Genomic DNA, 57,029 nt, shown 5'->3' with positions numbered 1-57,029 from the left:
GAAAAAAGAAGAAGGCGGCCTCTGGGAGACCATCAAGGTCATTATCCAGGCTCTGCTGATCGCGGTGGTTGTCCGCACGGTGCTGTTCCAGCCGTTCAACATCCCGTCGGGATCCCTCATCCCGACCCTGCTGATCGGTGACTACCTGTTCGTGTCCAAATACACCTATGGGTATTCCAAACATTCCATGCCATTCAGCCCGCCGCTCTTCTCCGGCCGCATCTTCGGGTCCGAGCCCAAGCGCGGGGATATCGCGGTCTTCAAGCTGCCGAAGGACAATTCGACCGACTACATCAAGCGCGTCATCGGGTTGCCCGGCGACCGGATCCAGGTGATCGGCGGCGTCCTGCACATCAACGGCACGCCCGTTCAGCGCGAGCGGGTGCAGGACTACACTACGACCGATCTCTACGGCCGCCCCGTCGCCGTTCCCCAGTACCGGGAAACGCTGCCCAACGGCGTTTCCTATTATGTGATCGAGCGGGACAACAACCGCGGCTACTGGGACAACACCGACGTCTATACGGTGCAGCCCGATCATTACTTCATGATGGGCGACAACCGGGACAATTCGACCGACTCGCGGGACGAGGCCAGCGTCGGGCAGGTGCCCTACGAGAACCTCGTGGGGCGGGCGGAGATCATCTTCTTCTCCATCGACGAGAGCGCCTCCCTGTGGCGTCCGTGGGAATGGCCGCAGAGCATCCGCTGGGGCCGTCTCTTCGAGGGGATTCGATAAGCCGTGGCGCGCCGCAGCAAGTCGAATCCGGAGGAGCTTCTCAAGAAGCTCGGCTATCGCTTCGAAAAGCCTGCGCTTCTGGAGGAGGCGCTCACCCATGTCAGCGCCCCCCAGGCCGCGGGGCAGAGCTATCAGAGACTGGAATTCCTCGGCGACCGGGTGCTCGGCCTCGCCATCGCGGACCTGCTCTACAGAACCTTCCCCGGCGCTCCCGAGGGCGAACTCTCCCGGCGGCTGGCGGAACTCGTACGCCGTGAGAGCTGCGCCGAGATCGCCGTGGACTGGGATGTCGGCCCTCACATTAAGCTCGGCGCAGGCGAGGCCCATTCAGGGGAACGCCGCAACCTGACCATCCTCGCGGATGTCTGCGAGGCCATCATCGGAGCCGTCTTCCTCGATGGCGGCTTCGAGGCGGCGCGGGACCTCGTCCAGCGCTCGTTCAAGGATCTGCTCGAAGCGCCGCGCCGTCCCCTTCGGGACCCGAAGAGCGCCCTTCAGGAATGGGCTCAAGGCAGGGGCCTGCCGCCACCGACCTACACGGTCGTCGAGCAGACCGGGCCTGACCACTCCCCGAAATTTCGGGTGATGGTGAAGGTGAGGGGCACGGAAAGCGAATTCGGACTGGGGACGTCCAAGCGTATTGCGGAACAGGCGGCGGCGCGAAGCCTTCTCCTCAGGGAGAGCGTCTGGAGGGAGGAAGAAAATGGCGTCGCCTGAGGAAACCAACACGAAGGCCGGCTTCGTCGCTCTCATCGGCGCGCCCAATGCGGGCAAGTCGACGCTGCTCAACGCGCTCGTCGGCTCCAAGGTCTCCATCGTCTCGCGCAAGGTTCAGACGACCCGGGCTCTCGTGCGCGGCATCGCCATCGACGGCAATGCGCAGATCGTATTCGTGGACACCCCCGGCATCTTCAAGCCGAAGCGCCGGCTGGACCGCGCCATGGTCACCTCGGCCTGGGGCGGGGCAGGGGATGCCGATGTGGTCGCGCTCCTCCTCGACGTGCGCAAGGGCATCGAGGAGGAGGCGGAGGCGATCCTCCAGAAACTTCCCGATCTGCGGCAGCCGAAGGTCCTGATTCTCAACAAGATCGACCTGATCGAGCGCTCGAAGCTGCTGGAGCTCGCGGCGACCCTGAACGAGAAGGTGCCCTTCGCGCATACCTTCATGATCTCGGCGCTCAAGGGCGACGGCATCGACACTCTCAGGCGCCAGCTCGCCGAGATGATGCCGGAAGGCCCGTGGCTCTACCCGGAAGACCAGGTCTCCGATGCGCCCCTGCGCATGCTCGCGGCCGAGATCACCCGCGAGAAGATCTACGAGCGCCTGCACGAGGAGCTGCCGTACCAGTCCACGGTCGAAACCGATCAGTGGCAGCAGCGGCCCGACGGCTCGGTCCGCATCGAGCAGACCGTATTCGTGGAGCGGGACAGCCAGCGCAAGATCGTGCTGGGCAAGGGCGGCCAAACCATCAAGGCCATCGGGCAGGCGGCCCGCAAGGAAATCTCCGAAATCGCCGAGGCTCCTGTGCACCTGTTCCTGTTCGTGAAGGTGCGCGAGAACTGGGGCGACGATCCCGAACGCTATCGGGAAATGGGACTGGAGTTCCCGCGGGGAGGTTAGCTCAAAGCCGGTAGGCGGTCCTCAGCCCGCCCCAGTGCCGTCCGAACACGCGGATGGGGGCGTCCACCTCCTGCATCATCACGACCTTGCCGCCGCCCATGTCGCGGGCATAGGCCTGCACGACGAAGGGCCGCGTCGAGCGTGCGGCGGTGATCCCGGCGCGGTCGTCGAAGATGCGCTTGTTGCGGGCGTTGGCCGCGTTCCAGGCCGGGTCTCCGGGACGCTGGGGTTGCGAATAGATCCTGTTGTGAACCGGAATATAGCCGTTCCGGTCGATGGCGAGGCAGAACGCCATTTTCGAATCCGCACCCAGGGCCGGCTCCAGCACCCCCGGCAGGAGCCTCTCGAAAACCGGCAGGTAAGCGGTCTGATGCTGGACGGGATCGGTGCCCGGAAGCGGCCGGTAATCCGTGTCGAAAACCGCCTCGCTGGAGATAGCCCCCTCTGACACCGCGTTCTCGATGAGCCGCTCGACCTGCCGCGCCATCTCCTGCGCGAGCAGGATGCGCGGACGGTAACTGCTTTCGACATCGGCCACGAGCCAATCGATCCGCTGCCGTACGTCCTGCGCGGGATCGGAGAATGTGCAGTGGATGCCCATGGCGCTCGTGGCGACGACGCGGATTGCGACCCGCCCGATCTCCTGCATCTCGATCTCGCCCGAACGGCCGGATGCGGTGGGGCAGTCGGGGATCGGGGCGAGAAGAACGCCCCCGCTGCTGATGTCGATGGTGCGCGCCGGCAAGCGCTTTCCGTTGATGAGAAGGCTGGCCGGACGATCCACGGGGAAGCGGTCGGCACGGCGTCTGTCGCCGATCTCGCTCTGCCGGATAGCTGTCACGAAGCGCTGCCCCAGCGCCTTTGCGACCCCGTCGGCGGCCTTGGTGGCCGTGTCGGCCTGATGAGCCCGCTCGCTGGCGTCTCGGGAGGTCTCGTCGACACCGCACGCCTGCTCGTTCACGCGGCTGACGCTGGCTGACGTCGCGCTCGCAAGGCGCGCCACCTCGCCAATGGCGGCGTTCTGGTTCTCGACCGCCTTGCGGACGGTCCCGAAGACGGGCTGCACGTCCTGCACGACCTCCACAACCTCCGCCACGGCCGTCGTGGAGGCATTGGCCGTTTCGCGGAGGTTGGCGATCCGTGCACGGATATCGTCGGCGGCGCTGCTCGTCTGGACCGACAGCGCCTTGACCTCTCCGGCCACGACCGCAAAGCCCTTTCCGGCATCGCCCGCCCGCGCCGCCTCGATGGTCGCATTGAGCGCCAGCAGATTCGTCTGGCGGGCGACTGCGGAGATCGTATCCACGATCCCGGCGATCTCCGTCGTGGCATTCGAGAGCTCGAGGATCAGGCTGCTCGCCTTCTGCGCCGCCTGGACCGCATCGGCGATGCGGCGGCTCGCATGGTCCATGGCCCGGCCGATCTCGGAGGAGGTCGTCGTCAGTTCCTCGGTGGAGGAGGCAAGCGACAGGGTCTCTCCCGATGCTGTGCTGCCCAGGGCCGATAGTTCCCCGGCATGGGCCCTGATCTCCGTGAGGTCCTTTTCGACGGCGGCGACTTCCGATGCCGCCTCCGCGATGGCCTGGGTGACGCCGCGTATGGCCTTCAGGACATCCGCTTCGAGGGCATCGACAGCGTCGGTGTCATCGCGACGGGCCTGCTCCACGGGCACATCGGCAGCACTCTCACCCTCCGGCCGAGCGATTTCCTCCAAAGCGGCCGCTTGCGGTGCACGACGTAGAATACCGAGCATCGTCTGGCTCTCATGTTAGATTTTAGCTGACGTAGCGTCACGACAAAACTTTAAGAAAGGGAGAATTTGCCCAGGCGACCACAAGAAAACGCCCGGCAGCGGAAATACCCGCTGCCGGGCGTTCTGTTGTACTGGCCCGAAGATCGGTTCCCGCAGCCTTTACTGCTGAACCTGTCCCTGCTGGAGCAGGGGCGTAATTCTCCGGAGCGTCACCCGGCGGTTGTCCCGCTCGGGAGCTTGCGTGTTCACCTTCAGGTATTGTTCGCCGTAGCCCTGAGTCGTCAGGTTCTCGGCAGGGATCCCGAATCGCTCCGTGAGGATCGTGGCCACCGTTTCCGCACGGCGGTCGGAGAGGGTGAGGTTGTCCTCGTCGGAGCCGACCGCGTCCGTGTGACCTTCGATCAGGAACACCTCGTTCGGGTTCTGCTCGAGGGCTCTCCTGAGCGCCTGCGCGATGCCGGTCATGGCGCCGATCTGGTTCTCGTCTAGCTCCCAGGAGCCGAAATCGAAGGTGATGGTATCGAGATCGACCCGGCGCACACGCTCACGCAGCGACTGGCTCTGGCGGATTTCGTCGAGCGTGTAGTTGCGCTGGACGCGCTCGACCGGAGGCGCCGTGAAGGCCCGGTAGAGGTCCTCCTGCGAGGCCTGCTCCACCTCGACGATGTATTCCTCGCGCGGGATGCTGACCACCGGCGGCGGGAGCGCGATGACCTCCTCCTCGACGAAGTAGCCGCGACGGCCGCCGAAATCCCTGCGCCGGTTGTCGATCAGCACGACCTCGCGCCCGGACGGACCGCGCCGGATGCGGCGGATGAGATTCCCGTCCTCGTCGCGGACGGAGATGATCTCCGTGCCGTCCGGGCGGCGGATAATCGTGACTTCCTCGTCGGGACCACGCCGCTCGACGCGAATATCGTCACGTCCGTAGAGGCGGCGGAAACGCTCCGTCTCGTCGTGGCGGATGATGACCCGGTCGCCCTCGCGAATGATGCGACGGCTGCCCGGCTCCTCGATGATGACGCGCCGTCCGCCTTCCTCGACCCGGTGGCGGCGAAGGCTGCGGAGATCCTCCAGCCGGCGTCCCTCGAATTCGCTCTGCCGGCGCTCGCGGGGACCGGCCTCGGGAGCCTCCACCGGAACCGGACGGGCGGTGGGCCGCTCGCGATCCTGGCCCTGATCCCGCTGGCGCTCGGGACGCGGCGCTTCCACAGGGCGCGGCGACACCGGAGCGGTTCTGGGCTGCGCAGGGGCAGGGGAAGGTGCCGCGCTCGGCGCCGGCGGCGTCGCGCGCGGCTGGGGTGCGGCCTCGGGAGCCCGCTGCTGGCGCTCCTGTCGCTGCTCCTGGCGGTCCTCACGCCGATCCCGGCGTTCCTCACGGCGCTCCTGGCGCTGATCCTCGCGACGCTCCTGGCGCTGGTCGCGCCGTTCCTGACGCCTCTCCTGACGGTCCTGGCGTTCCTCGCCACGCCTCTGCTCAGCGGGCGCTGCGGCAGGGGTTCGCTCCTGAGCAGCCGGACGGCGCGTCCGCTCCGGAGCTTCCGACGGCCGCTCGCGACGTTCAGGGGCCTGGGCCGGACGGGCGGGCCGCTCTGCGGGCGGTCCCGGCTCACGGCGCGGTCGGTCCGGTCGCTCGCCCTGCTCCGCATCCCGGCGAGGGCCGCGCTCAGCGGCAGGTCCCCTGTCCCGCTGTTCCTGTGCTCTCGGCCTGTCGGGGCGCTCGTCGGGGCGGGCCCCACGGGGGCCGCGCGGACCGGCATCGTCCGGGCGGTCGCGGCGGCGCCTCAGCTCTTCCGGGCTGCCTGGCTCGGCCTGAGCGATGACGAGAGGCTCGGAGGTGGAGAGCGATTTGGCCGCTGCTGGCGACACCAGCAGCATCAACGGAATCGCGGCGGTCGAAAGAAGGAAAGATGATGTTTTCATAACTCGCACTACGACATGGAAAACCTGAACCTCGACAAAACAATCTGTGCAGCTTTGGTTCCCAAAGGGCAGGGTTTCAACTGCCGAAAGCGGTCGGAGAAAGGCGCTCGCCCTTGAAATCCGTAGAAAAAAGCTTGCTGAGCGCTTAAGTGTCAGGTCAGCAGATCTTCCTTCTTCAGGTCGTCACACCTCATGCAATGGACCGATGAGGGCGTCGTTCTCGGCGTCCGAAAGCACGGCGAGACAAGCGTCATCGTGGAGCTGATGACCCGTGAGCACGGACGGCATCTGGGCCTTGTTCATGGCGGGCGCTCCAAGACCATGCAACCCGTACTTCAGCCCGGAAACACCGTGCATGCGACCTGGCGTGCGCGGCTCGACGAGCATCTGGGGGCCTACCAGATTGAGGCTCTGAACCTGCGTGCGGCCCGCCTGATGGGCTCGTCCATGGCGCTCTATGGTCTGGCGACGCTAGCACACCTGCTGCGCTACTTCCCGGAGCGGGATCCCCATTTCGCCCTCTATGAGACCCTCACCGTCCTCGTGGATCACCTGGACGATCCGGACCTGGCTCCGGCGCTCTTCGTGCGGTTCGAACTGGCCATGCTGGCGGAACTCGGCTTCGGACTCGACCTGTCTTCCTGCGCCGCCACCGGAACCGAAAGGGACCTGACCTATGTCTCTCCGAAAAGCGGGCGGGCCGTCAGCGCCGAGGCGGGAGAGCCCTATAAGGACCGTCTCCTCAAGCTGCCGGGTTTTCTGATCGGTCAGACCAAGGCCAATCGGCCGCGGGAGGAGGATATCCGCGCCGGATTTGCACTCACGGACTTCTTCCTGCATCAGAACGTCTTCGATCCCCAGGGAAAAGGGGCGCCGGCGGAGCGCGCGCGTTTCGTCGCACTCGCCACAGCTGGGGAGGAATAGGTTTGTTTCTGTTATGTTCTCATTTTAGATGCTAAGAAGCGATTCGCATTCGAGGATTTCGATTTATGGGTAAGCCGGTCAATCCGCCGTCAGGGGGCGAGATCGAGAACATCAATCTCAAGGACGCGCTGGAAGAGCGCTATCTCGCCTATGCGCTCTCCACCATTATGCACCGGGCGCTGCCGGATGCGCGCGACGGGCTGAAGCCCGTCCACCGCCGCATCCTGCATGCCATGCGCCTCCTGCGCCTCGACCCCAAATCCGCGCCCAAGAAATGCGCGCGCATCGTGGGCGACGTGATGGGCCAGTATCACCCGCACGGCGACCAGTCGATCTACGACGCTCTCGTACGCATGGCGCAGGATTTCGCGCAGCGCTATCCGCTGGCGGACGGGCAGGGCAATTTCGGGAATGTCGACGGCGATAGCGCCGCCGCCATGCGCTACACCGAGGCGCGCCTGACCGAGGTTGCGCGCCTGCTGCTCGACGGCATCGACGAGGATGCGGTCGATTTCCGCGAGACCTACGACCAGGCGAATGAGGAGCCGGTGGTTCTCCCGGCCGCTTTCCCGAACCTGCTGGCGAACGGCTCGCAGGGCATTGCGGTGGGCATGGCGACCTCGATTCCGCCCCACAACGCGGCGGAGCTCTGCGATGCGGCCCTGCACCTGATCTCGAAGCCGAACGCGACTTCCGAGCAGCTGATGCAGTATGTGCCGGGACCGGACCTTCCGACCGGCGGCATCATCGTGGAGAGCGCGTCCTCCATGGCCGAGACCTACCGCACCGGCCGAGGCTCGTTCCGTGTGCGTGCGCGCTGGACCAAGGAGGATCTCGGCCGCGGCAACTGGCAGATCGTCGTCACCGAGATCCCCTATGCGGTGCCCAAATCGCGCCTGATCGAAAAGATCGCCGAGCTTCTGCAGGAAAAAAAGCTGCCGCTTCTCGCGGATGTGCGCGACGAATCCGCTGAGGATATCCGCGTGGTGCTGGAGCCCCGCGCCAAGACGGTCGATCCCATCATCCTCATGGAATCGCTCTTCAAGCTCACCGAGCTCGAGAGCCGCATCCCCATGAATGTGAACGTGCTCGCCGGCGGCAAGGTGCCGAAGGTGCTGGGCCTGGCCGAATGCCTGCGCGAGTGGCTCGACCACCGCCGCGAGGTCCTGATCCGCCGTTCGAGCTTCCGGCTCGCCGCCATCGACAGGCGCTTGGAGATCCTAGGGGGCCTGCTCATCGTCTATCTCGACCTCGACCGGGTGATCAAAATCATCCGCGAGGAAGAAGAGCCCAAGCAGGAACTGATGCGCGTCTTCGAGCTTACCGATGTCCAGGCCAACGCCATCCTCGACACGCGCCTGCGCAGCTTGCGCAAGCTCGAGGAGATGGAGCTCAAGCGCGAGCAGAAGAACCTGCAGGACGAGAAGGCCAAGATCGAGGAACTCCTCGGCTCCGAGAAGGTGCAGTGGAAGACCATCGCCGGCGAGATCAAGGAGGTCCGCAAGACCTTCGGGCCGGAGACGGCGCTGGGCAAGCGCCGCACCACCTTCGCGGATGCGCCGGACACCTCCGACATCGACTTCGCTGAGGCCATGATCGAGCGCGAGCCGATCACGGTCATCGTCTCCGAAAAGGGGTGGATCCGCGCCATGAAGGGCCACCAGGCCGATCTGTCGGGCGTGCAGTTCAAGGGCGACGACGCGCTGAAGACGGCCTTCTTCGCCGAGACGACCTCCAAGATCGTCGTCGTCGCGACGAACGGGCGCTTCTTCACGCTGGAGGCTTCCAAGCTTCCGGGCGGCCGCGGCTTCGGCGATCCAATCCGCCTCATGGTCGACCTGGAGGAGGGAGCCGATTTCATCGCCGCCTTCCCCTACAAGGCGGGCTCCAAGCTGCTCCTGGTCGGCTCCGACGGGCGCGGCTTCATCGTCCCGACCGACGAGACCATCGCGAACACCCGCAAGGGCAAGCAGATCCTTAACCTCGACGCGCCGGCCAAGGCCGTGGTCTGCACCGAGGCCGAGGGCGACCACATCGCCATCATCGGCGCGAACCGCAAGCTCCTGATCTTCCCTGCGAAGCAGGTGCCGGAGATGACCCGCGGCAAGGGCGTGCGCCTCCAGCGCTACAAGGACGGCGGCGTCTCCGACGCCAAGGTCTTCAAGCTGAAGGACGGCCTGACCTGGAAGGATACTTCGGGCCGCACCTGGACCGTCGCCAAGGAGGACCTGCGCGACTGGATGGGCGACCGCACCGAAGCCGGCCGCCTGCCGCCGAAGGGCTTCCCGAAATCGAACAGGTTCGGGGAGTAAGAATGCTCCACGTCATGGCCGAGCTTGTCCCGGCCATCCCGATCCGAAGGCGCGGCGCTTCCTGAGATCACCGGCATAAGGCCGGCCATGACGTGCCTCAGCCCTGATCCGCCGTTCCCCCGGTCGTTTCGGTCGGGTTGTTCATGTCTGCAGGAGCCGGTCCGCGTTCCCCGGCGCCTCGCTCCAGGCGGGCGGCGATCTCGGCAACGTGGCGGCCCTGGAAGCGGGCGCCTCCCAGCTCGTTCTCGCTCGGCTGGCGCGAGCCGTCGCTGCCTGCAAGCGTCGTCGCGCCGTAGGGCGTGCCGCCCGAGACCTCGTCCATCTTGGTCTGGCCCGGGTAGGAATAGGGCAGGCCAACGATGATCATGCCGTGGTGGAGAAGCGTCGTGTGGAACGAGGTGATGGTCGTCTCCTGGCCGCCATGCTGCGTGGCGGTCGAAGCGAACACGCTGCCGACTTTTCCGACGAGCGCGCCCTTCACCCACAGCCCGCCGGTCTGGTCGAGGAAGTTGCGCATCTGGGCCGCCATGTTCCCGTAGCGGGTCGGCGTTCCGAAAATGATCGCGTCGTAATCGGCGAGTTCGTTCGGGCTGGCGATGGGGGCGTCCTGGTCGACCTTCATGCCGGATTTCCGCGCCACGTCCTCCGGCACGAGTTCCGGCACGCGCTTGATCGTCACCTCCGTTCCGGCGACGGAGCGCGCGCCTGCGGCGATGGCCTGGGCCATCTGCTCGATATGGCCGTAGGAGGAATAATAGAGGACCAGGACCTTCGCCATCGCACACCCTTTCTGTCATGGATGTACCGCAACGGGCCGTCGGCTCCGTTGTTCCGGCGGTTTTTGCAAGCCGCCCTTTGCCCGGCCGGTTACTCCGTCCGGACCCAGCCCTGCGCCAGCAGGCGCTCCTGCGGCTTGAAGCGGGCCTTGTAGTCCATCTTCTTGGAGCCCGCCACCCAGTAGCCGAGATAGAGATAGGGCAGGCCCATCGCCTTCGCGCGCTCGATATGGTCGAGGATCATGAAGGTGCCCAGCGAGCGGTCCTGCTCGTCGGGATCGTAGAAGGAATAGACCATCGACAGGCCGTCGCTCATCACGTCCGTCAGGCACACAGCGAACAGGTCGCCTGTGCCGCGCCCGGTGATGCCGCTGTCAATCCCGCGCCGGCGATACTCGATGATCTGCGTATCCACATGGCTGTCCTCGACCATCATCGAGAAGTCGAGGACGGTCATGTCCGCCATGCCGCCGTCCGCATGGCGCAGGTCCACATAGCGGCGGAAGAGGGAGTACTGCTCGGAGGTGGGGCGGTTCGGCAGGGCATTGCCGATCAGGTCGGCATTGCGCTTGAGGGTGCGCCGCAGATTGCCGGAGGGCTCGAACTCGTCCACCACGACGCGCACGGACACGCAGGCCCGGCAGGAATCGCAGGCGGGCCTGTAGGCGATGGTCTGGGAACGGCGGAAGCCGCCTTGCGTCAGGATCTCGTTCAGCTCCCGCCCGCGCCGTCCCACGATGTGAGTGAAGACCTTTCGCTCTTCCTTGCCCGGCAGATAGGGGCATGCCGAAGGCGAGGTGAGGTAGAACTGCGGTGCGTCGCGCGGCTGGCTCGTCAAGCTGTGTGGCCCCGTCAAGAATCCCCAAGAGCAGACTCAACGCTCAAGGATAACATTGGTGCCTGATCCGTCCAGGAAAAGGGGCAGCGATGCCGCAACCCTTCTTATGTCCGGATCACCAGCATGTTGGTCAGAAGATCGCGCACGAAGCGGCCATCGTTCCGGAAGAACCCGACGAGCACGTCGCAGGCCCAGAGCAGGAAGGTGGAGACCGCCACGTAGAACAGAAGCGCATGGACGGCCGCCGCGATCATGGAGACGGGGCGGCCGGTGCCGGGATCGACCACCCGCAGCCCCATGAAGCGCATGCCGATTGTCGCCTGCGACGGGCCGCCGATGGTGATTGCGTTATAGACCACGAAGGAGAGGGCGGTCAGCGGAAGCAGGGCGAAAAGCCCCCAACCGAGTCCGAAGGTCAGGAGGCCGAGCACAAAGATCGCGATGGAGAGCAGCACCACCCACAGGGCGACGACGATGACATCGATCAGATAGGCCCAGAAGCGCCGGGCGATGACGCCCTCCGTCATCCGGGCGTCGACGGCGTGAGCTTCGTAGCTCATGGGCGGATAGGGGCGGTTGACCATCGTTTCGTCCTCAATAGGCGGTTTCCGACAGGCAGCGGGAATCGATCCGCCGCGGGGCGAGACCCTCCGCCGCCAGGGCCTCGAACACCTCCAATGTATGCGCTCTTCCGCGCGTTTCGATGGTGATGTCGATGGAAACGCCCTTGGCGGGCACATCCAGGAAGAGGCGGCCGTGGGAAACCTCCAGGATGTTGGCCCCGAGACTGCCGAGCAGGCTCGCCACGCGGCCGAGCAGACCCGGCCGGTCGTTCGAGGTGATGCGGAAGGAGGCGATCCGGTCGTCGCGCTCGAGTTCGCGCACCATGACGGAGGCGAGGATGCGGGCGTCGATGTTGCCGCCGCAGAGGACGAGGCCGACCCTCTTGCCCTTGAAGCGCTCCGGCTCCGCCATCATGGCCGCGAGACCCGATGCGCCCGCTCCCTCCGCCATGGTCCGCTGCAGGGTGGCATAGGCGTTGACGGCGCGCTCGATGAGCGGCTCGTCGACCAGGACGATGTCGGAGACGAGATCGCGCACGACCGGGAGGGGAAGCTGGCCGACGGTCTTCACCGCGATGCCCTCGGCCAGGGTCGCGCCGCCGATGGGACGGTCTTCGCCGCCGATGGCGTTGTGGAAGGAGGGGTAGAGCGCCGCTTCCACGCCGATGATTTCGATCAAGGGCTTGAGCGCCTTGGCGGCGATGGTGATGCCGGAGATCAGGCCGCCGCCGCCGATGGGAACCACGATCTGGTCGAGATCGGGCGCATCCGCCAGCATTTCGAGGGCGATGGTGCCCTGGCCGGCCATGACCTTCGGATCGTCGTAAGGATGGACGAAGACGAGGCCTTCCCGCTCGGCAATCTCGCGGGCCTGGACGGCGGCTTCGTAGAGCGTCTCGCCAAACAGAATCACGCGCGCGCCATAGGAGCGGGTGTTCTCCGCCTTCACCAGAGGCGTGCCTTCCGGCATGACGATGGTCGCCGGGATTCCGAGCCGCCGGGCGTGATAGGCCACGGCCTGGGCGTGATTGCCCGCCGACATGGCGATGACGCCGCGCCTGCTCTCCTCCAGGCTCAGGCTCTCCAGCTTCGTCACCGCGCCGCGCTCCTTGAAGGAGCCGGTCGGCTGCATGTTCTCGTGCTTGACGCAGACGGTGGCGCCCGTCAGCTGGGACAGGCGAGGCGCAGGGACGAGCGGCGTTCGCAGCACCTGTCCTCGGATAGTCTCCGCTGCACGCTCCACATCCTCGATAGTGATGGCGTATTGGGCCACGATTTCCTCCGGATACGATTCCCGCCCTTACACGGGTCGTGGTGTTGGATCTTGGAAGCCCAGCAATCCGCCGGGCCGAAAGATCAGAAAGACGATCAGCGCAGCGTAGAGAGCCATGTCGCGCGCTTCGATAGGCAAATATGCAGACCAGACGGTTTCGAACAATCCTACCGCAACGCCACCCAAAAGCGCGCCCGGAATCGAGCCGATCCCGCCGATGATGGCGGCGATCAGCGCCTTGAGGCCGAACTGGAAGCCGCCGGCAAAGCCCAGGCCGCCGTACTGCACCACGATCAGGAGCCCCGAGAGAGCGGCCATGGCGCCGGCAAGCGCCAGCGTCTGGACAAGGAGGCGGCCGCCGTCGATCCCGAAAAGCGCAGCGGCGCGGGAATCGTCCGCATAGGCCCGCCAAGCCCGGCCGAAGGAGGTCGCCTTCATGAGCCGGAGCAGAATCAGGGCCGCCAGCAGGGCCAGCCCCGCCGTGACAGCGCTGACCGGCGTGAGGTTGACGAGGAAGTCGCCCGCCCGGGCGAGCGGCCAGGCGTCGGACCAGACCGGGGGAACCCATACCGTGACCGGGCTCTGGACCAGCCTGAGATACTCCATAAGGAAAAGCGACAGGCCGACCGTTGCGATCAGGCTCGGCTGGGAACTCGCGCTCACGATTCTCCCGATGGTGATGTACCCGCCGACCGCGCTGTGCATCGCGCCTGCAAAGAGCGCAGCGCCAAGGCCCAGGGCAAGGCCGAAGACGGGAGAGGTCGCTCCGGCCACGAGGGCCATGGAGATTCCCGTCACGCTTGCGGCCGCCCCGACGGCTGCCAGCTCGCCGAAGGCGAGATTGATCCGCCCGCTCAGGCCGAAGATCAGCGCGAAGGCGACGGAGAGCAGGGCATAGATCGAAGTTCGCGGCAGGCTCACGAGCAGTTGCTGAAGCCAGTAGGCTGCGCTTTGCGGCAGTTCGATCACATCGGCATCCGGCCGGCTGCCGGGATCGCCGGCAACGCCCTCCGGCGTCTCGATGTAGTAGCGCTTCAGGAGATAGAGGTTGGCGCCCGAGACCTCGCCTTCCTCCGTGGCGAGCCCCGTCAGTTCCGCCTTGTTGGGTGAAAGGCCCTCCGCCGCGAACTGGCAGATGGCGAACCGCTCCAGGAGCGGCCGATCCGGGTACTCGGCGAGATAGTCGATCCGCAGGCTGCGGGGAACGGGACCGGCCCGCACCTGCTCGACGGTGATCCTGGCGCCGGGATTGAGGGCGGGAAGGGCGGAGCGGCAGACCCGGGTCTGCTCCGCGTCGGTCGAGAGGCCGCAGGCCGCGAGGAGGCCAAAACCCAGCAGGCTGCAGGCGAGCCGCCATGCCCGAAGGATACCGGAGCCTGACATGGGCCGGGCCTCGCTGCGAAGGATCCTCAGCCCTGGGCCTTCAGCTTCTCCGCCACGCGGGGAGCGAAGTAGGTCAGTATGCCGTCGGCTCCGGCGCGCTTGAAGGCGAGCAGGCTTTCCATCATCGCACGGTCCCCGTCGATCCAGCCATTGGCGGAGGCGGCTTCGATCATCGCGTACTCGCCGGAGACCTGGTAGGCGAAGGTCGGCACCGCGAAGGTGTCCTTCACCCGATGGACGATGTCGAGATAGGGCAGGCCAGGCTTGACCATGATCATATCCGCGCCCTCTTCGAGATCGAGGGCGACCTCCCGGATGGCCTCGTGCGAATTGGCGGGGTCCATCTGATAGGTGCGCTTGTCGCCGACGAGCGTGGCACTGGTGCCGATGGCGTCCCGGAAGGGACCATAGAAGGCCGAGGCGTACTTCGCCGCATAGGCCATGATCTGCACATCCTGGAAGCCCGCCTCGTCGAGGGCGCTGCGGATGGCGCCGATGCGACCGTCCATCATGTCCGAGGGAGCAATGACGTCGGAGCCTGCTTCGGCCTGGAGAACCGCCTGCCGGGCCAGGAGCGCCACGGTCTCGTCGTTGAGAATGCGCTCGCCGTCCATCACCCCGTCATGGCCGTGGCTCGTATAGGGATCGAGGGCGACGTCCGTGATGATCCCGATCTGGGGCACTGCGCGCTTGATCTCGCGCACCGTGCGGCAGACGAGATTGCGGGCGTTGAGCGCCTCGGAGCCGGTCGGATCGCGCAGGGAAGGGTCGGTATAGGGAAACAGGGCGATGGCCGGAATGCGCAAGGCGGCGGCGCGCTCGGCTTCCTTTACGGCCTCCCCGACGGTCAGGCGGTCGACGCCCGGCATGGAGCCCACAGCCTGCCGCCCGCTCGCACCGTCGATGAGGAAGACGGGCCAGATCAGGTCATCCGCGGTCAGCACGTTCTCCCGAACCAGCCGCCTCGACCACTCGGCCTTCCGGTTCCGTCGCAGGCGATGGGACAAGGCCAGGGACGAAGAGGCGGTTGCCTCGGCGGAGCGGCGGGGAAGAGGTGACAGTTTCGACATGGGTCCTTGTCCCGGGCCGGACTCGACGCGCCGGCGGATGGGCGAGGGTTAGCACATTTAAATCGCTCCAAAAAAGGTTTCCTCATCGCATTCCGCCGCAAACCGTGTGAAATAGCGGACCGCATCGCGAAGCATTGACCTTTGCAGTCTCTGCCGGTTAAGCGCGGCGGATCAGAAGGAGTGTCGGATGGACGAGAGCGTCGAAGTCGTCTGCGAGAGGCAAGGTTCGGCCGGCCTGATCACGCTCAACCGGCCGCGCGCGCTCAATGCCTTGAATCTTGGCATGGTCCGCGAGATGCGCCGGGCGCTTGATTCCTGGGCCAAGGATCCCGCCGTCACGCGGATCGTCGTCCAGGGTGCGGGCGGAAAGGCCTTCTGCGCCGGCGGCGACATCCGCCAGTTGACCGAAGACCTCAAAGCCGGCAGGCGAGACGAGGCGCTTGCCTTCTGGCGGGAGGAATACCAGCTCAACATCGTCATCAAGCGCTATCCGAAGCCCTATGTTTCGCTGATCGACGGCATCGTCATGGGGGGCGGCGTCGGCGTGTCGCTCCACGGCTCGCACCGTGTCGCAGGCGAGCGCTATCTCTTCGCGATGCCCGAAGTCGGCATCGGTTTCTTCCCCGATGTCGGGGCGACCTACGCCCTGCCGCGCCTGCCGGGACAGATGGGCATGTATCTTGCGCTCACGGGCGATCGGGTCAAACGGGCCGATGCCGTCATGCTGGGGCTCGCCACCCATGCAGTCGCGAGCGAGAGCATCGATAGCCTGCGGCAAGCGCTGACCGACGGCGAGCCGGTGGAGCAGGCCTTGAAGGCGGCCGCCATCGATCCCGGTCCCGCACCTCTGGCCTCCGAGCAGGCAGTGATCGATGACTGCTTCTCCGCCGATAGCGTCGCCGCCATCCTGAAGCGTCTCGACGAGGCCGCAGCCAAGGGCTCCGAGTTCGCAGCCCGGACCGCTGCCGGAATGCGGACGAAGTCGCCGACCAGCATGAGCATCGCCTTCGAGCAGGTGCGCCGGGGAGGTGCACTGGATTTCGAGGACGCGATGAGGACCGAATTTCGCATCGTCTCCCGGATTCCGGACGGCCATGACTTCTATGAGGGCGTACGGGCGGTGATCGTCGACAAGGACAACAGCCCCCGATGGCAGCCCGCCGCCATCGGCGATGTGGATCCCGCCGTCGTCGAGAAGCACTTCGCCAGCCTGGGCGATCAGGAACTGGAGGTCGCCTGATGGCGCGCAATACGGGGCCCGGGAACACGTCCGAGGCCGGCAGGGACTACATCTCGGACCGGATCGAGGAGCATCCGGTCGCTCCCTCTGCCTTGCGCTGGAGCTTCGTTCTCACCTGGTTCATGCGCGTCCTGGCGATCGTCTGGATCATGAAGGGCCTGAGCGCCTGGGCCGTCATCCTCGGGATCTGGACGCCCATCGGCCATTTCGAGAACCGTTCCACCGGCTATCAGGCGACCGTCATCTATTTCGCCCTGATCGACCTCATCGCGGCGGTGGGCCTGTGGATGGCCAGCACCTGGGGCGGAATCATGTGGCTTCTGGCGGTGATGAGTCACCTGATTCTGGCGGCGTTCTTCCCGGGCATCGTCTCCGGCGGGATGCCTACCATGGTCTTCTTCCTGACCCTTGTCGCGATCTATCTGGGGATCTCCTGGCTGGCAGCCCGGGAGTCGAATTGGGAAAACTAGCTTAGGAATAATAGCTTACAAGCAATTCTGAATGTGATACGGGAGAGGGGGGCGTGGGCTGCCGGTCCACGGCTCAGCTTCACGGGGAAGTGTATCCTCAGAAACACAGTTCCAGGCTAGAGATGGTGTCGGATGCGGTTTCGAGAACCAAGATCCTGCCGGCCAGCCATTCTGCCATAAAATGGCCCCGAAGTTCTCCGTTCTCGACACTGTTCCTTAATTCTCTCCCGGCAGAGATCGCCGGAAGAGAAAGGTGGTCGTGAACCCCGTTCATGCGCCGCCCGTCGACTATATCCAACAGGGAAGAGCCTGTGCTCATGTTGTCTCGCCGAACCCTCCTGACAGGATCGCTCGCCCTCGTCTTCACGCCTGCGATCTCGGCCCTGGCCCAGCAATTCGCTCAGGGACAGGCCGAATGGTCGCAGAACTACGAGGCCGTGTCCCGCACGCGCGTTCAGCGGATCTCGACCCCCATGCTGTCGCCCGAGGCCCTCGCGGCCACGGAGCAGATGATCGAGTATTACCGCGCTATCGCCGCGCGCGGCGGCTGGCAGCCGGTCCAGGGCGTCCAGGGGCTGCGGGTCGGCGCCAAGAGCCCGGCCGTCATGGCTCTCCGCCAGCGCCTGATCGTCACCGGCGATCTCGACCCGGCCGCGGGCCAGTCGCCGATCTATGATTCCTACGTCGAGGCGGGCGTTCGCCGCTTCCAGGCCCGCCACGGCATCAGCTCCACAGGCACGATGACGGCTGCGACCATTGCGGCCATGAACGTGCCGGTCGATATCCGCATCCGCCAGCTCGAGATCAATGTCGAGCGCCTGCGTGCCCAGATGCGCGGCCTCGGTAACAAGTACGTGGTCGCCAACATTCCCGCCGCCCTCGTCGAGACGGTGGAGAACGGGGTGGTCCACACCCGCCACGCCGCCGGCGTCGGCAAGGTCGACCGCCAGTCGCCGCTCCTCGACTCCAAGGTGGTCGAGGTCAATTTCAATCCCTTCTGGACCGTGCCGGCTTCGATCATCAAGAAGGATCTGATCCCGAAGATGCAGAAGGAGCCGAGCTACCTGACGGACAACAAGATCCGGATCTTCAAGGGAGATCAGGAGCTTTCGCCGTCCCAGGTCAACTGGTTCTCGGACGAGGCGACCCGCTATCGCTTCCGGCAGGATCCGGGCGGCGAACTCAACTCCATGGGCTTCGTGCGCATCAACATCCCGAACCAGCACGGCGTCTACATGCACGACACGCCCTCCAAGGGCATCTTCGGCGATGATTTCCGCTTCGTCTCCTCGGGCTGCATCCGCGTGCAGAATGTGCGCGACTACATCGAGTGGCTCCTGAAGGACACGCCCGGCTGGACCCGCGAGCAGATCGACGCCACCTTCAAGTCCGGCGAGCGCATCGATGCCCGGCTCGCCCAGGCGGTGCCGATCCGCTGGGTCTACATCACCGCCTGGGCGACCCCGGACGGCCTCGTGCAGTTCCGCGACGACATTTACGGCAAGGACGGCCTCGGCGCCGCGATCCCGGTCGCGAGCGTGGAGCCGACCGAGCCCGATGCGGAGATGTTCCTGCAGAACTGATCCGCCCTAACGGAAATATCCATTCGACAGCCCGCCTTCAGGCGGGCTGTCGTTTTTCAAAAGCCGGTTAGGCAGGTCTTCGACGGGTTGGCGCACTTCGCCGGCCCATGGTAAAGGCCAGACGATTCAGACCGAGCGGCCGTTTCAGGCGGGCTCACAGGAAGGCGAGGATGACCATGAGCGCGGGTGAAGCGGCACGAAGCCATCTGTCCAACAGCTTTTTCTCGGCGAGCCTGGCCAACAGCGATCCCGAGATCGCCCGCGCCATCGAGCTGGAGCTCGGTCGCCAGCGCGACGAGATCGAGCTGATCGCCTCCGAGAACATCGTCTCCCGGGCCGTTTTGGAGGCCCAGGGTTCGGTGATGACCAACAAGTATGCGGAGGGCTATCCGGGCCGCCGCTACTACGGCGGCTGCCAGTTCGTCGACATCGCCGAGGAACTCGCCATCGACCGCGCCAAGCGGCTCTTCGACTGCAAGTTCGCCAACGTCCAGCCGAATTCCGGCTCCCAGGCCAACCAGGCAGTCTTCATGGCACTCATGAAACCCGGCGACACCTTCATGGGGCTGGACCTCGCCTGCGGTGGCCACCTGACCCACGGTTCCCCGGTCAACATGTCCGGCAAGTGGTTCAATGTGGTGAGCTACAAGGTTCGTGAAGAGGACCAGATCATCGACATGGACGAGGTCGCCCGCCTCGCCCGCGAGCATAAGCCAAAAGTGATCGTGGCCGGCGGCTCGGCCTATTCCCGCTTCTGGGACTTCGACCGTTTCCGCGAGATCGCGGACGAGGTCGGGGCCTTCTTCATGGTGGACATCGCCCATTTCGCGGGCCTCGTCGCGGGCGGCGCGCATCCGTCTCCGTTCCCCCACGCCCACGTGGTCACCACCACCACCCACAAGACCCTTCGCGGCCCGCGCGGCGGCATGATTCTCACCAATGACGAGGACATCGCCAAGAAGGTCAATTCCGCGATTTTCCCCGGCCTTCAGGGCGGTCCGCTCATGCATGTGATCGCCGCCAAGGCCGTGGCCTTCGGCGAGGCGCTGCGGCCTGAGTTCAAGCTCTATGCCCGATCCGTGGTCGAGAATGCCAAGGTCCTGGCCGACACGATGCTCGCGAACGGCTACGCCATCGTCGCCGGCGGCACGGACAATCACCTGATGCTGGTGGACCTGCGTCCGAAGAAGCTCACCGGCAAGGCGGCGGAAGCCGCGCTCGGCCGCGCCCACATCACTTGCAACAAGAATGGCGTTCCCTTCGATCCCGAAAAGCCCATGGTGACCTCCGGTGTCCGCCTCGGCACCCCCGCTGCCACCTCCCGCGGCTTCGGCGTGGCCGAGTTCAAGCGGGTGGGCGAGCTGATCGTCGAGACGCTCGATGGCCTCGCCAAGCATGGGGACGAGGGCAATGCTGCGACCGAGGAGTCGGTGAAGCATCGTGTCCACGAGCTGACCCGCCGGTTCCCGATCTACACCTGATATCGAGACTGACCGATGCGGTGCCCTTATTGCGGGAGCCTGGACACCCAGGTGAAGGACTCCCGCCCCACGGACGATTCCTCGGCCATCCGTCGCCGCCGCATCTGCCCGGATTGCGGTGGCCGGTTCACGACCTTCGAGCGCGTGCAGCTGCGCGAGCTGACAGTGCTGAAGCGCTCCGGCCGGCGCGTGCCGTTCGACCGGGACAAGCTCCAGCAATCGGTCGAGGTGGCTTTGCGTAAGCGCCCGGTGGAGCCCGAGCGCGTCGAGCGCATGATCAACGGCATCGTGCGCCAGCTCGAGAGCATGGGCGACGGCGAGGTTCCGAGCGAGACCGTGGGCGAACTCGTGATGGAGGGTCTGAAGGGCCTCGATGACGTGGCCTATGTGCGCTTCGCCTCCGTCTACAAGAACTTCCGCGAGGCCAAGGACTTCGAAGAGATCCTGGGCAAGCTCGCCGAGGTGGAGGGCGTGGAGCCCGCACCCTCCCGCAGGCGCAAGCCGGTGCAGTCCGAGTGATGAGCGCCTCCGGGCCAAGGGGTGCGCTGCCCGAGGCCACCCTGCAGGATGAATGCTTCATGCGCCTCGCCGTCACCCTGGGCGAGCGGAATCTCGGCCTGACTTGGCCTAACCCGTCGGTCGGCGCCGTGGTGGTGGACGAGCGCGGCGGTGGGCCTGTCATCCTGGCCCAGGGCGCGACCCAGCCCGGAGGCCGTCCCCATGCGGAGCGGGTGGCGCTCGCCGCCGCCGGAGAGCGGGCGAGGGGAGCGACGCTCTATGTCTCGCTTGAACCCTGCTCCCACCACGGCAAGACCCCTCCCTGTGCCGATGCGGTGGTCGAATCCGGGGTCTTACGGGTCGTCTCCGCCCTGGAGGACCCTGACGCCCGCGTCGCAGGGCTGGGCCATAACCGGCTGCGCGAGGCCGGGATCGAGGTCTCGGTCGGCTGCCTCGCAGGACAGGCCTTCCGCGCCCATCGCGGCCATATCACCCGCGTGGCGAAGGGGCGGCCGGCCGTGACGCTGAAGCTGGCGCGGACCACGGAAGGATTTGCTGGCAGGCGCAGCGGCGGCCGCCTGATGATCACCGGCGAGACCGCCAATGCGCGCGTCCACCTCATGCGGGCGCATGCGGATGCGATCATGGTAGGCGTCGGGACAGTGCTGGCGGATGACCCGCTGCTCAATGTCCGCCTGCCGGGCCTCGAAGGGCGCTCGCCCATCCGCGTCATCCTCGATTCCCACCTTCGGACCCCCGCCGCATCGCGTGTCGCTGCCGGAGCGCGGGAGATCCCGACCTGGATCGTCGCCGCCGCCGAGGCCCCGGTCGAACCCGAGCAGGCGTTGAAAGCGCAGGGCGTCGAGATCATGCGCGTGGCTCCGGACGCAGACGGGCGCGTCTCGCTGCCCGAGGCGCTGGCACTGCTGGGGACCCGCGGACTGACCCGGATCTTCTGCGAGGGCGGCCCCGGTCTGGCCGATGCCCTGGCTGCGTCGGATCTGATCGACGAACTCCTCCTCGTCACCGGCCGCTCCGCCAGGGGCGAAGGCGACGTGCCGGCGCTCGGCCTTTCGCTTCAGGACCGGATGGACAACCTCGATTTCGTGGCCGAGGAGCAGATCGGCCGCGACCTTTTCATGTTTTGGGAGAAACCCTGATGTTTACGGGGATCGTCACCGATATCGGTGAGGTTGCAACGGTCGATGGGACGCAAGGCACGCTCAAGCGCCTGCGCGTCCATTCCGCCTATGATCCGGCAACGATTACGATGGGGGCCTCCATCGCCTGCGGGGGACCATGCCTGACGGTGGTCGGCTTCGGTCCCCGGGAAGAGGGAGGCTGCTGGTTCGATGTGGATGCCGCCGCCGAGACCCTGGAGCGCACCACGGTCGGGGAGTGGCAGGCGGGCACACGGGTCAACCTGGAGCGCGCCCTCAAGATCGGGGACGAGCTCGGCGGCCATATTGTCACCGGGCACGTGGACGGCGTCGCCACCATCGTGGCGCGGGAGGCCATCACCGCTGGCGACGACCCATGGGGGCCGACTGCCCGCTTCGTGATCAAGGCTCCGCAGGCCCTATCTTCCTTCATTGCGGAAAAGGGCTCCGTCTGCCTGGACGGCACATCGCTGACCGTCAATTCGGTAACGGACGACATCTTCTCCGTCCTTATCATCCCCCACACTCTGAACGTGACCACCTGGGGCGCGCGGAAGGTCGGCGACAAGCTCAATCTCGAGGTCGATCTGATGGCCCGCTACGCGGCACGCCTTGCGGAGGCGCGCGGGGCAGGGTAGGGACGCTCAGCATTCCCGGACCCGTACATAGCTCTCCATCCTGAGAAGGCCGCAGGCCGTCTTGAAGGACGAGAGCGCTCCAGTGTTCCCGAAACCCTCCTTCGAGATGCGGATCCTCTCCGCTCCTCAGGAAGAGGGAGGACACAGACAAAGGTTTCACAAGTCACCCATGGTCTCGCATTCCGCAAAGCCGCAAAGCTCCCGTCCGCCGGTTCCCGGCGCCCGCATCCTGGTCATCGAGGCGCGCTTCTACGATGATATCGCCGACGAACTGCTGCGCGGGGCGCGCGGGGTCGCAGAGGAGGCCCAGGCGATCGTCGACGTGCTGACGGTGGACGGGGCGCTCGAAATCCCTGCAACCGCCGCCATTGCCCTGGATGCTGCCGCAAAGGCTGGCAGGCCTTACGACGCCGTCGTGGCTCTCGGTTGCGTGATCCGCGGCGAGACGGGGCACTACGACATTGTCGCGGGCGAGAGCGCCCGCGCCCTCATGGACCTGTCGGTCGCCCGCCGCATCCCCCTCGCCAACGGCATTCTCACCGTCGAGAACGACGAGCAGGCTTGGACCCGAGCCCGTGTGAATGAATTGAATAAGGGCGGGGGAGCGGTGGAAGCGGCTCTGGCCGTCCTGCGCATCAAGCGTAACCTCGAGGAGGCCTGATCATGACGAAGCCCGCAGAGCGCTCGGCGGCCCGCCTTGCGGCTGTCCAGGCCCTCTATCAGATGGACGTATCCGGCAAGAGCGTCCTCGATGCGCTGGCGGAGTTCGAGGCCTTTTGGATCGGCCGGGAGGTCGAGGGGATCGAGTTCAAGCCGTCCGACGTCAATTTCTTCCGCGACATCATTCGGGGCGTGGTCGACAACCAGCGCCCCATCGACGTGAAGATCGACAACGCGCTTGCCTCCGGCTGGCCCCTGCGGCGCGTCGAGGCGGTTCTGCGCGCCATCCTTCGCGCCGGCGGCTATGAGCTCATCTACCGTAAGGACGTGCCGGCCCGGGTCGTGATCTCCGAATATGTGGACGTGACCCATGGCTTCTATGGCGAGGACGAGCCCGGTCTCGTGAACGCGGTGCTCGACAATCTGGCCCGCGAGGTCCGTCCCGGCGAGCTGGAAAAGAAGGCGGCGGGACAGGCCAAGCGGTAGAACTACGGGCGGCGGGTGGCATCGTTCCATGGGATCTCCTGAACGCCTCGGCGAAGACAGCCTGATCGCCCGCTTCTTCGCGCCCCTCGCGGGCGAGGGCGGGCTGGGCCTGCTGGACGATGCAGCTAGCTTTTCTCCCAAGCCCGGGCACGACCTTATCCTCACCACGGACGCGCTGGTCGAGACAGTGCACTTCCTTCCCGGTGATCCGCCGGGCTCCATTGCCCGAAAGGCATTGGGCGTGAATGTCTCCGATCTCGCAGCGAAGGGCGCCGATCCGGCTGGCTTCCTGTTGAGCCTTGCCCTGCCCGAGAACTGGACCGAGGAGTGGCTTGCCGGCTTTGCCGCCGGCTTGGGCGAAGCTGCCCGGGACTTCTCCTGTCCGCTCCTGGGTGGTGATACCGTGAAAGCGAAGGGTGCGCTGACGCTCTCGGTGACCGCCATCGGAGAACTGCCCAAAGGACACATGGTCCACCGGATGGATGCGAAGGCGGGCGACGTGATCTGCGTCACCGGAACCATCGGCGATTCCGCCCTTGGGCTCACGCTGCGCTCGTCTCCGGCCTGGACAGCGAGTCTCTTGCCGGGGGACGGAGCCTTCCTCGCCGACCGATATCTCAATCCGCAGCCCCGCCACCGCCTCGCAAAGGCGGTGAGGACCCATGCCCGGGCCGCCATGGACGTCTCCGACGGTCTGGCGGGCGACCTTGCAAAGATGATGCGGGCGAGCGGCGTGACCGCCATAGTCGAGATCGGCCAAGTCCCCCTGTCCGCCGCTGCTCGCAGGGCCGTCGAGGCCGATCCTACTCTGGTGGATCGGGTTCTGACCGGGGGAGACGACTACGAGATTCTCTGCACCGTTCCCGAAAAGAACCTCGACAGCTTCCTCAAAGAGGCAGATAGCGTCGGTATCACCCTGTCCGTGATTGGCCGTGTCCTCGAAGGGCATGAGCGCCCAGTCTTTCGGATGGAAGGTATCGAAAGACGCTACGATGTCGGCTCATACTCACATTTCTAGCAGTGCCGCCCCGATCCCGGACGGCGATGCCCTCGCCAAGCGCAACGCTCTTGTCCTTGCCGTCGCTCTGGCTCTCGGCGGCTCGAGCCCGGCCATCGTGGTGTCCTTGGGCGGCCTCGTCGGGCAGTCCCTGGCCAGCAACAAGGAATTCGCCACCCTTCCCGTGAGCCTGCTCAATCTCGGTCTGGCGCTCGGCACCATCCCGGCCGCCATGCTGATGCGGCGCGCCGGGCGGCGCATCGGCTACATCGTGGGCGCCGCCATCGGCCTGTTCGGAGGCTGCCTGGCTGCCTTCGGCATCACCTCGTTCAGCTTCATGCTCTTTTGCATCGGCACGCTGATCATCGGCATGTACGGATCCTTCAACCAGAGCTACCGCTTTGCGGCGACGGACTCTGCTTCCGAGGCCTTCAAGCCGAGGGCGATCTCCTGGGTGATGTCCGGCGGGCTGGCCGCGGGGATCATCGGTCCCCAGACCGTCATCTGGACCCGCATCTGGACCCGCGATGCCGTCGAAACGGCTCCGTTTTCCGGAGCGTTCCTGGGGCAGGCGGTCCTGGCCTTCCTGTCCATGATCGTCGTTTCCTTCCTGAGACCTGCGCCTGTCATTGTCGCACCGAGCGGGAGTTCCGGGGGAAGGCCGCTTCTCGAGATCATGCGGCAGCCCCGGTTCATCGTCGCCGCCGTGACGGGTCTCGTCTCCTACAGTCTCATGAGCTTCGTCATGACGGCGGCGCCCCTCGCCATGATCGGATGCGGTCACCCGGTCGGAGCCGCGGCCCTCGGGATCCAGTGGCATATCCTCGCCATGTTCGGCCCGAGCTTCTTCACCGGCCGCTTGATCGGGCGCTTCGGAAAGGGGCGGGTGACCGCGGCCGGGCTCGTCCTCATCGCCGTTTCCGCCCTGGTCGGCCTGTCGGGCATCACCATTGCCCATTTCTGGATCACACTGATCCTCCTCGGGGTCGGCTGGAACTTCGGCTTCATCGGCGCAACGGCCCTCGTGACCGAGTGCTACCGCCCGGAGGAGCGCACGAAAGTCCAGGCCGCCAACGACTTTCTGGTCTTCGGCTCGGTCGCCGCAGCCTCCTTCTCTGCCGGTCAGCTTCTCAATGGGGGCGGGTGGGACAGCGTGAACTGGCTCGTCTTCCCGCCGGTCCTGGTCGCCCTAGTTCTGCTAAGCTGGCAGGGACGGGCGAAGTTTCCCGCAGCAGCTTAAAGTCTTCCTGTGGGTTTCGCCGGAAGGATCGTTGCGGGGTGCCTGTTTTTTTGTCACCAAGTATAGACTTCGCTGGGGGTGGGGGCCATCAAGGCCAAAATAGAGGCCTTGTGACGCGGCTTTCTGCTTTCCCATAACAAGGATGGCAAAAGTACAATGGCACTGACCCTGATCATTCTGGGCGGCCTTCTTTCCATCGCCTATGGCCTCTGGGCCATCAGCGATGTGATGAAGCGCGACGCCGGTTCTCAGCGTATGCAGGAAATTGCGAACGCAATTGCTGAAGGCGCAAAGGCTTATCTCCGCCGGCAATACATCACCATTGCCATCGTGGGCGTGGTGCTCTTCGCCATCATCGCCTATTTCCTAGGCCTTCGCGTCGCCATCGGCTTCGCCATCGGCGCGATCCTCTCGGGCGCAGCCGGCTTCATCGGCATGAACGTGTCCGTCCGCGCCAATGTCCGCACGGCGCAGGCGGCCACCCAGTCCCTCGGCGGCGGCTTGGACGTCGCATTCAAGGCCGGAGCCGTGACGGGCATGCTCGTCGCGGGCCTCGCCCTGCTCGGCGTCGCTCTCTATTACGGCTACCTGACCCGCCTCGGCGGCCTGCTTCCCGGTGACCGCGTCGTCATCGACAGCCTCGTGGCCCTCGGTTTCGGCGCCTCGCTGATCTCGATCTTCGCCCGCCTTGGCGGCGGCATCTTCACAAAGGGCGCCGACGTGGGGGGCGATCTGGTCGGCAAGGTCGAGGCCGGAATTCCGGAGGACGACCCGCGCAACCCGGCGACCATCGCCGACAACGTGGGCGACAATGTTGGCGACTGCGCCGGGATGGCGGCCGACCTGTTCGAGACCTATGCGGTGACCATCGTCGCCACCATGGTTTTGGCGGCCCTGTTCTTCGCCGGCCACCCGAGCCTCGACACGATGATGCTCTTCCCGCTCTCCATCGGGGCGGCCTGCATCGTGACCTCGATCCTCGGCACCTTCTTCGTGCGGCTGGGCCAGAACGAGTCGATCATGGGCGCTCTCTACAAGGGCCTGATCGCAACCGGCCTGCTCTCGGTCGTCGCCATCGCCCTCGTGACATGGCTGACCATCGGCTTCGAGACGCTCGCCGGCGTCACGTTCTCCGGGCTCGACCTGTTCTGGTGCGCCGTCATCGGCTTTGCCGTCACGGCGCTCATTGTGGTCATCACCGAGTACTACACGGGCGTGGGCTTTCGCCCCGTGCGCTCCATCGCCCAGGCCTCGGTCACTGGCCACGGCACCAATGTCATCCAGGGCTTGGCCATCTCCCTCGAATCCACGGCGCTCCCGGCGCTCGTGATCGTTGCGGGCATCATCGTCGCCTTCAAGCTCGCAGGCCTGTTCGGCATCGCGATCGCGGTGACGGCCATGCTGGCTGTCGCGGGAATGATCGTCGCCCTCGACGCCTTCGGCCCGGTGACGGACAATGCTGGCGGTATCGCCGAAATGGCGGGTCTGCCGAAGGAGGTCCGCAAGTCCACGGACGCTCTGGATGCGGTCGGGAACACCACCAAGGCCGTGACGAAAGGCTACGCCATCGGCTCGGCGGGTCTCGGCGCCCTTGTGCTGTTCGCGGCCTATACCTCCGACCTCAACTACTTCACCCAGAATGCGGCCCAATACCCGTACTTCCAGGGCGTGGTGCCGGACTTCTCGCTCGCCAATCCCTACGTGGTGGTCGGGCTTCTCTTCGGCGGCCTCATTCCGTTCCTCTTCGGCGGCATCGCCATGACGGCGGTGGGCCGGGCGGCCGGCTCAGTGGTCGAGGAGGTGCGCCGCCAGTTCAAGGAGAAGCCGGGCATCATGGCAGGCACCGACCGTCCCGACTACGGACGCGCGGTGGACATGCTGACCCGCTCGGCGATCAAGGAAATGATTGTGCCTTCGCTCCTGCCGGTGCTGGCCCCGATCGTGACCTATTTCGTGATCTACTGGATCGCGGACAAGTCTCAGGCCTTCTCGGCCGTGGGCGCGATGCTTCTGGGCGTCATCGTCACCGGTCTCTTCGTGGCGATTTCCATGACCTCCGGCGGCGGCGCCTGGGACAACGCCAAGAAGTCCTTCGAGGACGGCTTTACGGACGAGGCGGGCATCACCCACCACAAGGGCTCGGAGGCCCACAAGGCGTCCGTGACCGGCGACACCGTCGGCGACCCCTACAAGGATACGGCGGGCCCTGCCGTCAATCCGGCGATCAAGATCACCAACATCATCGCCCTGCTGCTCCTTGCGATCCTCGCGCATTCGTAAGGCGAGCAAGAGCGGAATCCCGGACCCCGCAGGGCGACCTGCGGGGTCTTTTCGTTATGGTCTCTCGGAATGCGCGGCAAAGCTTGATCGGGTCGCCGGGACGTATTATCGACATTGCACGGTCTGCAGTTCACCGAGGCATCGCCACCCCGAGGGGTACGCTAAACCTGCCGCTTCACAACATCGACGGACACCATTCCCCGTGCCGCGTCGGAAAGGCGATCGCCGGTCATCCCGCGTCGGATAGGCACGAGAACGAGGGATAGGTCATGTCCAGGACGATCTTGCCGTTTCACGCCAACGACATTTCCGCCGTTGCGCGCTCCCTGCGCCAGCAACTCGCCGAACGCGATGCGATGCCGGGACATCTCGAGCTGCTCAACATGCTGGCCCGCTCCATTGGCCACCGCAACTTTCAGCAGCTCCGCGCCCAGCTCGCCGCCGAGCGCACGATGAATCCGCCCGCTCCGGAGGCGGAGCCTGTTGACCCAAGAAGGATCGAACGCCTCGCCCGTTGCTTCGACGCTGAGGGACGCTTGCAGCGCTGGCCCGGCAAATGGAGCGAACAGTCGATCGCCTTGTGGGTGCTGTGGTCGCGCCTGCCGGCGAAGGAGAATCTCTCCGAAGCGCAGGTCAATGAGCGGCTCAAGGCCCTGCACGGCTTCGGGGATCACGCGTTGCTGCGGCGAGAGCTCTGCGATCTCGGTCTGATGGAGCGAACCCGCGATGGGCGCGTCTATCGCCGCGTGGAGTGGCCCGTGCCCGCCGAGGCTGTAGCCATGCTGCGGCATCCCAAGCTGCGAACTGCCGCTGGGAAATCCTCCGAGACGGAGCCTGACCAGGGCAGACCGTCGGCGTGAATCCAAAAGAAAAGGCCGGGCGTGAGCCCGGCCTTTGTCGTTTCCTCTGACGAGGTTCAGGTCTGATCCGAGAGGTTTAGGAGCCGAACGGGTTGAAGTTGTTCGTGCCGCGCAGGAGCTGTCCGAGGAAGCTCGTCTCCTGGCCGCCCGCCGGCGTCGTGCGGGTGATGAAATCGAAGACCTGGCCGTCCTGCAGGCCGTAGAGCGCCACGCGCTCGACCCTCAGGTTCGGGTCGAAATAGACGGCGGTGACCCGCTGGTCCACCACCTGCTCGGGCATGAACTGGAACGTGCGGCGGGACTTCTGGCTTATGTAGTACCAGCTCTTGTTGCCGACCGTGGAAACGGTGGAGGGGGAGCCGAGGGTCTCGAGGACCTGCTCGCCGCTCATGCCCTTCTTGACCTGCGAAATTGCGTTTTCATCCACGATGTAGCCGCGGTGGAATTCCTCGCCGACCGTGCAGGCGGCGACGGAGGAGGCGAGAAGCGTTGCGGCAGCCAAGCGCACCAGAAGGGTATGATTTCGACGCATCGTGTGGTTCTTCCAGGAATGCGGCGCGGATAAGCTTGCGCCTATGGACGGTGATGGCGTACCCCGGAGCTATGATTTTGACAAGCTTGGAAGGGCCAAAGCTGTGATCTTCAGTCTCTTCCGAAAGGATCCAAGACGCACCGCCATCGCGCTTCTCTACAAGAGGATCGCCACCGCGGCCCGTGCGCCTGGGCTGTATGGAAGCCTCAGGGTCCCGGACACCCTCGAGGGCCGTTTCGAGGCCCTTTCCCTTCATATGATTCTTGTCCTGCGCGCCCTTCGGGACCTGCCGGCGCCTGCAGACGAAGTCGCCAAGGACCTAACCGACGCCTTTTTCCGCGACATGGACGCTTCCCTGAGGGAGATGGGCGTCGGCGACACGGTCGTGCCGAAGCGCATGAAGAAGATCGCCGCCGCCTTCTATGGCCGAGCTCAGGCCTATGATGAGCCGCTGGGTGAGGCGGATGAAGGAGCCCTCGCCGAGGCTCTCGGTCGCAACGCCCTGGGAGGCGAGGCACCCGCCACGACGCTCGCGCGTTATGCCTTGGCCGCGAACCGCGGTCTGGAGACCATGGACCTGGACGCGCTTCTGGAGACAGGACCTGTCTTCCCCGTGCCGGAAACCTATGCAGAGGAGGGAACCCCATGACCCCTGAAACCGTGGGACCGCTGTCCCGGCCCGTCGATGTCATGAACATCCCCCCCCAGGGAACCGAAGCCCACGTGGTGGCGACGGAGGAGGAGCGGGCGGCCCTTGCGCGGGATTTTGGCCTGCCTGGCATCCAGGCGCTGTCCGGGGACTTCAAGCTGACGAGTTCGGCCAAGGGAATCCATGTGAAAGGGACGGTGAAGGCTTCTGTGACCCAGACCTGCGTCGTCACACTCGAGCAGTTCGATTCCGATATTGAGGAGGAGGTCGAGGTGGACTTTGCGGAGTCCTCCGGCATGCCGCCCGAGCCTCCGACGGAGATGCACGAATACGAGCCGCCGGATGAGATCGTGAACGGCCAGATCGACCTCGGCGCTTTGACGTCCGAGTTCCTGGCCCTCGGGCTCGATCCCTATCCCCGGAAGCCGGGAGTCGACTTCTCCTACCGCGACCCGGCGGATGAGAAGGACAGCCCCTTTGCGGCGCTCAACAGGCTTAAGCAGAAATAGGCTTTCGGACCCGTGCGGTCCTTGGTTGGCGGGATATAGAATTCGGTTGCGGAGCCAACGCAAACCGCTATTTTCCGCCGGCTGCCGAGAAGCTCATCTAGAAAGAACGAACCGCCGATGCCGAAGCCTGTGCGTATTTCGCTTGATGCGATGGGGGGCGATCATGGTCCATCGATCGTCATCCCGGGCGCGGCTCTGGCCCTGGAGCGGCACCCCGATATCCGCTTTCTGATGTTCGGGGACGAGGCCGTCGTCGGTCCGCTCCTCAACAACCATCCGAAGCTCAAGGAAGCAACCGAGCTGCGCCATACGGACATCGCCATCTCCATGGACGAGAAGCCAAGCCAGGCGATCCGGATGGGGCGGGGGAAGTCCTCCATGTGGCGCGCGGTCCAGGCGGTGCGAGACGGGGAGGCGGATGCCTGCGTCTCGGCGGGCAATACCGGTGCCCTCATGGCAACCGCCAAGATCTGCCTCAAGACCATGGCGCATATCGAGCGCCCGGCCATTGCTGCGATGTGGCCGACGATGCGGGGCGAGAGCATCGTCCTGGACGTGGGCGCGACCATCGGCGCGGATGCGGGGCACCTGGTCGACATGGCGATCATGGGAGCGGCCATGGCGCGCATCGTGTTCGACCTGGAGCGCCCGACCGTCGGGCTCCTCAATGTCGGCACTGAGGAGATCAAGGGGATCGAGGCGGTCAAGGAGGCCGGTCGGATTCTCAGAGAGATGAACATGCCGAACATCGACTACCGCGGCTTCGTCGAGGGGGACGATATCGGCAAGGGCACCGTCGACGTGGTCGTGACCGAGGGATTTGCTGGCAACATCGCCCTCAAGACCGCCGAGGGAACGGCCAAGCAGATCGGTCAGTATCTCCGCTCGGCCATGAGCCGGACACTGATGGCGAAGCTCGGCTATCTCCTCGCAAAGCAGGCCTTCGACGCCCTCAAGGACAAGATGGACCCGCGCAAGGTCAATGGCGGTGTCTTCCTCGGCCTGGAGGGAGTGGTGGTCAAGAGCCACGGCGGAACCGACGACCTTGGCTTTGCCAGCGCCATCGATGTTGCCTACGATATGGCACATTTTGAACTGATGAACACGATCCGGAGCATGCTCGAGCACGATCCGGTCGAGCAACCGGCCTAAGGACGGCATATCTTGAAACGCACCCGTTCCATCGTGCGCGGCGTCGGCTCCTATCTGCCGAGACGCCTGGTCACGAATCGTGATCTCGAAAAGCTTGTCGATACCTCCCACGAGTGGATCGTTCAGCGTACCGGCATCGAGCAGCGCCACATCGCCGATGACGACGAGACGACGTCGATCCTCGGCATCAAGGCGGCCGAGGCCGCCCTGGCCGATGCGGGCCTGAAACCTGACGACATCGACCTGATCGTCTGCGCGACCTCGACCCCGGACTATACCTTCCCCTCCGTGGCGACCATGATCCAGACGGGTCTCGGGATGACCCACGGCGCGGCTTTCGATCTTCAGGCGGTCTGCACCGGTTTCGTCTATGCGGTCGCAACGGCGGACAAGTTCCTCCAGTCCGGCTCGCACAAGCGGGCCCTGGTCGTGGGCGCGGAGACCTTCTCGCGTATCCTCGACTGGAACGACCGCACCACCTGCGTCCTCTTCGGCGACGGCGCGGGCGCGATCGTGCTCGAGGCCCAGGAGGGGGAGGGCACCTCCGCCGACCGGGGCGTGCTGACCTCCCACCTGCGCTCGGACGGGCGCTACCGGGACAAGCTCTACGTGAATGGCGGTCCCGGCTCCACCAAGACCACCGGCGTCCTCAAGATGGAGGGGCGAGAGGTGTTCAAGTTCGCCGTCGGCATGGTGGCGGACGTAGTCCAGGACGCCTTCACGGCGACGGGCACCTCTGCGGAGGAGCTGAAGTGGTTCGTGCCGCACCAGGCCAACAAACGGATCATCACCGCAAGTGCGGAGAAGCTCGGCATCGCGCCGGAGAAGGTGGTCATCACGGTCGACCGCCACGGCAACACCTCCGCCGCTTCGATCCCGCTGGCCCTGGACGCCGCCCGTAAGGACGGGCGGATCAAGGACGGGGACCTTGTCATGATCGAGGCCATCGGCGGCGGCTTCACCTGGGGCAGCGCCCTGATCCGGTGGTGACGGCCGCAAGGTTCGACTGATGTCGGCTCCTTTAGGTCACCTCCGCAGTTGACCATAAGGAGCCATGTGCATAGCGTCAGGGCGCTTGAAAGAATTCAATCTCATCCGGGGCTAGGGATTTGCAATGGCTGGCAAAACTGTGACGAGAGCGGATCTGAGCGAGGCCGTCTACCAGAAGGTCGGCCTCTCGCGGACGGAATCGGCCGAGCTGGTCGAGAGGGTCCTTGCGGAAATCTGCGACAGCCTTGCCGCTGGCGAAACCGTCAAGCTGTCCTCCTTCGGCTCCTTCATCGTCCGCAGCAAGGGTGAGCGCATCGGCCGGAACCCGAAGACGGGTGTCGAGGTGCCGATCGATCCCCGGCGCGTCATGGTGTTCAAGCCCTCGAATGTCTTGAAGGCCTACATCAACGGCGAGATCATCGAGCGCGAGGACTGATCCCGTTATGGCGAGCGGCGCCATGGACAAGAGCCCGGACGCCTTCCGCACGATCAGCGAGGTGGCGGAGGATCTCGACCTGCCCCAGCACGTGCTGCGGTTCTGGGAGACCCGTTTCGCCCATATCAAGCCGCTGAAGCGCGGTGGCGGACGGCGCTATTACCGGCCGGACGACGTCGATCTGCTGAAAGGCATCCGCCATCTCCTTTATGGGGAGGGCTATACGATCAAAGGCGTCCAGCGAATCCTCAAGGAGGAGGGCGTCCGCTTCGTTCAGGCGGTCGGGCGCGGGGAGCAGAGCGTGGTCGCTCCGCGCCCGGACATGCGGGCTGTGCCCGAGACGGACATGGGCGACGAGGAGGAGGTCCCCGAACGCCCGTCCCCTGTGGAGCGCGCCCCGGCATCGCCATTCTTGCGAGCGGCAATGCCCGAAGCCTCGCTGCGGAGCCTGCGGGTGGCGCTCGACGACCTGCTCGAATGCGACCGGGTTCTCAGTTCCCTGAGGTCTCCTGGAGAAGCAGCCGCCTCCGAGTGACGCTTCGACGGTCCTTTTTCAAAATGGATGCACGGAACGCTTGACAGGTCTCGGGGGCACCCTTAAACCCCCACCCACACCGCTTCGGCGGTCCNCTGGAGAAGCAGCCGCCTCCGAGTGACGCTTCGACGGTCCTTTTTCAAAATGGATGCACGGAACGCTTGACAGGTCTCGGGGGCACCCTTAAACCCCCACCCACACCGCTTCGGCGGTCCAATGCGCGGGCGTAGCTCAGTCGGTTAGAGTGCCGGCCTGTCACGCCGGAGGTCGCGGGTTCGAGCCCCGTCGCCCGCGCCACTTTCTCCCACACAACCTGTTATGTCGCGCGCCAGGCGATCCGCCTAGCATGTCCGTTGCGACATGGCAGCGGTGCGTCCTACGCAGGTGAGTGGTGCTCCCGAACAGCTGGCCGGATGGCGAATCTGGGTTCGAAGGCGCCCGCGGGTCGGCGATCCGGCCCTTGAATGCGCCCAAGCGGGTGCCTCGCCAGCATCTGTTCCTGGATTGCCGCAACCAGGGTGAGATTCGGGCCGGATAGGGGCCCTTTCATGGCGCCGATCAAGGCCACTCTTAGTTTGGAATGGTTCTTTTTGTGGCACCGCAAACACTTGTCACGGAAGGGGATCTCGGTTAAGCCTCGCCCGCGTTCCATGGATTGTCGCAGGGCCTTTCCGTAGGCCTTTCTGCGGCTTAAATGCGTGGCATGTTGCCGGCTTTTGGCCGCGCTCCGTTCCTTTAGGTGTCGTATGACGAATCTCCTCGCCGACTACCTGCCTCTCGTCATTTTCATCGGCGTGTCGCTCCTGATCGGGGTGGCGCTGCTCGTGGCTCCATTCCTGGTCGCCTACAGCCGCCCTGACCCCGAGAAACTGTCGGCTTACGAGAGCGGGTTCAATGCCTTCGACGATGCCCGCATGAAGTTCGACGTGCGGTTCTATCTGGTCGCCATTCTCTTCATCATCTTCGACCTCGAAGTCGCATTCCTGTTCCCCTGGGCCATTACATTCGGGTATCTGGGCTGGTTCGGCTTCATCTCCATGATGATTTTCCTCGGCGTGCTGACGGTCGGCTTCGTCTACGAGTGGAGAAAAGGGGCCCTGGAATGGGATTGATCACTGAAAACCGCTCCACCCTGGTTGCCCCGGCGCCGCAGGGGATCATCGATCCCGCGACCGGGCAGCCGGTGGGCTCCACCGACCCGTATTTCGTCGGAATCAAGGACGAGCTTGCGGATAAGGGCTTTCTCGTCACCTCGACCGAGGACCTGATCACCTGGGCGCGCACCGGCTCGCTCATGTGGATGACCTTCGGCCTTGCGTGCTGCGCGGTCGAGATGATGCAGATGTCCATGCCCCGCTACGATGCGGAGCGGTTCGGTTTCGCACCGCGCGCCTCGCCGCGCCAGTCCGACGTCATGATCGTCGCCGGCACCCTGACCAACAAGATGGCGCCTGCGCTCCGCAAGGTCTACGACCAGATGCCGGAGCCCCGCTACGTCATCTCCATGGGCTCCTGCGCCAATGGCGGCGGCTATTACCACTTCTCCTACTCGGTGGTTCGGGGATGCGACCGCATCGTGCCGGTCGATATCTACGTGCCGGGCTGCCCGCCCACGGCTGAGGCGCTCCTCTACGGAGTGCTGCTTCTTCAGAAGAAGATCCGCCGCACCGGCACCATCGAGCGCTGAGCAAAGGTCATTTCATGAGTGCTGAGCTCCAGGCCCTGAGCGACCACATCGCCTCGTCCCTCGGCGAGGCGATTGAAGCGCAGGCGATCACCTACAACGAGCTGACGGTCGTCGTGCGCCGCGAGGATATCGTGCGCGTGGTGACCTTTCTGCGCGACGATCCCCAGTGCCGCTTCGTCTGCTTCATCGACCTCTGCGGTGCGGATTATCCGGGCCGCGAGAGGCGCTTTGACGTGGTCTATCACTTCCTTGCGCCGAACCATAACAGGCGCATCCGTGTGAAGCTCGAGACCGATGAGGTGACCCCTGTTCCCTCGCTGATCGATGTGTTCCCGTCGGCAAACTGGTTCGAGCGCGAAGCCTACGACATGTACGGCATCCTGTTCTCGGGCCATCCGGACCTGCGCCGGATTCTCACCGATTACGGCTTCGAGGGCTTCCCCCTGCGCAAGGACTTCCCGCTCACCGGCTACGTCGAGGTCCGCTACGACGAAAGCCAGGGCCGCGTGGTCTACGAGCCGGTGAAGCTCAGCCAGGAGTTCCGCAACTTCGACTTCCTCTCGCCTTGGGAGGGCACGGACTACGTGCTGCCTGGCGACGAGAAGGCCAAGGCTTAAGGAGCGGAGAGGGCGGCCATGACCGAGCACAATATCCGCAACTTCACGATCAACTTCGGCCCGCAGCACCCGGCGGCGCACGGCGTTCTGCGCCTCGTGCTTGAGCTCGACGGCGAGATCGTCGAGCGCGTCGACCCGCATATCGGCCTGCTGCACCGCGGCACCGAGAAGCTGATCGAATTCAAGACCTACGTTCAGGCCAATCCCTATTTCGACCGGCTCGATTATGTCGCGCCGATGAACCAGGAACACGGCTACTGTTTGGCTGTCGAGAAGCTTCTCGGGATCGAGGTGCCGCGCCGCGCGCAGCTTATCCGTGTGCTCTTCTCCGAGATCGGCCGGCTTCTGTCCCACCTCCTCAACGTGACGACGCAGGCCATGGACGTCGGCGCGCTCACGCCGCCCCTCTGGGGCTTCGAGGAGCGCGAGAAGCTGATGATCTTCTACGAGCGCATCTCCGGCTCGCGCCTCCATGCCAACTACTTCCGTCCCGGCGGCGTTAGCCTGGACATCCAGCCGGAACTCATCGACGACATCGAGGGCTTCTGCGATCCGTTCCTGCGGGTCCTGGACGATCTCGACACCCTCGTCATGGGCAGCCGCATCTTCAAGCAGCGCAACGTCGATATCGGCGTGGTCTCGCTGGAGGATGCCTGGGCCTGGGGCTTCTCGGGCGTCATGGTCCGTGGCTCGGGCGCGGAGTGGGACCTGCGCAAGGCGCAGCCCTATGAGTGCTACGAGGAGATGGATTTCGATATCCCCGTGGGCAAGAACGGCGACAATTACGACCGCCAGCTCATCCGTATGGAGGAGATGCGCCAGAGCGTGCGCATCATGCGCCAGTGCCTTGCCAAGTTGCGGGCTCCGGACGGGCAGGGGCCGGTCGCCACCCTGGACGGCAAGATCTCGCCGCCTCCGCGCCGGGACATGAAGCGCTCCATGGAAGCGCTGATCCACCACTTCAAGCTCTACACCGAGGGCTTCCACGTTCCGGCCGGCGAGGTTTACGCCGCGATCGAGGCGCCGAAGGGCGAATTCGGCGTCTATCTCGTGTCGGACGGAACCAACAAGCCGTACCGCTGCAAGATCCGCCCTCCGGGGTTCGCCCACCTGCAGGCCATGGACTTCCTGTGCCGCGGCCACATGCTGGCCGACGTATCGGCGGTCCTCGGGTCGCTCGATATCGTGTTCGGCGAAGTGGATCGCTGAGAACCAACATCGGGCCCGGTCGCGGGCTCGGCATGCGCGCTCTTTGAGGCGTGGAAGAAGAGTTCAAGTCGTGAATGGGCGGGCGGTAAGCCCGGCCATGGCGATGAGGAGAAGAGTGAATGGCCGTTCGTAAGCTCGCGCCTGAAGAATTGCAGCCCGAGAGCTTTTCGTTCTCGCCCGAGACCGAAGCTTTTGCGGATCAGCAGATCGCCAAGTACCCGCCGGGCCGTCAGGCCTCGGCGGTGATCGCCCTCCTGTGGAAGGTTCAGGAGCAGGCCGGCGGCTGGGTTCCGCGCAAGGCCATCGAGGCCGTTGCGGCCAAGCTCGACATGCCCGTCATCCGCGTGATGGAAGTGGCGACCTTCTACACGATGTTCAACCTCGAGCCGGTCGGAAAGTACTTCATTCAGTTTTGCGGCACGACGCCCTGCATGCTGCGCGGGGCAGGCGACATCAAGAAGGTGCTCGAGCGCCGCATCGGCGAGTCCGGTCACATCAATCCGGACGGCACCTTCTCCTGGCTCGAGGTCGAGTGCCTCGGCGCGTGCTCGAACGCGCCGATGGTGCAGATCAATGATGACTACTACGAGGACCTGACGGTCGATAATTTCGAGAAGCTGCTCGACGATCTTGCCTCCGGACGCCCCGTTCGGAAAGGCTCGCAGATCGGCAGGAACCGGTCCGAGCCGTTCCAGGCCGTCAACACGCTGAAGGATCCTTCTCTCTACGACGGTTCGGTCGTCGGCGCATGGCGCAAGCGTTTCGAGGAGACAACTCCCGAGGGACCGACCGAGGAGCCGGGTCTGGAGCAGCGCGCAGCGGAGAATCCCCGCGCCGCCAAGCCGGACTCCGGACGCGCCATCGGCCGGGTGATCGAGACCCCGGCGAACCGGGCCGCCGAAGGCAAGCCGCCGATCGATGCGAAGGACCGCGCCGACGCGGCCTCCAAAGATCGGGCCACGGCTGTCGAGCCCCGCACCGAAGAGGCCGGCATCAAGGCTCCGGAAAGCAGCAAATCCTATGTTGCGAACCCGTCGAATCCGGAAGAAGGGCGTCCGGCCTCGACAATGCCGACCACCCCGGTCGCCGGCACGCCGCCTTCGGAAGCCGAGACCCGTCGTGACGGCAGCGAGAGCAAGCCGGACGTGGTCGTCGACAAAGACAACAAGACGTCCTGATGGAGTGATCGGGAATGCTTCAGGACAGAGATCGTATCTTCACCAACCTCTACGGCTTCCATTCGCCGGACCTTGAGGCCGCGAAACTGCGCGGCGCCTGGGACGGAACGAAGTTCCTGCTGGAGAAGGGCCGCGACTGGATCATCGACGAAATGAAGGCGTCGGGGCTGCGCGGCCGCGGCGGCGCGGGCTTCCCGACGGGCCTGAAATGGTCCTTCATGCCCAAGCAGTCGGACGGCCGTCCGCACTACCTCGTCGTCAATGCCGACGAGTCGGAACCCGGCACCTGTAAGGACCGGGAGATCATGCGGAACGATCCGCACCTCCTGGTCGAGGGCTGCCTCATCGCATCCTTCGCCATGGGAGCGCATGCGGCCTACATCTACATCCGCGGCGAGTACATCGCCGAGCGGCATGCGCTGCAGCGCGCGGTCGACGAGGCCTATGCGGCCAAGCTGATCGGCAAGGATAACATTCACGGCTACCCCTTCGACCTCTACGTCCACCACGGCGCAGGCGCATACATCTGCGGCGAGGAGACGGCGCTCATCGAGAGCATGGAGGGCAAGAAGGGCATGCCGCGCCTGAAGCCGCCGTTCCCGGCCAATATGGGCCTCTACGGCTGCCCCACCACCGTGAACAACGTCGAGTCGATCGCGGTCGCCGGCACCATCCTGCGCCGTGGCGCCTCGTGGTTCGCCGGCATCGGCCGTCCGAACAACGTGGGCACAAAGCTCTTCTGCGTCTCGGGCCACGTGAACAAGCCCTGCAATGTGGAAGAGGCCATGGGCCTGACCTTCCGCGAGCTGATCGACCGCCATTGCGGCGGGATCCGTGGCGGCTGGGACAACCTGCTGGCCGTCATTCCCGGCGGCTCGTCGGTTCCGCTCGTCCCCGCCGAGCAGATCATCGACGCGCCAATGGATTTCGATACCCTGCGCAATCTGAAGTCCGGCCTCGGCACGGCCGCCGTGATCGTCATGGACAAGTCCACCGACGTTGTCCGCGCGATTGCCCGCATCTCGTACTTCTACAAGCATGAGAGCTGCGGCCAGTGCACGCCGTGCCGCGAGGGCACGGGCTGGATGTGGCGCGTGCTCACCCGCATGGCGGAGGGCCGGGCCCAGAAGCGCGAAATCGACATGCTGCTCGAAGTCTCGACCCAGATCGAAGGCCACACCATCTGCGCGCTCGGCGACGCGGCGGCTTGGCCGGTCCAGGGTCTGATCCGGCATTTCCGGCATGAGATTGAGAAGCGGATCGACGATTACGCGGCGAACCCGAATTCCGAATCCGTCATGGTCGCGGCGGAGTGAGAGTAAAGATGGCTAAAATCATCGTTGATGGCGTCGAGGTCGACGTTCCTGCGGAATACACGCTGCTCCAGGCTGCCGAACTGGCCGGGGCCGAAATTCCGCGCTTCTGCTTCCATGAGCGGCTCTCGATTGCCGGCAACTGCCGCATGTGCCTCGTCGAGGTGAAGGGCGCGCCAAAGCCCGTGGCCTCGTGCGCGTGGGGCGTCCGCGACTGCCGTCCGGGTCCCAACGGCGAGCCGCCGGAGGTCTTCACCAAGTCGCCCACCGTGAAGAAGGCGCGGGAAGGGGTGATGGAGTTCCTCCTCATCAACCACCCGCTCGACTGTCCGATCTGCGACCAGGGCGGCCAGTGCGACCTGCAGGACCAGGCCATGGCCTACGGCGTCGACACAAGCCGTTTCCACGAGAACAAGCGCGCGGTTACCGACAAGTATCTCGGCCCGCTCGTGCGCACCTCCATGAACCGGTGCATTCACTGCACCCGCTGCATACGCTTTACGGCAGAAGTGGCCGGCGTACCGGATCTCGGCGCGATCTGGCGCGGCGAGGACATGGAGATCACCAGCTACCTGGAGAAGGCCCTCGGCTCCGAGCTGCAGGCGAACGTGGCGGATCTCTGCCCGGTCGGCGCGCTCACCCACAAGCCGGAATCCTTCCACTATCGTCCCTGGGAGCTTGCCCGGACCGACTCCGTGGATGTGATGGACGCAGTCGGCTCCTCGATCCGCGTCGACTACCGGGGTCGCGAGGTCATGCGCATCCTTCCGCGCGTGAACGAGGACGTGAACGAGGAGTGGATCACCGACAAGGCCCGCCACATCGTCGACGGTCTGCGCCTCCAGCGCCTCGACCGTCCTTACCTGCGCGAGAACGGCCGCCTGCGTCCCGCGACCTGGCAGGAGGCCTTCGGCGCCATCGCAGCCCGCATGAAGGGCACGGACCCGAAGCGCATCGGCGCCATCGTCGGCGATCTCCCCGCGGTGGAGGAGATGTATGCGCTGAAGCTTCTCATGCAGAGCCTCGGCGTCGCCAATATCGATGCCCGCCAGGACGGCACAGTGCTCTCGCCGGCCTATGGCCGCGGCTCCTATCTCTTCAACTCCACCATTTCCGGTATCGAGGACGCGGATGCCATCCTCATCGTGGGCTCGAATCCGCGCATTGAGGGCTCGCTCGTCAACGTGCGCATCCGCAAGCGCTGGCGCGTGGCTCCGCCGCCGATCGCTCTGATCGGCGAGAACGTGGACCTGACCTACTCCTACGAGTACCTCGGAGCAGGGCCTGAGACCCTCTCCGATCTTGCCGCCGGAAAGCACAGCTTCGTCGAGAAGCTCAAGAATGCTGAGCGTCCGCTCATCATCGTGGGGCAGGGTGCTCTCTCCCGTCCCGACGGACTGGCGATTCTCTCGGCCGTCGCGCAGCTCGCCCAGAGCGTCGGCGCGGTCAAGGAGGGCTGGAGCGGCCTCTCGGTCCTGCACACGGCGGCCTCCCGGGTCGGCGCACTCGACCTCGGCTTTGTGCCGGGCGAGGGCGGTGTAACGGCGCGCGAGATGGCGCAGGGCGGAATGGATGTCCTGTTCAATCTCGGTGCCGACGAGATCGATATCGCGCCCGGCGCCTTCGTGATCTATCAGGGTACCCACGGCGACCGTGGCGCTCACCGCGCCGACGTGATCCTGCCGGGAGCGACCTACACGGAAAAGTCCGGCACCTTCGTGAACACGGAAGGACGGGTGCAGATCGCCAACCGCGCGGCCTTCGCACCCGGCGATGCCCGTGAAGACTGGGCGATCCTTCGCGCCCTGTCCGACGTGCTGGGCCAGCGCCTGCCGTTCGACTCGCTGAACGCCCTTCGCCAGAAGCTCTATGCGGACCACCCGCATTTCGCGGCTGTCGAGTCGGTTCAGCCGGCAGACGCGGCTGCTGCAGTTCAGGCTCTGGCGGGACTCGGTGGAACTCCTGGCCGGGAGGCTTTTACCAGTCCGATCAAGGACTTCTATCTGACGAACCCGATCGCCCGCGCGTCCGGCGTCATGGCCGAGTGCTCCGCACTTGCCCGTGAGCTGAAGCTCGAGGCGGCCGAGTAAGGGATCGGATCATGGAACTCGGAGATATCCTCCTCGCGGTTGCAATCATGGTGGGCCAGAGCCTGCTGATGCTCGTCGCGCTACTCGTCTTCATCGCCTACGCGCTTTATGCCGACCGGAAGGTCTGGGCCGCGGTCCAGCTGCGGCGCGGCCCGAACGTGGTAGGTCCCTGGGGCCTGCTGCAGTCCTTTGCGGACCTTCTGAAGTTCGTCCTCAAGGAGCCGATCATCCCGGCCCCGGCCAATAAGGGCATGTTCCTGCTGGCGCCGCTGGTGATGTGTACGCTCTCCCTCGCGGCCTGGGCGGTCATTCCGCTCAATGCGGGCTGGGCGATTGCCGACATCAATGTGGGCATTCTCTACATCTTCGCGATCGGCTCGCTCGGCGTGTACGGCGTCATCATGGGGGGCTGGGCCTCGAACTCGAAGTATCCCTTCCTCGGCGCGCTCCGCTCCGCGGCCCAGATGGTGTCCTACGAGGTTTCCATCGGATTCGTGATCGTGACGGTGCTCATGTGCGCCGGAACCCTGAACCTGTCGCTGATCGTCGAGGCCCAGAACACGAGCCTCGGCATTCTCGGCTGGTATTGGCTACCGCTCTTCCCGATGTTCGTGGTGTTCTTCATCTCGGCTCTCGCCGAGACGAACCGCCCGCCCTTCGACCTTCCGGAGGCGGAATCGGAGCTCGTGGCGGGCTACATGGTCGAGTATTCCTCGACTCCGTACCTGCTGTTCATGCTCGGTGAGTACGTGGCGATCATGACCATGTGCGCGCTCGGCACGATCCTGTTCCTTGGAGGCTGGCTCTCCCCGATCCCGTTCGCTCCCTTCACCTGGGTGCCTGGTGTGATCTGGTTTGTCCTGAAGGCGAGCTTCCTCTTCGTTCTCATCGCCATGGTGAAGGCCCTGGTGCCGCGCTACCGCTACGACCAGCTGATGCGTCTCGGCTGGAAGGTCTTCCTTCCGCTGTCGCTCGCCATGGTCATCATCGTGGCGGGGGTCCTGATGCTGACCGGCCTCGCGCCGGGAATGCGCTAAAGGAGATCGGACCATGAAACTCGATCAGGTCGCAAAATCCCTTCTCCTGCAGGAGTTCGTGGCGGGCTTCATCCTGACCGTGAAATACTTCTTCAAGCCGAAGGCCACCATCAACTATCCCTTCGAGATGAGCCATCGCGGCCCCCGTTTCCGGGGCGAGCACGCCCTGCGGCGCTACCCCAACGGGGAGGAGCGTTGCATCGCCTGCAAGCTCTGCGAGGCGATCTGCCCGGCCCAGGCCATCACCATCGAGGCGGGCCCCCGCCGCAACGACGGCACCCGCCGCACGACCCGCTACGACATCGACATGGTGAAGTGCATCTATTGCGGCATGTGCCAGGAGGCCTGTCCGGTCGATGCCATCGTGGAGGGGCCGAACTTCGAGTTCTCGGTGGAGACCCGCGAGGAGCTCTACTACGACAAGGCCCGGCTTCTCGCCAACGGCGAGCGCTGGGAGCGTGAAATCGCGAAGAACATCGCGAAGAACGCCCCTTACGTCTGAGAAAGCTCTGCCCGGCAAGGGCAGGGGGCAAGCATGTCCGGCGGGTTGTCCCCGCCGGATTCGGAATTTATAGACAGGCCGCCGGATTCCCCGGAGCCACGTCGGAAGGGGCCGCTCCCTGCGGCTGAAGCTTGAGCATGACGGTTACCGCCGCCTTCTTCTATCTATTCGCGACGATCACGATCGCCTCCGGGTTCATGGTGATTGCCTCGCGCAATCCCGTTCAGTCGGTGCTCTTCCTCATCCTGGCCTTCGTCAATGCGGCGGGGCTGTTCCTGATGATGGGCGCCGAGTTCCTGGCAATGATCCTGGTCATCGTCTATGTGGGCGCGGTCGCGGTGCTCTTCCTCTTCGTCGTCATGATGCTCGACGTGGATTTCGCCGCCTTCCGTCAGGGCTTTCTGCAGTACCTGCCCGTCGGAGCGCTGATCGGGGTGGTGTTCCTGATCGAGCTTTTCCTGGTGGTCGGAACCTACCTGGTCGAGCCGAGGCTTATCCGCACGCCGGCCGTGCCGATCCCGCCGCCCGACGTCATGACCAATACCGAGGCTCTCGGGATGGTCCTCTACACCCACTACTTCTACTTCTTCCAGGCAGCCGGCCTGATCCTGCTGGTGGCCATGATCGGCGCCATCGTGCTGACGCTTCGTGAGCGCATGGGCGTGCGCCGCCAGGATATCGTGAAACAGAACCTCCGGACCCGGGACACCGCCATCGAAGTGCGGAAGGTTCCCTTCCGCCAGGGCGTCTAAGGGAGGCTCGCGATGGTTATCGGACTCGGACACTATCTCACCGTCGCCGCCGTGCTTTTCACGCTCGGCGTGTTCGGCATCTTCCTCAACCGGAAGAACGTCATCGTCATCCTGATGTCGATCGAACTGATCCTGCTCGCCGTGAACATCAACATGGTCGCTTTCTCGACCCACCTGAACGACATCGTCGGCCAGGTCTTCGCCCTGCTGATCCTCACGGTGGCGGCGGCGGAGGCAGCCATCGGCCTGGCCATTCTGGTGGTCTTCTTCCGCAACCGCGGCTCCATCGCGGTTGAGGACATCAATACGATGAAGGGCTGAGGCTCAGTAGGAACGGCGAAGTAAACGGCTATGTATCACGCAATCGTCTTTCTGCCGCTCGTCGGCTTCCTCATCGCCGGCCTCTTCGGGCGGGTGCTCGGCGCCCGGCCGAGCGAGATCATCACCACGGCGCTGCTCTTCGTCTCGGCCGCCCTGTCCTGGGTCGCCTTCATCGATGTTGGCTTCGGCGACGGCGCAACCCGGGTCCAGGTCGCCCAGTGGATGTCGGTGGGGGATCTGGTCGTCGACTGGGCCTTCCGGATCGACACCCTGACTGCCATGATGCTGGTGGTGGTCAATACGGTCTCCGCCCTCGTGCACCTCTATTCCATCGGCTATATGCACGAGGATCCGCACCGCTCGCGCTTCTTCGCTTATCTCTCGCTCTTCACCTTCGCCATGCTGATGCTGGTGACGGCCGACAACCTCGTCCAGATGTTCTTCGGCTGGGAAGGCGTCGGCCTCGCGAGCTATCTGCTCATCGGCTTCTGGTACCAGAAGGACTCCGCCAATGCGGCGGCCATGAAGGCCTTCATCGTCAACCGGGTCGGCGATTTCGGCTTCCTGCTCGGCATCTTCACGATCTTCGTGCTCTTCAACGGCGTCACCTTCGACCAGATCTTCCCGCGCGTTGCGGAATTCGCTGATGCGCGCTTCACCTTCCTCGGCACCGAGTGGCACGCGCTCACCATCGCCTGCCTGCTCCTCTTCATGGGCGCGATGGGCAAGTCGGCGCAGTTCCTGCTCCACACCTGGCTGCCGGACGCGATGGAAGGCCCGACCCCGGTTTCCGCGCTCATCCACGCCGCCACCATGGTGACGGCGGGCGTGTTCATGGTGGCGCGCCTGTCGCCGGTCTTCGAATACGCCCCGGACGCCCTCACGGTCGTCACCGTCATCGGCGGCATCACCGCCTTCTTCGCGGCGACCGTCGGTCTGGTCCAGAACGACATAAAGCGCGTCATCGCCTATTCGACCTGCTCGCAGCTAGGCTACATGTTCGTGGCTCTGGGCGTCGGGGCCTATAGCGCGGGCGTGTTCCACCTCTTCACGCACGCCTTCTTCAAGGCTTTGCTGTTCCTCGGTGCAGGTTCGGTCATCCACGCCATGCACCATGAGCAGGACATGCGGCACATGGGTGCGCTGCGCCGCTACATTCCCTTCACTATGGCCATGATGCTCATCGGAAACCTGGCTCTCACCGGGTTCCCGTTTACGGCAGGCTACTACTCGAAGGACGCCATCATTGAGGCGGCCTATGCGGCCCACTCGCCGGCCGGTTCCTTTGCCTTCCTGGCGACGGTGATCGCGGCTCTGATGACCTCGTTCTATTCCTGGCGCCTGTTCTTCCTCACCTTTGAGGGAACGCCGCGCTGGGGGCATCACGGTCATCACGCCCATGCTCCTCACGATCATGAGGGCGTGGAGCACGACGAGCGCAGCCGCGACGTCGAGCCGACCCGCCATGCCGACCATGAACACGGCCACCACGGGGATCAAATGCCCCATGAGAGCCCGCTCGTGATGCTCGTGCCGCTCGTGTTGCTGGCCATCGGCGCGCTCGTGGCGGGCATCGTGTTCCATGACGCCTTCATCGGCGAGGGCTATGCGGAATTCTGGAAGGGCGCGCTGTTCACCCGTCCGGAGAACCACATCCTGGAGGAGATGCACCATCTCCCGGTTTGGGTGCCGCTCCTGCCCTCGATCATGATGGCGCTCGGCCTGGCGCTCGCCTGGTACATGTACATCCTCGACACCAAGCAGCCGGCGAAGCTCGCGGCGGATCACCCGATCCTCTACCGCTTCCTGCTGAACAAGTGGTACTTCGACGAACTGTACGACGTGATCTTCGTGCGGCCTGCCATGGCGATCGGGCGCTTCTTCTGGCGCACGGGCGACCAGCGGATCATCGATGGGCTCGGACCTGACGGCATCTCCGCTCGCGTCCTCGACGTCACCCGCGGCGTGGTGAGGGTCCAGACGGGCTATCTCTACCACTACGCCTTCGCCATGCTGATCGGCGTTGCCGCTCTCGTGACCTATTACCTCTTCCGCGGAGCGCACTAATGCTCGGGTTCGGCATCCTCTCCGGCCTTCTCATCCTGCCGCTCGTCGGCGCGGCGATCATCCTCATGTTGCCCGGCGACAGCGAGGCCTCCCGCTCCAATGCGCGCTGGACCGCTCTCTTCACGACCCTTGCGACCTTCGCTCTCTCCCTCGTGGCGTGGGCGCGGTTCGATGCCGGAACGGCCGCGTTCCAGCTGGTCGAGACCCATGCGTGGCTGACCGAGACCATCCGGTTCAAGCTCGGCGTCGACGGCTTCTCCATGCCGCTCATCCTGCTTACCACCTTCCTGATGCCCTTCTGCATCCTGGCCTCGTGGGAATCGATCGGGCACCGGGTGAAGGAGTACTTCGTCGCCTTCCTCGTCCTCGAGACCACGATGATCGGCGTGTTCAGCGCTCTCGACCTCGTGCTGTTCTACCTGTTCTTCGAGGCGGGCCTCATTCCGATGTTCCTCATCATCGGCATCTGGGGCGGCAAGCGGCGCATCTATGCGAGCTTCAAGTTCTTCCTCTACACACTCCTGGGCTCCGTCCTGATGCTCCTGGCCATCATGGCCATGTACTGGGCGGCTGGCACCACCGACATCCCGACGCTGCTGGCCTATGAGTTCGCGCCCGGCCTGCAGACCTGGCTGTGGCTCGCCTTCTTCGCCTCCTTCGCGGTGAAGATGCCCATGTGGCCGGTCCACACCTGGCTTCCCGATGCGCACGTGGAGGCGCCGACGGCGGGCTCCGTGATCCTGGCGGGCGTGCTCCTGAAGATGGGCGGCTACGGCTTCATCCGTGTGTCGCTGCCCATGTTCCCGGAGGCCTCGCTCTACTTCGCGCCCCTGGTCTTCGCTCTCTCCGTCATCGCGATTGTCTATACCTCCCTGGTCGCGCTGATGCAGGAGGATATCAAGAAGCTCATCGCCTATTCCTCAGTGGCGCATATGGGCTTTGTGACCATGGGACTGTTCAGCATGAACGAGCAGGGAATCCAGGGAGCCATGTTCACCATGATCTCCCACGGCCTGGTCTCGGGCGCGCTCTTCCTCTGCGTCGGCGTGATCTACGACCGGATGCATACCCGCGAGATCAAGGCCTATGGGGGCCTTGTGAACCGGATGCCGATGTATGCGGTGGTGTTCCTCATCCTCACCATGGCCAATGTGGCGCTGCCCGGCACGTCCGGCTTCATCGGCGAGTTCCTGACCCTGATGGGAGCGTTCCGCGCCAATACCTGGGTGGCGTTCTTCGCCGCCACCGGCGTGATCCTCTCCGCCGGCTATGCCCTGTGGCTCTACCGGCGTGTGGTCTACGGGCCGCTTGAGAAGCCGGAGCTGCAGACCATTACGGACCTGAACCGTCGTGAGATCGTCACCTTCGCGCCGCTGATCCTGCTCATCATCTATTACGGCGTGCAGCCCAGCCCGATCCTTGATGTTTTCGCCGTGCCGACGGATGCGCTCATGCAGAGCGTCCAGGCCACGCTTGCAACCGTGAAGTCGGCTGCTCTCGCCGCACACTGAGGTCACGATGAATCCCGTCGCTGTCATTCCCGTCGTGGCTCCGGTCATCCCGGCCTTTTGGCCCATGATGCCGGAGATCATTCTCGCCGCCGGCGCTCTCCTGCTCGTCCTGTTCGGCGCGTTCCGCGGCGATCGGGCGAACGAGGGGATGGGCATCGTTGCACTCGCGCTCCTGGTGGTCGCCTTCGTGGCGGTCCTCATGCTCCCGTCCGAGCGCGTCGAGACGATGATGGGATCCTTTGTCATCGACCCGTTCGCCAAATTCATGAAGGCCCTCGTCCTTCTGGGCTCCGCCGGCGGCATCATTCTCTCGACGGACTATATGCGCCGCGAAGGGATTCTGCGGTTCGAGTACCCGATCCTCATCGTGCTCGCGACCATCGGCATGATGATGGTGATCTCGGCGAACGACCTCATCGCCCTCTATCTCGGCCTCGAGCTGCTCAGCCTCTCCTCCTACGTGATCGCCGCCTTCGACCGGGACAACGTCCGCTCGACGGAGGCCGGCCTGAAGTACTTCGTTCTCGGCGCTCTCTCCTCGGGCATGCTGCTCTACGGAGCCTCTCTGGTCTACGGCTTCACCGGCACCGTCTCCTTCCCGGCCATGGCCCTGATCCTGCAGGGCGAAGTGGGGGCTGGCGCGATCTTCGGCCTCGTCTTCGTGGCTGCAGGCATCGCCTTCAAGATCTCCGCCGTGCCGTTCCACATGTGGACGCCTGACGTCTACGAGGGCTCGCCGACCCCGGTGACGGCCTTCTTCGCCGCGGCCCCCAAGATGGCGGGCATGGCCATGGCGACCCGCGTCTTCATCGATGCCTTCCCCGGCATCCTGGTCCAGTGGCAGCAGATCATCGTCTTCATTTCCATTGCCTCGATGGCTCTGGGCTCCTTTGCCGCCATCGGACAGCGCAACATCAAGCGCCTGATGGCCTATTCCTCCATCGGCAACATCGGCTATGCGCTGATCGGTCTGGCCGCAGGCACGCCGGAGGGCGTCCAGGGCGTCGTCGTCTATATGGCGATCTACCTCGCCATGACGCTCGGCGCCTTCGCCGTGATCCTGGGGTTGCGCCGTGGGAATGTGATGTTCGAGACCGTCGACGACCTGTCGGGTCTTGCCCGCACGCATCCTGCGCTCGCCTTCTGCCTGGCGGCGATGATGTTCTCGCTCGCAGGCATCCCGCCGCTCGCCGGCTTCTTCGCCAAGTTCTACGTCTTTGCGGCCGCCATTGAGGCCGGCCTCGTGGCGCTCGCCGTCATCGGCGTGGTGACGAGCGTGATCGGAGCCTACTACTACCTGCGGATCGTCAAGGTCATGTATTTCGATGCGCCGGTCGAGCGCTTCGAGCGCATGTCCCCCGGACAGGGCTTCGTGCTGGCCGTGTCCAGCGTCGTCGTTCTGCTCTTCTGGCTGGTGCCGGCGCCCATCGTCAATGCAGCGGGCGCTGCCGCGCGGTCCCTGTTCTGATCGTGCATCTGGCGCCCGAGACTGAGTCCGCAGGCTACCGGCTTCTCTCACTCGAGGCGACGGGCTCGACAAATGACGACGCCCTCGCCGCGGCGCGAAACGGCGATCCGGGACAGCTCTGGATCGTCGCCGCCGAGCAGCGCGCGGGGAGGGGACGGCATGGGCGGCAATGGACATCGCCGCCCGGCAACCTCTATGCGAGCCTGCTGCTCGTCGACCCCTGCGAGGCTCATCAGGCACCCCAGCTCGGCTTCGTCGCTGGGCTGGCGCTGCATGAGGCCGTGGAGGCGGTCACGGGCCTAGGCCACCCGCGCCTCGCCCTGAAATGGCCAAACGACCTTCTGCTCAACGGCGCCAAAGTCTCGGGCCTGCTCCTCGAAGGGCACAGGCTCGCCCCTGGCGGGCCCCTCGCGGTCGTCATCGGGTTCGGCGTGAATGCCGCCTTCGCGCCGACAGGCATGCCTTATCCGGCGCTGGCCCTGCAGTCGATCAGGCCCGGCCTCGTGAGAGAGGACGTCTTCCGGGCCCTGTCCTCCGCCTTCGCCTCGGCCTATTCCGCATGGCGCAAGGCCACCCGCATGAATGCCGCGGATCCGTTCGGGCCGATCCGGCGCCTCTGGCTGGAGCGCGCCGCCGGAATCGGCCAGGAGGTGACGCTCCGTCTTCCATCCGGCGAGAAAAGCGGTATCTTCGATGGTCTTGATCGATATGGACGCCTTCAGCTCAAAAGTTCCGCGGGCGTGGAACTCATCGATGCAGGCGACCTTTATTTTCCCAATTTGCAGCACGATATAGCCAAGCCTGGCGCTGGCACGACAAGGTCCTGATATGGCTTCCCCTAACGACGAACTGGTTTTCTTGCCCTTGGGAGGGCTCGGCGAGATCGGCATGAATGCCGCGCTCTACGGCTTCGGGCCGGAGCTGGAGCGCCAATGGATTCTCGTCGATTGCGGCATGGGTTTCGGCGGTGAGGAGCACCTGCCGGGTATCGATGTCGTCTATCCGGACCTGCGGTTCATCGAGGAGGAGCGGCACAATCTCCTCGGCATCTTCATCACCCACGCCCATGAGGACCATATCGGCGCTCTGGTCGAGATGTGGCCGCGCCTGCGCGCGCCGGTCTACGCCACGAAATTCGCCGTCGGCCTCCTCGAAGCGCGCAAGCTGTCCGAGCCCGACGCCCCGAAGGTCGAACTCAACGAGATCGTTCCCGGACAGCGCCTGAAGCTCGGCCCCTTCGATATCGAATACGTGCCGGTCGCCCATTCGATTCCGGAATCGAATGCGCTCGCCATCCGCACGCCGCACGGACTTGTGGTGCATACGGGCGACTGGAAACTCGACAACACGCCCTATCTCGGCAGCCTCACCTCAGAGGAGAAGTTCCGGGCTCTGGGCGACGAGGGCATCCTCGCCCTTATCTGCGATTCCACGAACGTCGTTCGCGAAGGCGAAAGCCCCAGCGAGGCGGATGTCGCCCGCAATCTCGCGAATCTCATCAAGGATGCGCCGCATCGCGTCGCCATCACCACCTTCGCCTCGAACGTCGCGCGCCTGCGCTCGGTCGCGGAGGCGGCGCAGGAATGCGGCCGCGAGGTCGTGGTCGTCGGGCGGGCAATGGATCGCGTGGTCGAGGTCGCGAAGGAATGCGGCTATCTCGACGGCCTGCCGGAGTTCCGCTCGGCCGAGAACTTCGGCTACATGCCGCGCGACAAGATCGTGGCGCTGCTCACCGGCTCCCAGGGCGAGCCCCGCGCGGCGCTGGCGCGCATCGCTTCGGACGAGCACCCGGACATTGCCCTGTCTCCCGGCGACCGGGTTATCTTCTCTTCCCGCGCCATTCCGGGTAACGAGAAGGCGGTCGGCTCGATCATCAATAGCCTGATCGAGCAGGGAATCGAGATCATCACCGACCGGACCGAACTGGTGCATGTCTCCGGCCACCCGCGCCGGGGGGAGCTCGCCCAGATGTATCGGTGGACGCGCCCCCGCATCGCCATTCCCGCCCATGGCGAGGCGCTGCACCTCGCCGAGCACGCAAAGTTCGCCCGGGCCCAGGGTGTTCCGGAGGTCGTGCGGGCGAAGAACGGAACTCTGGTGCGCCTGGCCCCCGGCCCGGCCGAAATCGTGGACAACATCCCGGCCGGCCGCCTCTACCGGGACGGCAATATCGTGATCGGAGCCAATGAGCGGGCGCTGCCCGAGCGCCGCAAGCTGGCCTTTGCCGGAATCGTCAGCGTCGCCATCGCCATCGACGAGAGGGGCGAGATTGCTGGAGACCCCATTGTCGATGCCATGGGTTTGCCGGAGAAGAACCGGGAAGGGCGCGACCTGACCGATATCGTCGCCGATGCGGTGGCGGATCTCCTGGACGGGCTCTCGAAGGCCAAGCGCCGCGATCCCGATGCGGTGGAGAACGCCGTGCATCGGGCCGTTCGGGCCGCCGTGAACCAGCACTGGGGCAAGAAGCCAGCCTGCCATGTGCTCGTCATTGAGGTATAGGAGCGGCCAAGGTTCACTATCGGGAGCAGCCATGATAGGTCGTCTCAATCACGTCGCCATCGCCGTGCGCGATCTTGCAGCCGCATCGAAGGTCTATCGCGACACCCTGGGAGCCGAGATCTCAGGGCCCGAGGCGCTGCCGGAGCATGGGGTCACGGTGGTCTTCATCACGCTGCCCAACACCAAGATCGAGCTTCTGGAGCCTCTCGGTGCGGACTCCCCCATCGCCAGGTTTCTCGAAAAGAGCCCCGATGGCGGCATCCACCATGTCTGCTACGAGGTGGACGACATCCTGGCCGCCAGGGACCGCCTTGTGAAGTCCGGGGCCAGGGTCCTCGGCTCCGGCGAGCCGAAGATCGGAGCCCATGGGAAGCCGGTGCTTTTCCTGCACCCGAAGGACTTTTGCGGCACGCTCGTCGAACTCGAGCAGGCCTGAGGACAAGCTGTTGATAAGCGTTATAAAAGCTGTGGCGGGATCGCTCTGGTCGACGCTCGCCGTGATCGCTGCCATCTCGGCCGTGGCGGTCTGGGTCGTGGTCAGCGCCTTCGACCTCCGGGTCAGCGGCGGTCTGGCTCTCTATTTCGTGATCTGGTGGATTCTGCTTTTTGCGGTCCTGCCCTTTGGCGTCCGCAGCCAGTCCGAGAGCGGAGAGATCGTCGCCGGCAGCGAGCCGGGGGCGCCGGTTGCGCCGGCCCTGCGTGAGAAGGCGATCTGGACGACGCTGGTCGCGTCAATCGTTCTGGTGATCGTGGTCGCGGTCTTTCCGCTGGCGGGTCTCTGAGCCCAAAAGAAAAAGCAAGGCTTTCGCCTTGCCTGAACTGCCTTGTGGCAATTTTTTTGATTCCTGGCCTTCTTCCGCCGTCGCCTCATATGGCGATTGGGAATCGTATTCCTCCCGAAACTCGGACCGCGGCCTCTGACCTTGAAGGTCGAAGACTTTAGTCATTTGGTTATAATCAGCTTACCCAACGGTGTCATCTTTTTTAAGCATGCTCTGATGCATTTTTTGGCACTTCCTGTATTGACCTTTCGTCTAATACTGCGTGCCGCAGGCCTCTCGGGGCGATCACAGCTTGTCTTTTGCCCAGGGCCTGTGTTGTGTGCTTGAAGCGAGTCGCTGCACTCACCCTCTTCTGACCGAGATCGAAGGCGTTCCATGCGTTTAAGCCGCTATTTCCTGCCCATTCTCCGCGAGACGCCGAAAGAGGCGGAGATCGTCTCACACCGTCTCATGCTGCGGGCCGGCATGATCCGCCAGGAGGCGGCAGGAATCTATGCCTGGCTACCGCTGGGGCTCAAGGTGCTGAACAAGGTCAATGCCATCGTCCGCGAGGAGCAGAACCGCTCTGGAGCCATCGAGCTCCTGATGCCGACCATCCAGTCGGCGGACCTGTGGCGGGAATCGGGGCGTTACGATGCCTATGGCAAGGAGATGCTGCGCATCCAGGACCGGCACGAGCGCGAGATGCTCTTCGGTCCGACGAACGAGGAGATGGTCACGGAGATCTTCCGGGGCTACGTGCGCTCCTACAAGGACCTGCCGCTGAACCTGTACCACATCCAGTGGAAGTTCCGCGACGAGGTGCGTCCCCGCTTCGGCGTGATGCGCTCGCGCGAGTTCCTGATGAAGGACGCCTACTCCTTCGACCTCGACCAGGCCGGGGCCGTCCATTCCTACAACAAGATGTTCGTGGCCTATCTGCGCACCTTCGCCCGCATGGGCCTGAAGGCGATCCCGATGCGCGCCGATACGGGTCCCATCGGCGGCAACCTGAGCCACGAATTCATCATCCTGGCCTCGACCGGCGAGAGCGAGGTGTTCAGCCACGCCGACTATCTCAATTACGAGATCCCGTCCGAGGACACGAATTTCGACGATATTCCCGGCCTGCAGGGCATCGTCGACAAGTGGACCTCGCTCTATGCGGCGACCTCGGAAATGCACGATGAGGCGGCCTTCGATGCCGTTCCCGCCGACAAGAAGATGTCCGCACGTGGCATCGAGGTCGGCCATATCTTCTATTTCGGCACTAAGTATTCCGAGCCCATGGGCGCGAAGGTGATGGGGCCGGACGGGCAGGAGCGGCCGGTTCACATGGGCTCTTACGGCATCGGCCCGAGCCGCCTGATTGCCGCGATCATCGAGGCGAGCCACGACGAGAACGGCATCATCTGGCCCGAATCCGTCGCCCCCTTCGACGTGGCGATTCTCAACCTCAAGGCGGGCGATGCCGCCACCGACGAGGCCTGCGAAAAGCTCTACCGCGAGTTGTCGGCGGCCGGCCGGGATGTCCTCTACGATGACCGGGACGAGCGCCCGGGCGGAAAGTTCGCGACCGCCGACCTGATCGGCGTTCCATGGCAGGTCCTCATCGGGCCGAAGGGCCTCGCCGAGGGCAAGGTCGAGCTGAAGCGCCGCGCCACCGGAGAGCGGGAGTTTTTGCCTGTCGACGCGGTGGCTGCGCGCCTGAGTGCACCTAAATAAGCTGCCATGGATCAGACGGCGCCAACCGGAACCAAACCTTTCTCCCGCTTCGAGTGGATGCTCGCCGGGCGCTACCTGCGCACGCGGCGGCGGGAGGGATTCGTGTCGGTCATCGCCGGCTTCTCGTTCCTCGGCATCATGCTGGGCGTCGCCACGCTGATCGTGGTGCTCTCGGTCATGAACGGGTTCCGCAAGGAACTGCTCGACAAGATCGTCGGCATCAACGGCCACATCTTCGTGGCGCCCATTGAGTCGCCGCTCACCGACTACCCGGAAGTCGCCCGGCGGATCGCGGCTTTGCCCGGCGTCAGGCGGGCGGTGCCCCTGGTGGAGGGGCAGGCCTTCGGCTCCTCGCAGTATAACGGCAGCGGCGTGCTCGTACGCGGCATCCGGGCCGAGGACCTGCGGGGCATCGAGCATATCGCGGGCAATCTGCGCCAGGGGACGCTGGAGAATTTCGAGGAAGGCGAGGGGGTCGCCATCGGGCGGCGCCTGGCCGATGCGCTCTCGCTCCAGGCGGGCGACACCCTGACCCTCATCACCCCCCGCGGCGCGGCCACGCCCTTCGGCACGGCGCCGCGCATCAAGGGCTATCCGGTGAAGGCGATCTTCGAGATCGGCATGTCCGAGTTCGACTCAACCTTCGTCTTCATGCCGCTCTCGGAGGCACAGAGCTATTTCAACCGCCAGGGCGACGTGCAGCTCATCGAAGTTTATCTCGAGGATGCCGACCGGGTGGATGAGGCCCGCGCCGCCATCGAGGAGGCGGCGGGGCGTCCGATCCTCATGACGGACTGGCGGCAGCGTAACCGAACCTTCTTCGGGGCGCTGGAGGTGGAGCGGAACGTCATGTTCCTCATCCTCACCCTCATCGTGCTGGTCGCAGCACTTAACATCATCTCCGGCCTGATCATGCTCGTGAAGGACAAGTCGGAGGATATCGCGATCCTGCGCACCATGGGCGCGACGCGCGGAGCAATCATGCGCGTCTTCCTGATCACGGGAGCCTCCATCGGGATCGTCGGCACGATCGCAGGCTTCGGCCTCGGGCTGCTGCTGGCGCTGAACGTCGAGACGATCCGCGATTTCATTTCGACGCTCACGAACACGAACCTCTTCCCGGCCGAGCTCTATTTCCTCAGCCGCCTTCCGGCGGAAGTGAACCCGACCGAGGTCGGAACCATCCTGCTCATGGCGATGGTTCTCTCGCTCCTGGCGACCCTCTATCCCTCCTGGCGGGCCGCGAAGCTCGATCCGGTCGAGGCGCTGAGGTACGGTTAAGAATGTCGCCGAGCCAACCTCAACCCGCCCTGTACCTGTCGAATGTCGAGCGCCGCTACTCGCAGGGGGACAGCTCCCTCGAGGTGCTGCGCGGGGCCGATCTCGCCATCTGGCCCGGCGAGATCGTGGCGCTCGTCGCGCCCTCCGGCACCGGCAAGTCGACGCTGCTCCATGTGGCGGGACTTCTCGAGAAGCCCGATCGCGGCGAGGTCTTCGTCGGCTCCAAGCCGACCGCCTCCATGAGCGATCAGGAGCGCACCCGCGTCCGCCGCGAGGAACTCGGCTTCGTCTACCAGTTCCACCATCTCCTGCCTGAGTTCTCCGCCCTTGAGAACGTGGTGATCCCGCAGCTCATCCGTGGATTGCCCCGGGCGGAAGCACAGGAGCGGGCGACGCAGATTCTGACCTTCCTCGGCCTCGGTAAGCGTCTCGATCACCGCCCCGCCGAACTCTCCGGCGGCGAGCAGCAGCGCGTCGCCATTGCGCGCGCGGTCGCCAATGCGCCGCGGCTGCTTCTCGCCGACGAGCCTACCGGCAATCTCGATCCGAACACATCGGACCGGGTCTTCCAGACCCTCGTCGCCATCGTCCGCGCCTCCAAGCTCGCGGCCCTGATCGCCACGCACAACATGGATCTCGCCGCCCGCATGGACAGGCGCGTCACGATCCGCGACGGGATGGTTGTGCAACTGCCATAGGCTGTCACGTCTGTTCAACGGTATAAATATAATATTTTCTGTATGTACTATTATGACTGGTTTTTGCGTTATGCAATTGTTTATATAATAATAATTACAAATCTAAATACTATTTCTTCTGAATATATATACTTTTGAGTAAATAAAGTTCCTATTGGTAAGCAGTTGCTGTGCAATCTAATGCAAATCCATGACTATGAGCCTATCTAAATGGATAGTGTTTCACTTTGCCCGATGATGTATTGATTGGGCGGTATCTCTATCCATCAGGGGGCTTCAATGTATTCTCCACTCGAACTCGCCTACCTCGAATACGTATTCGGCGGCGCTTCATCCTCAGTTCCATCAATGCTGCGTGCCGTTTTGACGAGCGGCGCTCCGGTGAATGTCGGCACAACTACTACTCATACCAGTGGCAGTGCCACGAATGCTGGGGTGCCGCCGAAAATGTCAGAGAGGGGGAATGGTTTAACTGCGACGACCACGCACGCAGGAACCACGACTAAGACTACAGTCCACCATAATGGCGGAAGGAGCCAAGTATCCACTTCCTTGGCCGATAACGGTGTAGTTACGATAGTTGATACATACGTTACTCCCGATAAATCTACAACCTATACGTCGACGACGACAAGGGTTGGAATTTTTAATAGCACAGGAAATGCAACGGGCTGGGTGGATACTACCCGTATTGAGTGCCTGTTTGAGAATGTCGCAGAGGGTCGGATTGGGGTAATGT

Annotated in this window: 55 protein-coding genes and 1 tRNA gene (1 of these 56 running past the window's edge); 47 read left to right on the top strand and 9 right to left on the bottom strand. The window is 64.7% G+C overall.

The features are described from left to right. The 3 genes in view from lepB to era are tightly spaced (at most 3 nt apart) and all read left to right on the top strand, a layout consistent with a single transcriptional unit that may run on beyond the window. Positions 1-739, top strand: the 3' portion of a protein-coding gene (gene lepB, locus LG661_RS11110; protein ID WP_407666696.1) for a signal peptidase I. Its footprint begins 53 nt before the window's first position; the window shows 739 of its 792 coding nt (coding positions 54-792); the start codon falls outside the window, past its left edge; its stop codon occupies positions 737-739. Between the two features lie 3 nt (positions 740-742). Beyond that, on the top strand, positions 743-1,456 hold the full coding sequence (gene rnc / locus LG661_RS11105) for a ribonuclease III (protein ID WP_230531949.1): 714 nt from the start codon (positions 743-745) through the stop codon (positions 1,454-1,456). After that, a complete protein-coding gene (gene era / locus LG661_RS11100; RefSeq protein ID WP_230531948.1) occupies positions 1,443-2,360 on the top strand; it encodes a GTPase Era in 918 nt (305 codons plus the stop codon). The genes rnc and era overlap by 14 nt, the downstream gene beginning before the upstream one ends. A 1-nt stretch (position 2,361) precedes the next feature. On the opposite strand, the gene LG661_RS11095 is transcribed toward era, so the two are convergent. Both LG661_RS11095 and LG661_RS11090 read right to left on the bottom strand, forming a co-directional pair. Beyond that, positions 2,362-4,113, bottom strand: coding sequence for a methyl-accepting chemotaxis protein (locus LG661_RS11095; RefSeq protein ID WP_230531947.1), 1,752 nt, complete (start codon positions 4,111-4,113; stop codon positions 2,362-2,364). A 159-nt stretch (positions 4,114-4,272) separates the two neighbouring features. Next, positions 4,273-6,036, bottom strand: coding sequence for an OmpA family protein (locus LG661_RS11090; RefSeq protein WP_230531946.1), 1,764 nt, complete (start codon positions 6,034-6,036; stop codon positions 4,273-4,275). A 192-nt stretch (positions 6,037-6,228) separates the two neighbouring features. Here LG661_RS11090 and recO point away from each other — a divergent pair, with 192 nt between their 5' ends. After that, positions 6,229-6,960: a DNA repair protein RecO gene (gene recO, locus LG661_RS11085; protein ID WP_230531945.1), complete on the top strand. Its 732-nt coding sequence runs from the start codon at positions 6,229-6,231 to the stop codon at positions 6,958-6,960. A 65-nt stretch (positions 6,961-7,025) separates the two neighbouring features. After that, positions 7,026-9,272, top strand: a complete 2,247-nt coding sequence (gene parC / locus LG661_RS11080) for a DNA topoisomerase IV subunit A (protein WP_230531944.1) — start codon at positions 7,026-7,028, stop codon at positions 9,270-9,272. Positions 9,273-9,369: 97 nt separating this feature from the next. Here parC and wrbA read toward each other — a convergent pair whose 3' ends face one another. The 6 genes from wrbA to hemB all read right to left on the bottom strand — a co-directional run bounded on the left by wrbA (position 9,370) and on the right by hemB (position 15,175). Next, positions 9,370-10,050: an NAD(P)H:quinone oxidoreductase gene (wrbA, locus tag LG661_RS11075; RefSeq protein WP_230531943.1), complete on the bottom strand. Its 681-nt coding sequence runs from the start codon at positions 10,048-10,050 to the stop codon at positions 9,370-9,372. 89 nt (positions 10,051-10,139) lie between these two features. Then, positions 10,140-10,886: an arginyltransferase gene (locus LG661_RS11070; protein ID WP_230531942.1), complete on the bottom strand. Its 747-nt coding sequence runs from the start codon at positions 10,884-10,886 to the stop codon at positions 10,140-10,142. Between the two features lie 104 nt (positions 10,887-10,990). Next, positions 10,991-11,470, bottom strand: a complete 480-nt coding sequence (locus LG661_RS11065) for an RDD family protein (protein WP_230531941.1) — start codon at positions 11,468-11,470, stop codon at positions 10,991-10,993. Between the two features lie 10 nt (positions 11,471-11,480). Beyond that, the gene (locus LG661_RS11060; RefSeq protein ID WP_230532023.1) at positions 11,481-12,725 is read right to left on the bottom strand and encodes a threonine ammonia-lyase; all 1,245 of its coding nucleotides are present in this window, start codon (positions 12,723-12,725) and stop codon (positions 11,481-11,483) included. 24 nt (positions 12,726-12,749) lie between these two features. Beyond that, complete coding sequence (locus LG661_RS11055; protein WP_230531940.1) at positions 12,750-14,105, bottom strand: branched-chain amino acid ABC transporter permease; 1,356 nt, start codon at positions 14,103-14,105, stop codon at positions 12,750-12,752. A gap of 26 nt (positions 14,106-14,131) precedes the next feature. After that, positions 14,132-15,175, bottom strand: a complete 1,044-nt coding sequence (hemB, locus tag LG661_RS11050) for a porphobilinogen synthase (protein WP_230531939.1) — start codon at positions 15,173-15,175, stop codon at positions 14,132-14,134. Between the two features lie 187 nt (positions 15,176-15,362). Between hemB and LG661_RS11045 the strand changes: the two genes are divergently transcribed. From LG661_RS11045 to LG661_RS10985, 13 genes are all read left to right on the top strand, one after another. Next, positions 15,363-16,415 carry an enoyl-CoA hydratase/isomerase family protein gene (locus LG661_RS11045; protein WP_230531938.1) on the top strand — a complete coding sequence of 351 codons (1,053 nt, stop codon included), beginning with the start codon at positions 15,363-15,365 and terminating at the stop codon, positions 16,413-16,415. Next, on the top strand, positions 16,415-16,885 hold the full coding sequence (locus tag LG661_RS11040; protein ID WP_230531937.1) for a DUF6163 family protein: 471 nt from the start codon (positions 16,415-16,417) through the stop codon (positions 16,883-16,885). The genes LG661_RS11045 and LG661_RS11040 overlap by 1 nt, the downstream gene beginning before the upstream one ends. A gap of 317 nt (positions 16,886-17,202) precedes the next feature. Then, positions 17,203-18,468 (top strand): L,D-transpeptidase family protein, encoded by a 1,266-nt coding sequence (locus tag LG661_RS11035; RefSeq protein WP_230531936.1) that lies wholly within the window; start codon positions 17,203-17,205, stop codon positions 18,466-18,468. 176 nt (positions 18,469-18,644) lie between these two features. After that, positions 18,645-19,949, top strand: a complete 1,305-nt coding sequence (glyA, locus tag LG661_RS11030; RefSeq protein WP_230532022.1) for a serine hydroxymethyltransferase — start codon at positions 18,645-18,647, stop codon at positions 19,947-19,949. 15 nt (positions 19,950-19,964) lie between these two features. Further along, the gene (nrdR, locus tag LG661_RS11025) at positions 19,965-20,468 is read left to right on the top strand and encodes a transcriptional regulator NrdR (RefSeq protein WP_230531935.1); all 504 of its coding nucleotides are present in this window, start codon (positions 19,965-19,967) and stop codon (positions 20,466-20,468) included. Then, the gene (gene ribD / locus LG661_RS11020; protein WP_268995450.1) at positions 20,468-21,607 is read left to right on the top strand and encodes a bifunctional diaminohydroxyphosphoribosylaminopyrimidine deaminase/5-amino-6-(5-phosphoribosylamino)uracil reductase RibD; all 1,140 of its coding nucleotides are present in this window, start codon (positions 20,468-20,470) and stop codon (positions 21,605-21,607) included. The genes nrdR and ribD overlap by 1 nt, the downstream gene beginning before the upstream one ends. Next, positions 21,607-22,245: a riboflavin synthase gene (locus LG661_RS11015; protein WP_230531933.1), complete on the top strand. Its 639-nt coding sequence runs from the start codon at positions 21,607-21,609 to the stop codon at positions 22,243-22,245. The genes ribD and LG661_RS11015 overlap by 1 nt, the downstream gene beginning before the upstream one ends. A 169-nt stretch (positions 22,246-22,414) precedes the next feature. Continuing rightward, positions 22,415-22,906, top strand: a complete 492-nt coding sequence (gene ribH / locus LG661_RS11010) for a 6,7-dimethyl-8-ribityllumazine synthase (protein ID WP_230531932.1) — start codon at positions 22,415-22,417, stop codon at positions 22,904-22,906. Between the two features lie 2 nt (positions 22,907-22,908). Beyond that, the gene (gene nusB, locus LG661_RS11005) at positions 22,909-23,391 is read left to right on the top strand and encodes a transcription antitermination factor NusB (RefSeq protein ID WP_230531931.1); all 483 of its coding nucleotides are present in this window, start codon (positions 22,909-22,911) and stop codon (positions 23,389-23,391) included. Between the two features lie 28 nt (positions 23,392-23,419). Further along, complete coding sequence (thiL, locus tag LG661_RS11000) at positions 23,420-24,409, top strand: thiamine-phosphate kinase (protein WP_230531930.1); 990 nt, start codon at positions 23,420-23,422, stop codon at positions 24,407-24,409. Further along, positions 24,384-25,628, top strand: coding sequence for an MFS transporter (locus LG661_RS10995; RefSeq protein ID WP_230531929.1), 1,245 nt, complete (start codon positions 24,384-24,386; stop codon positions 25,626-25,628). The genes thiL and LG661_RS10995 overlap by 26 nt, the downstream gene beginning before the upstream one ends. 156 nt (positions 25,629-25,784) lie before the next feature. Further along, positions 25,785-27,908, top strand: coding sequence for a sodium-translocating pyrophosphatase (locus LG661_RS10990; RefSeq protein ID WP_230531928.1), 2,124 nt, complete (start codon positions 25,785-25,787; stop codon positions 27,906-27,908). Between the two features lie 269 nt (positions 27,909-28,177). Next, the gene (locus LG661_RS10985) at positions 28,178-28,768 is read left to right on the top strand and encodes a DUF2087 domain-containing protein (protein ID WP_230531927.1); all 591 of its coding nucleotides are present in this window, start codon (positions 28,178-28,180) and stop codon (positions 28,766-28,768) included. A 76-nt stretch (positions 28,769-28,844) separates the two neighbouring features. Here the strand turns inward: LG661_RS10985 and LG661_RS10980 are convergent, their stop codons facing one another. Then, positions 28,845-29,300, bottom strand: a complete 456-nt coding sequence (locus LG661_RS10980; RefSeq protein WP_230531926.1) for an outer membrane protein assembly factor BamE — start codon at positions 29,298-29,300, stop codon at positions 28,845-28,847. A 103-nt stretch (positions 29,301-29,403) separates the two neighbouring features. Here LG661_RS10980 and LG661_RS10975 point away from each other — a divergent pair, with 103 nt between their 5' ends. The 29 genes from LG661_RS10975 to LG661_RS10835 all read left to right on the top strand — a co-directional run. Then, a complete protein-coding gene (locus tag LG661_RS10975) occupies positions 29,404-29,949 on the top strand; it encodes a ubiquinol-cytochrome C chaperone family protein (protein WP_230531925.1) in 546 nt (181 codons plus the stop codon). Next, a complete protein-coding gene (locus tag LG661_RS10970; protein ID WP_230531924.1) occupies positions 29,946-30,458 on the top strand; it encodes a YceD family protein in 513 nt (170 codons plus the stop codon). The genes LG661_RS10975 and LG661_RS10970 overlap by 4 nt, the downstream gene beginning before the upstream one ends. A gap of 117 nt (positions 30,459-30,575) precedes the next feature. Further along, positions 30,576-31,610 carry a phosphate acyltransferase PlsX gene (gene plsX / locus LG661_RS10965; RefSeq protein WP_230531923.1) on the top strand — a complete coding sequence of 345 codons (1,035 nt, stop codon included), beginning with the start codon at positions 30,576-30,578 and terminating at the stop codon, positions 31,608-31,610. A 12-nt stretch (positions 31,611-31,622) separates the two neighbouring features. Next, on the top strand, positions 31,623-32,600 hold the full coding sequence (locus tag LG661_RS10960) for a beta-ketoacyl-ACP synthase III (RefSeq protein WP_230531922.1): 978 nt from the start codon (positions 31,623-31,625) through the stop codon (positions 32,598-32,600). Positions 32,601-32,724: 124 nt separating this feature from the next. Then, positions 32,725-33,036 carry an integration host factor subunit alpha gene (locus LG661_RS10955; protein WP_230531921.1) on the top strand — a complete coding sequence of 104 codons (312 nt, stop codon included), beginning with the start codon at positions 32,725-32,727 and terminating at the stop codon, positions 33,034-33,036. 22 nt (positions 33,037-33,058) lie between these two features. Continuing rightward, on the top strand, positions 33,059-33,571 hold the full coding sequence (locus tag LG661_RS10950) for a MerR family transcriptional regulator (protein ID WP_230531920.1): 513 nt from the start codon (positions 33,059-33,061) through the stop codon (positions 33,569-33,571). 220 nt (positions 33,572-33,791) lie between these two features. Continuing rightward, positions 33,792-33,868: transfer RNA gene (locus LG661_RS10945), tRNA-Asp, on the top strand. A 449-nt stretch (positions 33,869-34,317) separates the two neighbouring features. Beyond that, positions 34,318-34,683 (top strand): NADH-quinone oxidoreductase subunit A, encoded by a 366-nt coding sequence (locus LG661_RS10940; protein WP_230531919.1) that lies wholly within the window; start codon positions 34,318-34,320, stop codon positions 34,681-34,683. After that, positions 34,674-35,258 (top strand): NuoB/complex I 20 kDa subunit family protein, encoded by a 585-nt coding sequence (locus tag LG661_RS10935; RefSeq protein ID WP_230531918.1) that lies wholly within the window; start codon positions 34,674-34,676, stop codon positions 35,256-35,258. Before LG661_RS10940 ends, LG661_RS10935 begins: the two co-directional genes overlap by 10 nt. Positions 35,259-35,272: 14 nt before the next feature. Further along, positions 35,273-35,875: an NADH-quinone oxidoreductase subunit C gene (locus tag LG661_RS10930; RefSeq protein ID WP_230531917.1), complete on the top strand. Its 603-nt coding sequence runs from the start codon at positions 35,273-35,275 to the stop codon at positions 35,873-35,875. Between the two features lie 18 nt (positions 35,876-35,893). Beyond that, complete coding sequence (locus LG661_RS10925) at positions 35,894-37,084, top strand: NADH-quinone oxidoreductase subunit D (RefSeq protein ID WP_230531916.1); 1,191 nt, start codon at positions 35,894-35,896, stop codon at positions 37,082-37,084. A gap of 119 nt (positions 37,085-37,203) precedes the next feature. Next, positions 37,204-38,262 (top strand): NADH-quinone oxidoreductase subunit NuoE, encoded by a 1,059-nt coding sequence (gene nuoE, locus LG661_RS10920; protein ID WP_230531915.1) that lies wholly within the window; start codon positions 37,204-37,206, stop codon positions 38,260-38,262. A 14-nt stretch (positions 38,263-38,276) separates the two neighbouring features. Beyond that, positions 38,277-39,578: an NADH-quinone oxidoreductase subunit NuoF gene (nuoF, locus tag LG661_RS10915; protein WP_230531914.1), complete on the top strand. Its 1,302-nt coding sequence runs from the start codon at positions 38,277-38,279 to the stop codon at positions 39,576-39,578. Between the two features lie 8 nt (positions 39,579-39,586). After that, positions 39,587-41,665 carry an NADH-quinone oxidoreductase subunit NuoG gene (gene nuoG / locus LG661_RS10910; RefSeq protein WP_230531913.1) on the top strand — a complete coding sequence of 693 codons (2,079 nt, stop codon included), beginning with the start codon at positions 39,587-39,589 and terminating at the stop codon, positions 41,663-41,665. An 11-nt stretch (positions 41,666-41,676) separates the two neighbouring features. Then, a complete protein-coding gene (nuoH, locus tag LG661_RS10905; RefSeq protein WP_230531912.1) occupies positions 41,677-42,702 on the top strand; it encodes an NADH-quinone oxidoreductase subunit NuoH in 1,026 nt (341 codons plus the stop codon). Between the two features lie 13 nt (positions 42,703-42,715). Next, on the top strand, positions 42,716-43,204 hold the full coding sequence (nuoI, locus tag LG661_RS10900) for an NADH-quinone oxidoreductase subunit NuoI (protein WP_230531911.1): 489 nt from the start codon (positions 42,716-42,718) through the stop codon (positions 43,202-43,204). Between the two features lie 137 nt (positions 43,205-43,341). Further along, a complete protein-coding gene (locus tag LG661_RS10895; protein WP_230531910.1) occupies positions 43,342-43,956 on the top strand; it encodes an NADH-quinone oxidoreductase subunit J in 615 nt (204 codons plus the stop codon). 12 nt (positions 43,957-43,968) lie between these two features. Beyond that, positions 43,969-44,277 carry an NADH-quinone oxidoreductase subunit NuoK gene (gene nuoK / locus LG661_RS10890; protein ID WP_230531909.1) on the top strand — a complete coding sequence of 103 codons (309 nt, stop codon included), beginning with the start codon at positions 43,969-43,971 and terminating at the stop codon, positions 44,275-44,277. Between the two features lie 30 nt (positions 44,278-44,307). Further along, positions 44,308-46,344: an NADH-quinone oxidoreductase subunit L gene (gene nuoL / locus LG661_RS10885; protein ID WP_230531908.1), complete on the top strand. Its 2,037-nt coding sequence runs from the start codon at positions 44,308-44,310 to the stop codon at positions 46,342-46,344. Continuing rightward, positions 46,344-47,855, top strand: a complete 1,512-nt coding sequence (locus LG661_RS10880; RefSeq protein ID WP_230531907.1) for an NADH-quinone oxidoreductase subunit M — start codon at positions 46,344-46,346, stop codon at positions 47,853-47,855. The genes nuoL and LG661_RS10880 overlap by 1 nt, the downstream gene beginning before the upstream one ends. A gap of 7 nt (positions 47,856-47,862) precedes the next feature. Beyond that, positions 47,863-49,323 (top strand): NADH-quinone oxidoreductase subunit NuoN, encoded by a 1,461-nt coding sequence (nuoN, locus tag LG661_RS10875; protein ID WP_230531906.1) that lies wholly within the window; start codon positions 47,863-47,865, stop codon positions 49,321-49,323. 2 nt (positions 49,324-49,325) lie between these two features. Continuing rightward, positions 49,326-50,150, top strand: coding sequence for a biotin--[acetyl-CoA-carboxylase] ligase (locus LG661_RS10870; RefSeq protein ID WP_230531905.1), 825 nt, complete (start codon positions 49,326-49,328; stop codon positions 50,148-50,150). 1 nt (position 50,151) lies between these two features. Beyond that, positions 50,152-51,825, top strand: a complete 1,674-nt coding sequence (locus LG661_RS10865) for a ribonuclease J (RefSeq protein ID WP_230531904.1) — start codon at positions 50,152-50,154, stop codon at positions 51,823-51,825. A gap of 31 nt (positions 51,826-51,856) precedes the next feature. Beyond that, on the top strand, positions 51,857-52,261 hold the full coding sequence (gene mce / locus LG661_RS10860; protein WP_230531903.1) for a methylmalonyl-CoA epimerase: 405 nt from the start codon (positions 51,857-51,859) through the stop codon (positions 52,259-52,261). 10 nt (positions 52,262-52,271) lie between these two features. Further along, positions 52,272-52,607, top strand: a complete 336-nt coding sequence (locus tag LG661_RS10855) for a DUF1467 family protein (RefSeq protein ID WP_230531902.1) — start codon at positions 52,272-52,274, stop codon at positions 52,605-52,607. A 375-nt stretch (positions 52,608-52,982) separates the two neighbouring features. Continuing rightward, positions 52,983-54,311 (top strand): proline--tRNA ligase, encoded by a 1,329-nt coding sequence (proS, locus tag LG661_RS10850; RefSeq protein ID WP_230531901.1) that lies wholly within the window; start codon positions 52,983-52,985, stop codon positions 54,309-54,311. 6 nt (positions 54,312-54,317) lie between these two features. After that, positions 54,318-55,592, top strand: coding sequence for a lipoprotein-releasing ABC transporter permease subunit (locus LG661_RS10845; protein ID WP_230531900.1), 1,275 nt, complete (start codon positions 54,318-54,320; stop codon positions 55,590-55,592). Positions 55,593-55,594: 2 nt separating this feature from the next. Beyond that, positions 55,595-56,290, top strand: coding sequence for an ABC transporter ATP-binding protein (locus LG661_RS10840; protein ID WP_230531899.1), 696 nt, complete (start codon positions 55,595-55,597; stop codon positions 56,288-56,290). A gap of 279 nt (positions 56,291-56,569) precedes the next feature. After that, a partial coding sequence (locus LG661_RS10835; protein WP_230531898.1) for a hypothetical protein occupies positions 56,570-57,029 on the top strand: 460 nt, incomplete at its 3' end.

The sequence above is a fragment of the Microvirga roseola genome, assembly GCF_020866965.1.
Taxonomy (GTDB): Bacteria; Pseudomonadota; Alphaproteobacteria; order Rhizobiales; family Beijerinckiaceae; genus Microvirga; species Microvirga roseola.
The sequence above is the reverse complement of the archived record's forward strand: the minus strand, read 5'-3'. Positions and strand labels throughout refer to the sequence as shown.

Bases quoted from the DNA above. Each gene is read 5' to 3' on its own strand.
- era (WP_230531948.1), top strand. From the start codon at position 1,443: ATGGCGTCGCCTGAGGAAACCAACACGAAGGCCGGCTTCGTCGCTCTC.
- LG661_RS11095 (WP_230531947.1), bottom strand. From the start codon at position 4,113: ATGCTCGGTATTCTACGTCGTGCACCGCAAGCGGCCGCTTTGGAGGAA.
- LG661_RS11090 (WP_230531946.1), bottom strand. From the start codon at position 6,036: ATGAAAACATCATCTTTCCTTCTTTCGACCGCCGCGATTCCGTTGATG.
- recO (WP_230531945.1), top strand. From the start codon at position 6,229: ATGCAATGGACCGATGAGGGCGTCGTTCTCGGCGTCCGAAAGCACGGC.
- parC (WP_230531944.1), top strand. From the start codon at position 7,026: ATGGGTAAGCCGGTCAATCCGCCGTCAGGGGGCGAGATCGAGAACATC.
- wrbA (WP_230531943.1), bottom strand. From the start codon at position 10,050: ATGGCGAAGGTCCTGGTCCTCTATTATTCCTCCTACGGCCATATCGAG.
- LG661_RS11065 (WP_230531941.1), bottom strand. From the start codon at position 11,470: ATGGTCAACCGCCCCTATCCGCCCATGAGCTACGAAGCTCACGCCGTC.
- LG661_RS11055 (WP_230531940.1), bottom strand. From the start codon at position 14,105: ATGTCAGGCTCCGGTATCCTTCGGGCATGGCGGCTCGCCTGCAGCCTG.
- hemB (WP_230531939.1), bottom strand. From the start codon at position 15,175: ATGTCGAAACTGTCACCTCTTCCCCGCCGCTCCGCCGAGGCAACCGCC.
- LG661_RS11045 (WP_230531938.1), top strand. From the start codon at position 15,363: ATGGACGAGAGCGTCGAAGTCGTCTGCGAGAGGCAAGGTTCGGCCGGC.
- LG661_RS11040 (WP_230531937.1), top strand. From the start codon at position 16,415: ATGGCGCGCAATACGGGGCCCGGGAACACGTCCGAGGCCGGCAGGGAC.
- LG661_RS11035 (WP_230531936.1), top strand. From the start codon at position 17,203: ATGTTGTCTCGCCGAACCCTCCTGACAGGATCGCTCGCCCTCGTCTTC.
- glyA (WP_230532022.1), top strand. From the start codon at position 18,645: ATGAGCGCGGGTGAAGCGGCACGAAGCCATCTGTCCAACAGCTTTTTC.
- nrdR (WP_230531935.1), top strand. From the start codon at position 19,965: ATGCGGTGCCCTTATTGCGGGAGCCTGGACACCCAGGTGAAGGACTCC.
- ribD (WP_268995450.1), top strand. From the start codon at position 20,468: ATGAGCGCCTCCGGGCCAAGGGGTGCGCTGCCCGAGGCCACCCTGCAG.
- LG661_RS11015 (WP_230531933.1), top strand. From the start codon at position 21,607: ATGTTTACGGGGATCGTCACCGATATCGGTGAGGTTGCAACGGTCGAT.
- ribH (WP_230531932.1), top strand. From the start codon at position 22,415: ATGGTCTCGCATTCCGCAAAGCCGCAAAGCTCCCGTCCGCCGGTTCCC.
- nusB (WP_230531931.1), top strand. From the start codon at position 22,909: ATGACGAAGCCCGCAGAGCGCTCGGCGGCCCGCCTTGCGGCTGTCCAG.
- thiL (WP_230531930.1), top strand. From the start codon at position 23,420: ATGGGATCTCCTGAACGCCTCGGCGAAGACAGCCTGATCGCCCGCTTC.
- LG661_RS10995 (WP_230531929.1), top strand. From the start codon at position 24,384: ATGTCGGCTCATACTCACATTTCTAGCAGTGCCGCCCCGATCCCGGAC.
- LG661_RS10990 (WP_230531928.1), top strand. From the start codon at position 25,785: ATGGCACTGACCCTGATCATTCTGGGCGGCCTTCTTTCCATCGCCTAT.
- LG661_RS10985 (WP_230531927.1), top strand. From the start codon at position 28,178: ATGTCCAGGACGATCTTGCCGTTTCACGCCAACGACATTTCCGCCGTT.
- LG661_RS10980 (WP_230531926.1), bottom strand. From the start codon at position 29,300: ATGCGTCGAAATCATACCCTTCTGGTGCGCTTGGCTGCCGCAACGCTT.
- LG661_RS10970 (WP_230531924.1), top strand. From the start codon at position 29,946: ATGACCCCTGAAACCGTGGGACCGCTGTCCCGGCCCGTCGATGTCATG.
- plsX (WP_230531923.1), top strand. From the start codon at position 30,576: ATGCCGAAGCCTGTGCGTATTTCGCTTGATGCGATGGGGGGCGATCAT.
- LG661_RS10955 (WP_230531921.1), top strand. From the start codon at position 32,725: ATGGCTGGCAAAACTGTGACGAGAGCGGATCTGAGCGAGGCCGTCTAC.
- LG661_RS10950 (WP_230531920.1), top strand. From the start codon at position 33,059: ATGGACAAGAGCCCGGACGCCTTCCGCACGATCAGCGAGGTGGCGGAG.
- LG661_RS10940 (WP_230531919.1), top strand. From the start codon at position 34,318: ATGACGAATCTCCTCGCCGACTACCTGCCTCTCGTCATTTTCATCGGC.
- LG661_RS10935 (WP_230531918.1), top strand. From the start codon at position 34,674: ATGGGATTGATCACTGAAAACCGCTCCACCCTGGTTGCCCCGGCGCCG.
- LG661_RS10930 (WP_230531917.1), top strand. From the start codon at position 35,273: ATGAGTGCTGAGCTCCAGGCCCTGAGCGACCACATCGCCTCGTCCCTC.
- LG661_RS10925 (WP_230531916.1), top strand. From the start codon at position 35,894: ATGACCGAGCACAATATCCGCAACTTCACGATCAACTTCGGCCCGCAG.
- nuoE (WP_230531915.1), top strand. From the start codon at position 37,204: ATGGCCGTTCGTAAGCTCGCGCCTGAAGAATTGCAGCCCGAGAGCTTT.
- nuoF (WP_230531914.1), top strand. From the start codon at position 38,277: ATGCTTCAGGACAGAGATCGTATCTTCACCAACCTCTACGGCTTCCAT.
- nuoG (WP_230531913.1), top strand. From the start codon at position 39,587: ATGGCTAAAATCATCGTTGATGGCGTCGAGGTCGACGTTCCTGCGGAA.
- nuoH (WP_230531912.1), top strand. From the start codon at position 41,677: ATGGAACTCGGAGATATCCTCCTCGCGGTTGCAATCATGGTGGGCCAG.
- nuoI (WP_230531911.1), top strand. From the start codon at position 42,716: ATGAAACTCGATCAGGTCGCAAAATCCCTTCTCCTGCAGGAGTTCGTG.
- LG661_RS10895 (WP_230531910.1), top strand. From the start codon at position 43,342: ATGACGGTTACCGCCGCCTTCTTCTATCTATTCGCGACGATCACGATC.
- nuoK (WP_230531909.1), top strand. From the start codon at position 43,969: ATGGTTATCGGACTCGGACACTATCTCACCGTCGCCGCCGTGCTTTTC.
- nuoL (WP_230531908.1), top strand. From the start codon at position 44,308: ATGTATCACGCAATCGTCTTTCTGCCGCTCGTCGGCTTCCTCATCGCC.
- LG661_RS10880 (WP_230531907.1), top strand. From the start codon at position 46,344: ATGCTCGGGTTCGGCATCCTCTCCGGCCTTCTCATCCTGCCGCTCGTC.
- nuoN (WP_230531906.1), top strand. From the start codon at position 47,863: ATGAATCCCGTCGCTGTCATTCCCGTCGTGGCTCCGGTCATCCCGGCC.
- LG661_RS10865 (WP_230531904.1), top strand. From the start codon at position 50,152: ATGGCTTCCCCTAACGACGAACTGGTTTTCTTGCCCTTGGGAGGGCTC.
- mce (WP_230531903.1), top strand. From the start codon at position 51,857: ATGATAGGTCGTCTCAATCACGTCGCCATCGCCGTGCGCGATCTTGCA.
- proS (WP_230531901.1), top strand. From the start codon at position 52,983: ATGCGTTTAAGCCGCTATTTCCTGCCCATTCTCCGCGAGACGCCGAAA.
- LG661_RS10845 (WP_230531900.1), top strand. From the start codon at position 54,318: ATGGATCAGACGGCGCCAACCGGAACCAAACCTTTCTCCCGCTTCGAG.
- LG661_RS10840 (WP_230531899.1), top strand. From the start codon at position 55,595: ATGTCGCCGAGCCAACCTCAACCCGCCCTGTACCTGTCGAATGTCGAG.